This window comes from Pseudomonas sp. ChxA, assembly GCF_030263855.1.
GTDB lineage: Bacteria > Pseudomonadota > Gammaproteobacteria > Pseudomonadales > Pseudomonadaceae > Aquipseudomonas > Aquipseudomonas fluorescens_CB.
In genome coordinates this window covers 57,169-114,839 of sequence record NZ_JARPMK010000002.1, presented here as the reverse complement: position 1 = coordinate 114,839, position 57,671 = coordinate 57,169, and the positions used below count along the sequence as shown (strand labels likewise).

The 57,671-nt window shown below is 59.5% G+C and carries 49 protein-coding genes and 1 pseudogene (2 of these 50 only partly in view); 34 read left to right on the top strand and 16 right to left on the bottom strand.

All coding sequences use genetic code 11. The features are described from left to right. The 3 genes from dapC to map form a co-directional block, all read right to left on the bottom strand. Positions 1-407: the 5' end (the start) of a succinyldiaminopimelate transaminase gene (gene dapC, locus P5706_RS26185; RefSeq protein ID WP_285682974.1), read on the bottom strand. It extends 793 nt beyond the left edge of the window; 407 of the gene's 1,200 nt are visible here — the first part of the coding sequence; its start codon is at positions 405-407; its stop codon lies beyond the left edge, outside the window. Between the two features lie 140 nt (positions 408-547). Continuing rightward, on the bottom strand, positions 548-3,250 hold the full coding sequence (locus tag P5706_RS26180; RefSeq protein ID WP_285682971.1) for a [protein-PII] uridylyltransferase: 2,703 nt from the start codon (positions 3,248-3,250) through the stop codon (positions 548-550). Between the two features lie 66 nt (positions 3,251-3,316). Then, the gene (map, locus tag P5706_RS26175; protein ID WP_138816458.1) at positions 3,317-4,099 is read right to left on the bottom strand and encodes a type I methionyl aminopeptidase; all 783 of its coding nucleotides are present in this window, start codon (positions 4,097-4,099) and stop codon (positions 3,317-3,319) included. Between the two features lie 387 nt (positions 4,100-4,486). On the opposite strand from map, the gene rpsB reads away from it, so the two are divergent. The 23 genes from rpsB (at position 4,487) to ispD (ending at position 30,684) form a co-directional block, all read left to right on the top strand. After that, positions 4,487-5,224: a 30S ribosomal protein S2 gene (gene rpsB, locus P5706_RS26170; RefSeq protein ID WP_003219330.1), complete on the top strand. Its 738-nt coding sequence runs from the start codon at positions 4,487-4,489 to the stop codon at positions 5,222-5,224. Between the two features lie 191 nt (positions 5,225-5,415). Beyond that, entirely contained in the window at positions 5,416-6,279 is an 864-nt protein-coding gene (gene tsf / locus P5706_RS26165; protein ID WP_053254736.1) for a translation elongation factor Ts, read from the top strand. A 210-nt stretch (positions 6,280-6,489) separates the two neighbouring features. Beyond that, positions 6,490-7,233 carry a UMP kinase gene (gene pyrH / locus P5706_RS26160; RefSeq protein WP_003172271.1) on the top strand — a complete coding sequence of 248 codons (744 nt, stop codon included), beginning with the start codon at positions 6,490-6,492 and terminating at the stop codon, positions 7,231-7,233. Then, positions 7,230-7,787 carry a ribosome recycling factor gene (gene frr / locus P5706_RS26155; RefSeq protein WP_065886088.1) on the top strand — a complete coding sequence of 186 codons (558 nt, stop codon included), beginning with the start codon at positions 7,230-7,232 and terminating at the stop codon, positions 7,785-7,787. The genes pyrH and frr overlap by 4 nt, the downstream gene beginning before the upstream one ends. A 17-nt stretch (positions 7,788-7,804) precedes the next feature. Further along, entirely contained in the window at positions 7,805-8,560 is a 756-nt protein-coding gene (gene uppS / locus P5706_RS26150; protein ID WP_017137143.1) for a polyprenyl diphosphate synthase, read from the top strand. Further along, on the top strand, positions 8,561-9,370 hold the full coding sequence (locus P5706_RS26145) for a phosphatidate cytidylyltransferase (RefSeq protein WP_065928976.1): 810 nt from the start codon (positions 8,561-8,563) through the stop codon (positions 9,368-9,370). Beyond that, positions 9,367-10,557: a 1-deoxy-D-xylulose-5-phosphate reductoisomerase gene (gene ispC / locus P5706_RS26140; protein WP_285682963.1), complete on the top strand. Its 1,191-nt coding sequence runs from the start codon at positions 9,367-9,369 to the stop codon at positions 10,555-10,557. The genes P5706_RS26145 and ispC overlap by 4 nt, the downstream gene beginning before the upstream one ends. 53 nt (positions 10,558-10,610) lie before the next feature. Beyond that, positions 10,611-11,963 carry a sigma E protease regulator RseP gene (rseP, locus tag P5706_RS26135; RefSeq protein ID WP_017137146.1) on the top strand — a complete coding sequence of 451 codons (1,353 nt, stop codon included), beginning with the start codon at positions 10,611-10,613 and terminating at the stop codon, positions 11,961-11,963. A 74-nt stretch (positions 11,964-12,037) separates the two neighbouring features. After that, positions 12,038-14,425, top strand: coding sequence for an outer membrane protein assembly factor BamA (bamA, locus tag P5706_RS26130; RefSeq protein WP_200433315.1), 2,388 nt, complete (start codon positions 12,038-12,040; stop codon positions 14,423-14,425). 45 nt (positions 14,426-14,470) lie between these two features. Then, on the top strand, positions 14,471-14,974 hold the full coding sequence (locus tag P5706_RS26125) for an OmpH/Skp family outer membrane protein (RefSeq protein WP_003189173.1): 504 nt from the start codon (positions 14,471-14,473) through the stop codon (positions 14,972-14,974). Positions 14,975-14,977: 3 nt separating this feature from the next. After that, on the top strand, positions 14,978-16,033 hold the full coding sequence (gene lpxD / locus P5706_RS26120; protein WP_285682958.1) for a UDP-3-O-(3-hydroxymyristoyl)glucosamine N-acyltransferase: 1,056 nt from the start codon (positions 14,978-14,980) through the stop codon (positions 16,031-16,033). A 111-nt stretch (positions 16,034-16,144) separates the two neighbouring features. After that, positions 16,145-16,585, top strand: coding sequence for a 3-hydroxyacyl-ACP dehydratase FabZ (gene fabZ, locus P5706_RS26115; protein ID WP_003172281.1), 441 nt, complete (start codon positions 16,145-16,147; stop codon positions 16,583-16,585). Further along, entirely contained in the window at positions 16,582-17,358 is a 777-nt protein-coding gene (gene lpxA / locus P5706_RS26110) for an acyl-ACP--UDP-N-acetylglucosamine O-acyltransferase (protein WP_200433313.1), read from the top strand. Before fabZ ends, lpxA begins: the two co-directional genes overlap by 4 nt. Positions 17,359-17,360: 2 nt before the next feature. Beyond that, positions 17,361-18,500, top strand: coding sequence for a lipid-A-disaccharide synthase (lpxB, locus tag P5706_RS26105; RefSeq protein WP_200433312.1), 1,140 nt, complete (start codon positions 17,361-17,363; stop codon positions 18,498-18,500). Continuing rightward, positions 18,497-19,129, top strand: coding sequence for a ribonuclease HII (rnhB, locus tag P5706_RS26100; RefSeq protein ID WP_200433311.1), 633 nt, complete (start codon positions 18,497-18,499; stop codon positions 19,127-19,129). The genes lpxB and rnhB overlap by 4 nt, the downstream gene beginning before the upstream one ends. Positions 19,130-19,206: 77 nt before the next feature. After that, on the top strand, positions 19,207-22,728 hold the full coding sequence (dnaE, locus tag P5706_RS26095) for a DNA polymerase III subunit alpha (RefSeq protein ID WP_200433310.1): 3,522 nt from the start codon (positions 19,207-19,209) through the stop codon (positions 22,726-22,728). 129 nt (positions 22,729-22,857) lie between these two features. Beyond that, positions 22,858-23,805, top strand: coding sequence for an acetyl-CoA carboxylase carboxyltransferase subunit alpha (locus tag P5706_RS26090; RefSeq protein ID WP_285682954.1), 948 nt, complete (start codon positions 22,858-22,860; stop codon positions 23,803-23,805). 189 nt (positions 23,806-23,994) lie between these two features. Continuing rightward, positions 23,995-25,314, top strand: coding sequence for a tRNA lysidine(34) synthetase TilS (gene tilS / locus P5706_RS26085; RefSeq protein ID WP_285682952.1), 1,320 nt, complete (start codon positions 23,995-23,997; stop codon positions 25,312-25,314). Between the two features lie 273 nt (positions 25,315-25,587). Continuing rightward, a complete protein-coding gene (pyrG, locus tag P5706_RS26080; RefSeq protein WP_285682950.1) occupies positions 25,588-27,219 on the top strand; it encodes a CTP synthase in 1,632 nt (543 codons plus the stop codon). A gap of 5 nt (positions 27,220-27,224) precedes the next feature. Further along, positions 27,225-28,070, top strand: a complete 846-nt coding sequence (gene kdsA, locus P5706_RS26075) for a 3-deoxy-8-phosphooctulonate synthase (protein ID WP_010212442.1) — start codon at positions 27,225-27,227, stop codon at positions 28,068-28,070. A gap of 157 nt (positions 28,071-28,227) precedes the next feature. Then, entirely contained in the window at positions 28,228-29,517 is a 1,290-nt protein-coding gene (gene eno, locus P5706_RS26070) for a phosphopyruvate hydratase (RefSeq protein ID WP_017137156.1), read from the top strand. A gap of 184 nt (positions 29,518-29,701) precedes the next feature. Then, complete coding sequence (ftsB, locus tag P5706_RS26065; RefSeq protein WP_058412406.1) at positions 29,702-29,980, top strand: cell division protein FtsB; 279 nt, start codon at positions 29,702-29,704, stop codon at positions 29,978-29,980. After that, positions 29,977-30,684, top strand: coding sequence for a 2-C-methyl-D-erythritol 4-phosphate cytidylyltransferase (ispD, locus tag P5706_RS26060; protein ID WP_200433308.1), 708 nt, complete (start codon positions 29,977-29,979; stop codon positions 30,682-30,684). The genes ftsB and ispD overlap by 4 nt, the downstream gene beginning before the upstream one ends. Positions 30,685-30,796: 112 nt before the next feature. Here ispD and P5706_RS26055 read toward each other — a convergent pair whose 3' ends face one another. After that, complete coding sequence (locus P5706_RS26055) at positions 30,797-31,693, bottom strand: LysR substrate-binding domain-containing protein (RefSeq protein ID WP_058421678.1); 897 nt, start codon at positions 31,691-31,693, stop codon at positions 30,797-30,799. A gap of 109 nt (positions 31,694-31,802) precedes the next feature. Here P5706_RS26055 and P5706_RS26050 point away from each other — a divergent pair, with 109 nt between their 5' ends. The 8 genes from P5706_RS26050 (at position 31,803) to rpoS (ending at position 38,935) form a co-directional block, all read left to right on the top strand. Then, positions 31,803-32,915 (top strand): S-(hydroxymethyl)glutathione dehydrogenase/class III alcohol dehydrogenase, encoded by a 1,113-nt coding sequence (locus P5706_RS26050; RefSeq protein WP_025855143.1) that lies wholly within the window; start codon positions 31,803-31,805, stop codon positions 32,913-32,915. A gap of 8 nt (positions 32,916-32,923) precedes the next feature. Further along, positions 32,924-33,769, top strand: a complete 846-nt coding sequence (gene fghA, locus P5706_RS26045; protein ID WP_017137161.1) for an S-formylglutathione hydrolase — start codon at positions 32,924-32,926, stop codon at positions 33,767-33,769. 54 nt (positions 33,770-33,823) lie between these two features. Then, the gene (ispF, locus tag P5706_RS26040; protein WP_012722614.1) at positions 33,824-34,297 is read left to right on the top strand and encodes a 2-C-methyl-D-erythritol 2,4-cyclodiphosphate synthase; all 474 of its coding nucleotides are present in this window, start codon (positions 33,824-33,826) and stop codon (positions 34,295-34,297) included. Beyond that, positions 34,294-35,352, top strand: a complete 1,059-nt coding sequence (truD, locus tag P5706_RS26035; protein ID WP_285682945.1) for a tRNA pseudouridine(13) synthase TruD — start codon at positions 34,294-34,296, stop codon at positions 35,350-35,352. The genes ispF and truD overlap by 4 nt, the downstream gene beginning before the upstream one ends. Next, entirely contained in the window at positions 35,340-36,089 is a 750-nt protein-coding gene (gene surE, locus P5706_RS26030; RefSeq protein ID WP_017137163.1) for a 5'/3'-nucleotidase SurE, read from the top strand. Before truD ends, surE begins: the two co-directional genes overlap by 13 nt. A gap of 41 nt (positions 36,090-36,130) precedes the next feature. Beyond that, complete coding sequence (locus P5706_RS26025; RefSeq protein ID WP_169850588.1) at positions 36,131-36,766, top strand: protein-L-isoaspartate(D-aspartate) O-methyltransferase; 636 nt, start codon at positions 36,131-36,133, stop codon at positions 36,764-36,766. A gap of 209 nt (positions 36,767-36,975) precedes the next feature. After that, the gene (locus P5706_RS26020) at positions 36,976-37,818 is read left to right on the top strand and encodes a peptidoglycan DD-metalloendopeptidase family protein (protein ID WP_200433305.1); all 843 of its coding nucleotides are present in this window, start codon (positions 36,976-36,978) and stop codon (positions 37,816-37,818) included. Positions 37,819-37,924: 106 nt separating this feature from the next. Further along, on the top strand, positions 37,925-38,935 hold the full coding sequence (rpoS, locus tag P5706_RS26015; protein ID WP_056857520.1) for an RNA polymerase sigma factor RpoS: 1,011 nt from the start codon (positions 37,925-37,927) through the stop codon (positions 38,933-38,935). A gap of 271 nt (positions 38,936-39,206) precedes the next feature. Here rpoS and P5706_RS26010 read toward each other — a convergent pair whose 3' ends face one another. After that, positions 39,207-39,416 carry a cold-shock protein gene (locus P5706_RS26010; RefSeq protein ID WP_002554837.1) on the bottom strand — a complete coding sequence of 70 codons (210 nt, stop codon included), beginning with the start codon at positions 39,414-39,416 and terminating at the stop codon, positions 39,207-39,209. Between the two features lie 389 nt (positions 39,417-39,805). Here P5706_RS26010 and dcd point away from each other — a divergent pair, with 389 nt between their 5' ends. The 3 genes and pseudogenes from dcd (at position 39,806) to P5706_RS25995 (ending at position 43,024) form a co-directional block, all read left to right on the top strand. Then, the gene (dcd, locus tag P5706_RS26005; protein WP_017137166.1) at positions 39,806-40,372 is read left to right on the top strand and encodes a dCTP deaminase; all 567 of its coding nucleotides are present in this window, start codon (positions 39,806-39,808) and stop codon (positions 40,370-40,372) included. A gap of 107 nt (positions 40,373-40,479) precedes the next feature. Further along, positions 40,480-40,680: a hypothetical protein gene (locus P5706_RS26000; protein ID WP_017137167.1), complete on the top strand. Its 201-nt coding sequence runs from the start codon at positions 40,480-40,482 to the stop codon at positions 40,678-40,680. A gap of 1,037 nt (positions 40,681-41,717) precedes the next feature. Beyond that, positions 41,718-43,024 (top strand): annotated as a pseudogene (locus tag P5706_RS25995) (IS4 family transposase). Positions 43,025-43,238: 214 nt separating this feature from the next. On the opposite strand, the gene pdeM reads toward P5706_RS25995, so the two are convergent. From pdeM to P5706_RS25940, 11 genes are all read right to left on the bottom strand, one after another. Beyond that, complete coding sequence (gene pdeM, locus P5706_RS25990; protein ID WP_285682942.1) at positions 43,239-43,889, bottom strand: ligase-associated DNA damage response endonuclease PdeM; 651 nt, start codon at positions 43,887-43,889, stop codon at positions 43,239-43,241. Further along, positions 43,889-46,369, bottom strand: coding sequence for a ligase-associated DNA damage response DEXH box helicase (locus P5706_RS25985; protein WP_200434782.1), 2,481 nt, complete (start codon positions 46,367-46,369; stop codon positions 43,889-43,891). Before P5706_RS25985 ends, pdeM begins: the two co-directional genes overlap by 1 nt. Positions 46,370-46,426: 57 nt before the next feature. Beyond that, entirely contained in the window at positions 46,427-47,191 is a 765-nt protein-coding gene (locus P5706_RS25980) for an ABC transporter ATP-binding protein (RefSeq protein ID WP_056857517.1), read from the bottom strand. Between the two features lie 13 nt (positions 47,192-47,204). Then, on the bottom strand, positions 47,205-48,323 hold the full coding sequence (locus P5706_RS25975; protein WP_285682939.1) for a succinylglutamate desuccinylase/aspartoacylase family protein: 1,119 nt from the start codon (positions 48,321-48,323) through the stop codon (positions 47,205-47,207). 9 nt (positions 48,324-48,332) lie between these two features. Continuing rightward, entirely contained in the window at positions 48,333-49,043 is a 711-nt protein-coding gene (locus tag P5706_RS25970; protein ID WP_017137171.1) for an ABC transporter permease, read from the bottom strand. Next, the gene (locus P5706_RS25965; RefSeq protein WP_138816435.1) at positions 49,040-49,768 is read right to left on the bottom strand and encodes an ABC transporter permease; all 729 of its coding nucleotides are present in this window, start codon (positions 49,766-49,768) and stop codon (positions 49,040-49,042) included. The genes P5706_RS25970 and P5706_RS25965 overlap by 4 nt, the downstream gene beginning before the upstream one ends. A 60-nt stretch (positions 49,769-49,828) precedes the next feature. Then, positions 49,829-50,608, bottom strand: a complete 780-nt coding sequence (locus tag P5706_RS25960) for a transporter substrate-binding domain-containing protein (RefSeq protein WP_200434780.1) — start codon at positions 50,606-50,608, stop codon at positions 49,829-49,831. 297 nt (positions 50,609-50,905) lie between these two features. Next, the gene (locus tag P5706_RS25955) at positions 50,906-52,540 is read right to left on the bottom strand and encodes an ATP-dependent DNA ligase (RefSeq protein ID WP_200434779.1); all 1,635 of its coding nucleotides are present in this window, start codon (positions 52,538-52,540) and stop codon (positions 50,906-50,908) included. Further along, positions 52,537-53,541: a ligase-associated DNA damage response exonuclease gene (locus P5706_RS25950; RefSeq protein WP_285682934.1), complete on the bottom strand. Its 1,005-nt coding sequence runs from the start codon at positions 53,539-53,541 to the stop codon at positions 52,537-52,539. Before P5706_RS25950 ends, P5706_RS25955 begins: the two co-directional genes overlap by 4 nt. Positions 53,542-54,714: 1,173 nt before the next feature. Continuing rightward, positions 54,715-57,156 carry a penicillin acylase family protein gene (locus tag P5706_RS25945; RefSeq protein ID WP_285682932.1) on the bottom strand — a complete coding sequence of 814 codons (2,442 nt, stop codon included), beginning with the start codon at positions 57,154-57,156 and terminating at the stop codon, positions 54,715-54,717. Positions 57,157-57,381: 225 nt separating this feature from the next. After that, positions 57,382-57,671 carry the 3' end of a glutathione S-transferase N-terminal domain-containing protein gene (locus P5706_RS25940; RefSeq protein ID WP_285682930.1) on the bottom strand. The gene runs 355 nt beyond the window's last position, so only the last 290 of its 645 coding nucleotides appear in the window; its start codon lies beyond the right edge, outside the window — the gene reads right to left on this strand; it ends in the stop codon at positions 57,382-57,384.

Below are 57,671 nucleotides of genomic sequence, written 5' to 3'. Positions count from 1 at the left end.
AACGCAGCGCCTTCGTAGATCTGGTAGAACGGGTTCGGGCTGACCACCAGTGCATCGTCAGCGCGGTTGACCACGGTTTGGGTGAAGGCAAACAGTGCCTCGCGGGTGCCGTTGACCGGCAAAATGTTGCGCGCCGGGTCCAGCCAGCCTTTGGGTACGTTAAAGCGCCGCTCGCACCAGGCGCCGATGGCCTCACGCAGGGCCGGGATGCCCAGGGTGCTCGGGTACACCGCCATCTGGTCGAGGTTGTCCGCCAGGGCCTTGGCTACGAAGGCTGGGGATTTGTGTTTCGGCTCGCCGATGGACAGCGCGATCGGGCGTTTGTCCGGGTTCGGTGCGACGCTGCCGAGCAGGGCGCGCAGTTTCTCGAACGGGTAGGGCTGCAGCTGGTTCAGGGCGTTGTTCATGTAAGCCTCTTACGGTCAGCACGCACTCTGTGGGAGCTGGCTTGCCTGCGATGGCATCACTGTGGTCTGCCTGATAGACCAAGGTGTCTGCATCGCAGGCAAGCCAGCTCCCACATGAATCGTGTCCACAATGTTAAAAATCAAATGGTCAGTCTGGTCAGCTCGACGCCCGGTTCCTGGCTCACGCTCAATTGCTGCACGATTGCTTCCTGCAAACGCAGGCACAGCTGCGGGTCGGACAGCGGCTGGTTGTCGGCGTCGGTAATGAAAAACACGTCTTCCACGCGCTCCCCCAGGGTCGCAATCTTGGCGTTTTGCAACGACAGGTCGAACTCCAGGAAGATCCCGCCGATGCGCGCCAGCAAGCCTGGGCGGTCCGGTGCGCTGAGTTCCAGCACCGTCACCGGGCGCTGGGCGTCATTGGAAATGGTCACCTGAGGCGCAAAGGCAAAGTGTTTGAGCTGGCGCGGTACCCGACGCTGGATAATGGTCGGGTAGTCGTCCGGGTTGCGCAGAGCCTCGGTAAGGCCTTCGCGAATCTTTTTCACGCGTGCCGGGTTGTCGCCGATCGAGTCACCATCGGTGTCGAGCACAATATAGGTGTCGAGGGTGAACTGGCTGCTGGAGGTGATAACCCGCGCGTCATGGATGTTCAGGTTGAGCTGGTCCATGGCGGCCACGGTCACGGCGAAGAAGTCGTGCTGGTCGGGCGCGTAGATGAAGATCTGCGTGCCGCCCTCGAACTCGCGCTGGGTGGTTTCCTTGATCAGCACCAGTGGGCCGCCGTCGGCCGGCTGTTGCAGGATTGCGTCACTGTGCCAGGCCACGTCGCCGGCGGTGTGGCGCAGGAAGTAATCATCGCCCAGTTGCGACCACAGCTGCTCGACGTCATCCGGGTCGTTGCCACCGCGCACGAGGATATCCAGGGCCGCGCTTTGGGTGCGGCGGATCTGCTCCTCGCGGTCTACCGGGTTTTCCAGGCCACGGCGCAGCGCGCGCTTGGTCTCGGTGTAGAGCTGGCGCAACAGGCTGGCGCGCCAGGAATTCCACAGCGTCGGGTTGGTGGCGTTGATGTCGGAGACGGTCAGCACGTAGAGGTAATCGAGGCGAGTTTCATCGCCGACGATTCCGGCAAAGTCGTGAATCACCTGCGGGTCGGACAGGTCCTTGCGCTGGGCGGTGGTCGACATCACCAGGTGGTTCTGCACCAGCCATACGATCAGGCGGCTGTCCCACAGCGGCAGTTGGTGGCGCTGGCAGAAGGCTTCGGCATCAACCGCGCCGACTTCGGAGTGGTCGCCATGCCGGCCTTTGCCGATGTCATGGTACAGGCCGGCCAGGTAGATCAGCTCGGGCTTGGGTAGCTTGGCCATGAGCTTGCTGGCCAGCGGGAATTTCTCTGACACCTGGGTGTACTGCAACTTACGCAGGTGTTTGATCAAATTGAGTGTGTGGGCGTCGACGGTATAGATGTGGAACAGGTCGTGCTGCATCTGCCCGACAATAAAGCCGAACTCCGGCAGGTAGCGGCCGAGGATGCCGTAACGATTCATGCGCCGCAGGTTGCGGTGGATGCCGATCTTGCACTTGAACAATTCGATAAACAGGCTGGTATTGCGGATGTCGTTGCGAAAGTCATCGTCGATCAGGTGACGGTTTTCGCGCAGCAGACGGATAGTGTCGGCGCGTACGCCTTTGATTTCCGGCTGCTGGGCCATCAGCACGAAGATTTCCAGCATGGCGAACGGCGTGCGCCGGAACACATTGTCGTTGCGCGCCTCGATATAGCCGTCGTGCAGTTGGAAGCGCGAGTTGATCGGCTGCGGCGGGGCTTCGTCTTCCGGCGCCAGAATCACTTCTTCGAAGTGCTGGATGATCAGGTCGCTGAGTTGGGCAATGCTCATGACCACGCGGTAATACTGCTGCATGAAGCTTTCGATGCTGGTTTTTGCGTCTTCGCCTTCAAAGCCCAGCAGTGTGGCAATGGAACGCTGGTGGTCGAACAGCAGGCGGTCTTCGGAGCGCCCGGCGAGCATGTGCAGGGCGTAGCGCACTTTCCACAGAAACTCCTGGGACGAGGCCAACAGGGCATTTTCGCTTTCGACCAGAAAGCCCTCGCCTGCCAGGGCGCGCAGGTTGAGGGTGCCGTATTGGCGACGGGCAACCCACAGGATGGTCTGGATATCGCGCAGCCCGCCCGGTGAACCTTTGACGTTGGGCTCAAGGTTGTATTCGGTGTCGTTGTACTTGTGGTGGCGGGCTTTTTGCTCGGCACGCTTGGCCAGGAAGAACTCCTTGCTCGGCCACATATGCGCGGTGCTGGTGACCTCCAGCATGCGCTGGCGCAGGCGTTCGGGGCCGGCGATGGTGCGGCTTTCCATCAGGTTGGTGATCACGGTGAGGTCGGCACGTGCCTCCTCGGCGCACTCGTCCACAGAGCGCACGCTCTGACCGACTTCCAGGCCGATGTCCCACAACAGCGTCAGAAAACGCTCGATGGAATCGCGAAAGATCTCATGATCGGCGCTGTCCAGCAGGATCAGCAGGTCGATGTCGGAGTAGGGGTGCAACTCGCCGCGACCGTAGCCGCCGACCGCCACCAGGGCGATGTCGGCGTCTTCACTCCAGCTGAACTGCTCCCAGGCCTTTTGCAGGAGGTTGTCGACGAACCAGGCGCGATCTTCGATCAGCCGACGAATGTCGCGGCCGCTGCGAAAGCGCTCATCAAGCACCTCGCGGGCCTGGCGGATAGCCTTCTTGAAGGCGGCGATGGGGCTTGCCTTCAGCGCCAGTTCGGCCTGGAACTGGCCGCGGTCGAAGAGTTCGGGGTCCACCTGGGGCATCGATCGGCTTTCCTATCTGTCTATGGAGTCAGTCACAACGGTGTCGCTGGAAAACCGAGGCAACCCTCATGCCGAAACGCGAGGAATCGTGTCGTCTGCGCGCAGGGTGAAGATCTCGTAGCCGGTCTCGGTGACCAGCAGGGTGTGTTCCCACTGAGCCGAGAGCTTGCGGTCCTTGGTGATGGCGGTCCAGCCGTCGCCCAGCACCTTGGTGTCGGCCTTGCCCTGGTTGATCATCGGCTCGATGGTGAAGGTCATGCCCGCCTTGAGCTCCATGCCGGTGCCGGCGCGGCCGTAGTGCAGGATCTGCGGCTCTTCGTGGAACACCTTGCCGATGCCGTGGCCACAGAATTCACGGACTACCGAGAAGCCGTTCTTTTCTGCGTGCTTCTGGATCACTTCACCGATGTCGCCCAGGCGGCAGCCGGGCTTGACGATTTCGATAGCCTTATACATGCATTCCTGGGTGACCTGGGACAGGCGCTCAGCCCAGACCGGAACGGTGCCGACGTGGAACATGCGGCTGGTGTCGCCGTGGTAGCCATCCTTGATCACAGTGACGTCGATGTTCAGGGTGTCGCCGTCCTTCAACGGTTTGTCGCCCGGAATTCCGTGGCAGACCACGTGGTTGATCGAGGTGCAAATCGACTTGGGGAAGCCCTTGTAGTTGAGCGGGGCAGGGATGGCCTTCTGCACGTCGACTATATAGTCGTGGCAAATGCGGTCCAGGGCTTCGGTGGTGACGCCGGGTTTGACGTGTTCGGCAATCATTTCCAGCACGTCGGCAGCCAGTTTGCCGGCAACGCGCATGCCTGCGATGTCTTCGGCGGTTTTCAAGTTAACGGTCATACAGGCTCTCTCTAGCGCGACGCGCTGAAATCAATACGGTTTACGGGCGTGCGACAAAAGGTTGCAGAGTTCGCACAAGCCCCAAAAAACCTGATTCTAACAGACGTGGGCGGCAAATCATGAGCCTCTGATGATCGCTTCTGTCTATCAAGGTGGGGGCATATTGGCTCTATTCAAAGGGTTACGCAAAAGCGGAGCACGGCAAATGTGATTGCGGGTTTCGTTTTTGTCCTTCGTGTGGTATAAAATGCGCCGCTTTCCGGGGATGCCCCGCGAAGCTTAAATCCACACACGTGTCGACACGATGACCTGGGTGCCGGAGGCTTGAAGCCGCTGGTTGGTCATTGGGATACGTGGAGGCCAAACCCGACTTATTAAGGAACTATCATGTCCCAAGTCAACATGCGCGATATGCTGAAGGCCGGTGTGCACTTCGGTCACCAGACCCGTTACTGGAACCCGAAAATGGGTAAATACATTTTCGGCGCGCGTAACAAGATCCACATTATCAACCTTGAAAAAACCCTGCCAATGTTCAACGAAGCTCTGACTTTCGTAGAGCGTCTGGCCCAGGGCAAAAACAAGATCCTGTTCGTCGGCACCAAGCGCTCCGCTGGCAAGATCGTTGCTGAAGAAGCAGCACGTTGCGGTTCGCCGTACGTCGATCACCGCTGGTTGGGCGGCATGCTGACCAACTTCAAAACCATCCGTGCTTCCATCAAGCGTCTGCGTGACCTTGAAGTGCAAGCCGAAGACGGTACTTTCGCCAAGCTGACCAAGAAAGAGGCGCTGATGCGCACTCGCGACCTGGAAAAGCTCGATCGTTCCCTGGGTGGTATCAAGGACATGGGCGGTCTGCCTGACGCACTGTTCGTTATCGACGTTGATCACGAGCGCATCGCGATCACCGAAGCCAACAAGCTGGGCATCCCGGTTATCGGCGTAGTCGATACCAACAGCAGCCCGGAAGGCGTTGACTACATCATCCCAGGCAATGATGACGCAATCCGCGCTATCCAGCTGTACATGGGTTCGATGGCTGACGCTGTAATCCGTGGTCGCAACCACGTTGCTGGTGGTACCGAGCAGTTCGTTGAAGAAGCTCCGGTAGCTGCCGCTGAGTAATTAGCGCCCTGGCGTTGACTCAGTAAGCAAAAAGGGGGCTTGGCCCCCTTTTTGCCACCTCGAAAACCATTTGTCGGCAGCGCAGCTACAACTTCTGTAACGTGCAGCGGCCTACAAGGGTGATTCGGGAAGAATTGATCGCCCGTTTGATCGGGTGGAATGGTTGAAAACCTATCCAAGAGGATTTTGAAATGGCAGAGATTACTGCAGCGTTGGTTAAAGAACTGCGTGAGCGTACCGGCGAAGGCATGATGGATTGCAAAAAGGCCTTGACCAAGGCTGGCGGCGACATCGAAAAAGCCATCGACGACATGCGTGCTTCCGGCGCCATCAAGGCCGCCAAAAAAGCAGGCAACGTTGCTGCTGAAGGCGCTATCGCTCTGGTTGAAGACGGCAAGGCTGCCGTTCTGCTGGAAGTGAACTCCCAGACCGACTTCCTGGCTCTGCAAGACGACTTCAAAGCATTCGTTGCTGCCAGCGTCAAGAAAGCATTCGACGACAAGCTGACTACTGTTGAGCCGTTGATCGAAGCTCAAGAAGCTGATCGCCTGGTACTGGTCGGCAAGGTTGGCGAAAACGTCAACATCCGTCGCCTGGCTCGCATCGAAGGTGATGTGGTTGGCGGTTACCTGCACGGTAACAAAATCGGCGTTGTGGTTGCCCTGAAAGGCGGCGACGTTGAGCTGGCAAAAGACATCGCTATGCACGTAGCGGCCAGCAACCCTGAATTCCTGCTGCCATCGGAAGTCTCCGCTGACGCAATCGAACGCGAAAAAGCCGTGTTCCTGAGCCTCAACGCTGACAAGATCGCCGGCAAGCCGGAAAACATCGTTGAAAACATGATCAAAGGCCGTATCAGCAAGTTCCTGGCTGAAGCGAGCCTGGTTGAGCAGGCGTTCGTCAAGAACCCTGAAATCAAGGTTGGCGAACTGGCTAAGAAAGCCGGTGCTGAAATCGTTTCCTTCACCTACTACAAAGTAGGCGAGGGCATCGAGAAGCCGGTCGACAACTTCGCTGAAGAAGTTGCTGCCCAGCTGGCTGCCGCCAAGCAATAAGACAGTTTTCAACTGTCGCCGAAAGAGGCTGCCCGCTCACGCGCGCAGCCTCTTTTCAAATGGGAAGGCCAATTTTATTTGGCTTCCTGTCGGAACTGGCTTACAAAGCCGTGTTCCGATGGCGCTGTGATAGCGTCCAGCTAGAGTGAACGCAAGCCGTAAACGGCTCGCCAAGAATTTTTAAAAAATACGCCGCAGGAGAGATTCGCAATGGCTCAGCAGGGCAGTGGTTATCAGGCTCGCTATAAACGCATTCTACTCAAGCTCAGCGGCGAGGCCCTGATGGGCTCGGAAGAGTTCGGGATCGATCCCAAGGTACTCGACCGCATGGCGCTCGAAGTTGGCCAACTGGTCGGCATCGGCGTACAAGTCGGCCTGGTAATTGGCGGTGGTAACCTGTTCCGTGGCGCGGCACTGAGTGCTGCCGGTATGGATCGTGTCACTGGCGACCACATGGGCATGCTGGCCACTGTGATGAACGCCCTGGCTATGCGCGACGCCCTGGAGCGCGCCAATATCTCGGCCATCGTGATGTCGGCTATTTCCATGGTTGGCGTGACTGATCACTATGATCGCCGCAAAGCCATGCGCCACCTGAACGCCAAAGAAGTCGTGATCTTTGCTGCCGGTACCGGCAACCCGTTCTTCACCACGGACTCGGCTGCCTGCCTGCGTGCCATCGAAATCGATGCCGACGTGGTGCTCAAGGCCACCAAGGTGGATGGCGTCTACACTGCCGACCCATTCAAAGACCCGCATGCCGAGAAGTTCGATCATCTGACCTACGATGAAGTGCTGGATCGCAAGCTGGGTGTGATGGACCTGACGGCTATTTGCCTGTGCCGCGACCACAAGATGCCGCTGCGCGTATTTAACATGAACAAGCCCGGTGCCCTGCTGAATATCGTACACGGCGGCGCGGAAGGGACTCTGATCGAGGAAGGCCAACAATGATCAACGAAATCAAGAAAGACGCTCAAGAGCGTATGCACAAATCCCTGGAGTCTCTGAACCACGCGTTTGGTCAGATTCGTACCGGTAAGGCTCACCCAAGCATTCTGGGTAGCGTGATGGTGCCGTACTACGGCACAGATACCTCCATCACCCAGGTGGCCAACATCACCGTAAAAGACTCGCGCACCCTGCAGGTCGTGGCTTTTGAGCGCAACATGCTCGGCGCTGTCGACAAAGCCATCCAGAGCGCTGGCTTGAACCTCAACCCGACCAACCTGGGTGAGTTGCTGCTGATCTCCATGCCGGCCCTGACCGAAGAAACCCGCAAGGGCTTCACCAAGCAGGCGCGCAGCGCGGCTGAAGATGCGCGGGTTGCAGTGCGTAATATCCGCCGTGATGCGCTGGGCGACCTGAAGAAACTGGTCAAGGACAAAGAAATCAGCGAAGACGAAGAGCGTCGCGCCGTTGCCGATATCGACAAGCTGACCAAAGATGCCGAGGCCCAGATCACCAAGGCCACGGAAGAGAAAGAAAAGGACCTGATGGCCGTATAAGGGGTCAGGACGCCTTCATGGAAAAGACCAAGCAGACTGTGCCCTCTGTGGTGCCGCGCCATGTCGCGATCATCATGGATGGGAATAATCGCTGGGCGAAGAAACGCTTTATGCCGGGTGTTGCCGGGCATAAAGCGGGTGTCGATGCAGTGCGCGCCGTGATTGAGGTGTGTGCCGAGGCCAAGGTCGAAGTGTTGACCTTGTTTGCCTTCTCCAGTGAGAACTGGCAACGGCCGGCCGAAGAAGTCAGCGCCTTGATGGACCTGTTCTTCAAGGCTTTGCGTCGTGAGGCCAAGCGCCTTAACGACAACAACATCAGCCTGCGTATCATCGGTGACCGCTCGCGGTTTCACCCGGAATTGCAGGCGGCCATGCGCGAAGCTGAAGCCATCACCGCCGGCAGCAACCGTTTTGTACTGCAGATCGCGGCCAACTATGGCGGCCAGTGGGATATCGCCCAGGCCGCGCAGCGCCTTGCCCGCGAAGTACAGGCCGGGCACCTGCGGCCGGACGACATCACGCCCGAATTGTTGCAAACCTGCCTGGTGACCGGCGATCTGCCGTTGCCGGACCTGTGCATCCGCACCGGTGGCGAGCACCGCATCAGCAATTTCCTGTTGTGGCAGCTGGCCTACACCGAACTGTACTTCTCCGACCTGTTCTGGCCGGACTTCAAACACGATGCCATGCGTAATGCACTGGCCGATTTCGCTTCCCGTCAGCGCCGCTTCGGTAAAACGAGCGAGCAGATCGAAGCTGGAGCCCGGGTTTAAATGCTTAAACAACGAATCATCACCGCACTGATCCTGCTGCCGATAGCCTTGTGTGGGTTTTTCCTGCTCGACGGTTCCGGCTTTGCGCTGTTTATTGGCGTGGTCGTGACCCTGGGTGCCTGGGAGTGGGCGCGTCTGGCGGGCTTTAATGCGCAATTGCCACGTGTGGTCTACGCCGCCGTCGTGGCGCTGTTGCTGTTTCTGATGCATACCCTGTCGAGCATCGTGGTGCCTTGGGTGTTGGGCGCTGCGGTGCTGTGGTGGGCGCTCGCGACCTTCCTGGTGCTGACCTTTCCGCGTACCAGCGGCCATTGGTCCAGTGTTGCCAGCAAACTGGTGATTGGCTTGCTGATTTTGCTGCCGGCCTGGCAAGGCCTGGTGGAAATCAAGAATGCACCGATGGGCAACTGGCTGATCATGGCGGTGATGGTCTTGGTGTGGGGCGCCGACATTGGCGCCTACTTCTCTGGTCGTGCCTTCGGCAAGCGGAAGCTGGCGCCGGCTGTCAGCCCCGGCAAGAGCTGGGAAGGCGTCTACGGCGGTCTGGCGTTGACCTTGCTGATCACGCTGGTGGTGGGTGTTGTGCGCGACTGGTCGGTGAAGGAAATACTCCTGGCCCTGCTGGGCACGGCAGTCGTGGTGTTCATCTCGGTGGTGGGCGACCTGACTGAAAGCATGTTCAAGCGCCAGGCCGGGATCAAGGACAGCAGCAACCTGCTGCCGGGTCATGGCGGCGTGCTGGACCGTATCGACAGCCTTACCGCTGCCATCCCGATCTTTGCCGTGCTGCTGTGGATGACGGCTTCGTGAGCCGCTTGCAACAGGTGACCGTGCTGGGTGCAACCGGCTCGGTCGGGCTGAGCACCCTGGATGTGATCGCTCGCCATCCTGATCGTTACCAAGTGTTTGCCTTGACCGGCTTCACCCGCTTGAGCGAGTTGCTGGCCCTTTGCGTGCGCCACACGCCGCGCTTTGCCGTGGTGCCTGAAGTGGCGGCAGCACATGGCTTGCAGCAACAGTTGCAGGCTGCAGGGCTGGCTACGCAGGTGCTGGTGGGTGAGGAAGGGCTGTGCCAGGTGTCGGCCGATGCCGAGGTGGACACCGTGGTGGCGGCCATAGTCGGTGCAGCGGGTTTGCGCCCGACGCTGGCAGCAGTGGATGCAGGCAAGAAGATCCTGCTGGCCAATAAAGAGGCGCTGGTCATGTCCGGCACGCTCTTTATGCAGGCGGTACGCAAGAGCGGCGCAGTGTTGTTGCCACTCGACAGCGAGCACAACGCAATCTTCCAGTGCATGCCCGGTGATTTTGCCCGTGGCTTGAGCCAGGTGGGTGTACGGCGGATTCTTCTTACGGCATCTGGTGGCCCGTTCCGGCAAACTCCATTGGCCGATTTGGAGCATGTGTCGCCTGATCAGGCCTGTGCACATCCGAACTGGTCCATGGGGCGCAAGATTTCCGTGGACTCGGCGAGCATGATGAACAAAGGCCTGGAGTTGATCGAGGCGTGCTGGTTGTTCGACGCTCGGCCCGATCAGGTTGAAGTGGTGATCCACCCACAAAGTGTGATTCATTCCTTGGTCGACTACGTGGACGGTTCGGTGTTGGCGCAGCTGGGTAACCCGGACATGCGCACGCCGATCGCCAATGCCCTGGCCTGGCCGGAGCGAATTGACTCGGGTGTCGCGCCATTGGACCTGTTCGCCGTTGCGCGCCTGGACTTCGAGGCGCCGGACGAGCAACGCTTCCCGTGTCTGCGTTTGGCGCGGCAAGCGGCAGAGGCGGGCAATAGCGCACCGGCGATGCTCAATGCGGCTAACGAGGTGGCTGTGGCGGCGTTTCTGGACGGGCGTATTCGCTTCCCGCAGATCCCGAGTATCATCGAGGAAGTTTTGAGCCTTGAGCCCGTTGTGGCAGTGGATGATTTAGGTGCAGTGTTCGAGGCCGACGCAAAGGCCCGCACGCTGGCCGAGCAATGGTTGAACCGCAACGCGCGTTAGTCTTTGGGCAGGTTTGAGCCTTCAGGCACTGGATTGGAATGCGGAGAAATTAGATGAGTGCGCTCTACATGATTGTCGGCACCCTGGTTGCTCTGGGTGTGTTGGTTACCTTCCACGAATTCGGCCACTTTTGGGTGGCGCGTCGTTGCGGCGTCAAGGTACTGCGCTTTTCCGTCGGTTTCGGCATGCCATTGCTGCGTTGGCACGATCGGCGCGGCACTGAATTCGTGATTGCGGCCATTCCGTTGGGCGGCTACGTCAAGATGCTCGACGAGCGCGAAGGCGAAGTGCCGGCCGATCAGTTGGATCAGTCCTTCAATCGCAAGACCGTTCGTCAGCGCATCGCCATTGTGGCTGCCGGTCCGATCGCCAACTTCCTATTAGCGATGGTGTTCTTCTGGGTCTTGGCCATGATGGGCAGCCAGCAGGTGCGCCCCGTCATCGGCGCGGTCGAAGCCGACAGCATGGCGGCCAAGGCCGGCCTGGTCGCAGGGCAGGAAATTGTTTCCATTGATGGCGAGCCGACCACAGGGTGGGGCGCGGTCAATTTACAACTGGTACGCCGCATGGGTGAGAGCGGCACCATTAATGTCGTGGTGCGCGAACAGGATTCCACCGCCGAGACGCCTCGCGCCCTGGCCCTTGATCACTGGCTCAAGGGCGCGGATGAGCCTGACCCGATCAAGTCGCTGGGGATTCGACCGTGGCGCCCGGCCTTGCCGCCGGTGCTGGCCGAGCTGGACCCGAAAGGCCCGGCGCAAGCCGCAGGTCTGAAAACCGGCGACCGCTTGTTGGCCCTTGATGGCCAGGCGCTGGGCGACTGGCAGCAAGTGGTCGACCTGGTGCGTGTACGTCCTGATACCAAAATTGTGCTGAAAGTTGAGCGCGATGGTGCTCAAATCGACGTCCCTGTGACCCTGGCGGTACGCGGGGAAGCCAAGGCAGCCGGGGGTTACCTGGGTGCCGGGGTGAAAGGTGTCGACTGGCCGCCTTCGATGGTGCGGGAGGTCAGCTTCGGGCCGTTGGCGGCAATTGGCGAGGGTGCAAAACGCACTTGGACCATGAGTGTGCTGACCCTCGAATCGCTCAAGAAAATGTTGTTCGGCGAGCTCTCGGTAAAAAACTTGAGTGGACCGATAACCATTGCTAAAGTGGCGGGCGCTTCTGCCCAGTCGGGTGTCGCGGATTTCCTGAATTTCCTGGCTTATCTGAGTATTAGCCTTGGAGTTCTGAATTTGTTGCCCATTCCAGTATTGGATGGGGGGCATCTGTTGTTTTATCTGGTCGAGTGGGTGCGTGGTCGCCCCTTGTCGGATCGGGTGCAGGGTTGGGGGATACAGATCGGTATCAGTTTGGTGGTCGGAGTGATGTTGTTAGCTCTGGTCAACGATCTGGGACGACTGTAACGCTTCGCTGAATTGCGAATCTGCCGCATTTTGCGGCAGTTTGTTTATTGCCAGTTGGAATAAGAAAGGACTTCATGAAACGTCTGCTGCTAACTGCGGTTCTCACCGTATTGATGATCGCCGAAGTTCACGCCGAGTCCTTCACTATCTCCGATATTCGCGTCAACGGCCTCCAGCGGGTTTCCGCCGGTAGCGTCTTTGGTGCCTTGCCGTTGAACGTCGGGGAACAGGCGGATGATCGTCGCCTGGTGGAATCCACTCGTGCGCTGTTCAAAACCGGGTTCTTTCAAGATATCCAACTGGGTCGCGAAGGTAACGTCCTGGTCATCACTGTCGTTGAGCGACCTTCCGTCGCCAGTATCGAGATCGAGGGTAACAAGGCGATCTCCACTGAAGACTTGATGAAGGGTCTCAAGCAATCCGGCCTGGCCGAAGGCGAGATCTTCCAGCGCGCCACCCTCGAGGGTGTGCGTAACGAACTGCAACGTCAGTACGTTGCCCAGGGTCGCTATTCCGCGTCCGTGGAAACCGAAGTGATCCCGCAGCCTCGTAACCGTGTTGGCCTCAAGGTCAAGATCAACGAAGGCACCGTGGCGGCCATCCAGCACATCAACGTGGTGGGTAACACCAAGTTTGCTGATGATGACCTGATCGATCTGTTCGAACTCAAGACCACCAACTGGCTGTCGTTCTTCAAGAACGATGACAAGTACGCCCGTGAAAAACTCTCCGGTGACCTGGAACGTCTGCGTTCCTACTATCTGGACCGTGGCTATATCAACATGGATATCGCTTCGACCCAGGTGTCTATCACCCCGGACAAGAAACACGTCTACATCACCGTCAACGTCAACGAAGGTGAGAAATACACCGTGCGTGACGTCAAGCTCAGCGGTGACCTGAAAGTCCCTGAAGACCAGGTGAAGTCGCTGTTGCTGGTGCAGAAAGACCAGGTGTTCTCGCGCAAGCTGATGACTACCACGTCCGAACTGATCACCCGTCGCCTGGGTAACGAAGGCTATACCTTCGCCAACGTCAACGGCGTGCCGACCCCGCACGACGAAGACCACACCGTGGACATCACCTTCGTTGTCGACCCTGGCAAGCGTGCCTACGTGAACCGCATCAACTTCCGTGGCAACACCAAGTCTGCGGACGAAGTGCTGCGCCGTGAGATGCGCCAGATGGAAGGTGGCTGGGCGTCGACTTACCTGATCGACCAGTCCAAGACCCGTCTTGAGCGCCTGGGCTTCTTTAAAGAAGTCAACGTCGAAACCCCAGCCGTACCGGGTGTGGACGACCAGGTTGACGTGAACTACGCCGTTGAAGAACAAGCGTCGGGTTCGATCACTGCCAGCGTCGGTTTTGCACAGAGTGCCGGCCTGATCCTCGGTGGTTCGATCACCCAGAACAACTTCCTCGGTACCGGTAACAAGGTCTCCATCGGCCTGACCCGAAGCGAATACCAGAGCCGCTATAACTTCGGTTATGTCGACCCCTACTGGACAGCTGACGGTGTGAGCCTGGGCTACAACGCCTTCTACCGCACCACCGACTACAAAGACCTCGACGTTGACGTTGCAAGCTATGCGATCGACAGCCTGGGCGCCGGTGTCAACATCGGTTACCCGATCAGTGAGACCTCGCGTCTGACCTTCGGCTTCACCGCGCAACAGGACAAGATCAAGACCGGTGTGTACACCACCGACGAAATCTTCAACTTCGTGCGCAAAGAAGGCGACCAGTTCCTGAACTTCAAGGCTTCGGCCGGTTGGTCGGAATCGACCCTGAACAAAGGTGTGCTGGCGACCCGTGGCCACTCCCAGAGCCTGACTTTGGAAGCCACTACGCCAGGCAGCGACCTGTCGTTCTTCAAGCTCGACTACCGTGGCCAGTTGTTCCAGCCGCTGAGCGATAACTACACCATGCGCCTGCACACTGAGCTGGGTTATGGCGATGGTTATGGTTCGACCAACGGTCTGCCGTTCTATGAGAACTACTATGCAGGTGGTTTCAACTCGGTTCGTGGTTTCAAGGACAGCACCTTGGGTCCACGTGGTACCCCGAGCCGTGGTCAATTGGTAACCGGTAACCAGGGCACCAGCGTTGACTCGAACAATGACCCGCTGCCTTTCGGTGGTAACATTTTGATCCAGGGTGGTGCGGAGATTCTGTTCCCGCTGCCATTCGTCAAGGATCAGCGTTCGCTGCGTACTTCGGTCTTCTGGGACGTGGGTAACGTGTTCGACTCCAAGTGCGAACAGATCACCAACCCAAGTGGCGTGAAGTCCCAGACTGAGTGCAACGACGTCAGCCTGAGCAACCTCGCCAGCTCCGTAGGTGTTGGCGTGACGTGGGTGACTGCGCTTGGCCCATTGAGCTTTGCTCTGGCCATGCCGATCAAGAAACCGGATAACGCTGAAACCCAGATTTTCCAATTCTCCCTCGGCCAGACGTTCTAAGCGTCTGACCCAAGATAACGACAACGGATTCTGTAGGAGTACATCGTGCGTAAGTTGACTCAATTGGTTCTGCTGGCCACCGTGCTGGTAACCACCCCGGCCTTCGCCGAAATGAAAATCGCCGTCCTGAACTATCAGATGGCCCTGCTGGAATCCGACGCGGCCAAGCGTTACGCCGTGGATGCCGAGAAGAAGTTCGGTCCGCAACTGACCAAACTCAAGACCCTGGAAAGCAGTGCCAAGGGTATCCAGGATCGTCTGGTAGCCGGTGGCGACAAAATGCAGCAAGGCGAACGTGAGCGCCTGGAACTTGAATTCAAGCAAAAGGCCCGCGACTACCAGTTCCAGTCCAAGGAACTGAACGAAGCCAAAGCCGTTGCTGACCGTGAAATGCTCAAGCAGCTCAAGCCTAAGCTCGACAGCGCCGTGGAAGAAGTCATCAAGAAAGGTGCCTTTGACCTGGTGTTCGAACGTGGCGCCGTGATTGACGTCAAGCCTCAATACGACATCACCCGCCAGGTGATCGAGCGCATGAACCAGCTGAAGTAAGCCATGACCGCGACTATCAAGCTCGGCGAGTTGGCCGAGTTCCTGGGGGCCACCTTGCGTGGCTCCAAGGAGAAAGAAATTACTGGGCTAGCCACCTTGCAGGAGGCTGGCCCAGCTCAGTTGAGCTTCCTCGCAAATCCCCAATACCGTAAATACCTGGTCGACAGCCAAGCCGCAGCTGTATTGCTGAAGGCTGCTGACGCCGAAGGGTTTACCGGGGATGCGCTGGTGGTTGCCGACCCTTACCTGGCGTATGCCCGGGCGTCGCACCTGTTCGATCCCAAACCCAAGGCGGCGGCTGGTATTCACCCGTCCGCCGTGATTGCCGATGATGCCCAGGTTGACCCTGCGGCCAGCATTGGCGCGTTTGCGGTGATCGAGAGTGGTGCGCGCATTGCTGCCGGCGTCACGGTGGGGGCGCATTGCTTTATCGGTGCGCGCTGCGAAATCGGTGCCGGTGGTTGGCTGGCGCCTCGCGTTACCCTTTACCACGATGTGCGTATTGGTGAGCGGGTGGTCATTCAGTCGGGGGCCGTGATCGGTGGCGAAGGGTTTGGTTTTGCCAACGCCAAAGGTATCTGGCACAAAATTGCCCAGGTCGGCGGCGTATTGATCGGCGATGACGTGGAAATCGGTGTCAACACCGCTGTGGATCGCGGGGCCTTGGCCGATACCGTGCTCGGTAACGGCGTGAAACTCGACAACCAGATCCAGATCGCCCACAACGTGCAGATTGGCGATCACACCGCCATGGCGGCGTGCGTGGGCATCTCCGGCAGTACCAAGATCGGCAAGCATTGCATGCTGGCCGGTGGCGTTGGGCTGGTGGGGCATATCGAAGTTTGCGACAACGTCTTCATCACCGGCATGACCATGGTGACCCACTCGATTACCGAGCCGGGTGCCTACTCTTCCGGTACGGCCATGCAGCCGGCGGCTGAATGGCGCAAAAGTGCGGCACGTTTGCGCAAGATCGACGACATGGCCCGACGCCTCAAGCAGGTCGAAAAGCGTGTCGAGGACGTGACCCCTGGCGGTAATGCTTCATCAGAAGGCTGATACCATTTCCATATCAAGTGTGCACAGCCGCTAGACTGCCTCCTTGATTTGCTAGCGGGGCGTGCGTTTAGTTCGCCCGCCCCCAATCTTTATTACAGGCTTCCCCCCGAAATGATGGACATCAACGAGATTCGCGAATACCTGCCTCACCGTTACCCGTTCCTGCTGGTGGACCGTGTAGTGGACCTCAATGTCGAGGAAAAGCGCATTCGTGCCTACAAGAATGTCAGCATCAACGAACCGTTCTTTAATGGTCACTTCCCCGCGCATCCCATTATGCCGGGCGTGCTGATCATCGAGGCGATGGCCCAGGCTGCCGGTATCCTTGGTTTCAAAATGCTCGACCTCAAGCCTGCCGATGGCACGCTTTACTATTTCGTGGGCTCCGACAAACTGCGCTTTCGCAACCCGGTCACCCCGGGTGACCAGTTGATCCTGGAAGCCAAGTTCATCAGCTGCAAGCGCCAGATCTGGAAGTTCGAATGCCAGGCCTCGGTGGATGGCAAGCCGGTGTGCTCCGCTGAGATCATCTGTGCGGAACGCAAACTATGAGTTTGATTGACCCTCGCGCAATCATCGATCCGTCGGCCGTTCTGGCCGCCGACGTTGAGGTCGGCCCTTGGTCGATCGTCGGCGCAGGTGTTGAAATCGGCGAGGGGACTGTCATCGGGCCACACGTGATCCTCAAAGGTCCGACCCGCATTGGCAAACACAATCGCATCTACCAGTTTTCCTCGGTGGGCGAAGACACCCCGGACATGAAGTACAAGGGTGAAGAAACACGCCTGGTAATCGGTGATCACAACATTATCCGTGAAGGTGTGACCATTCACCGTGGCACTGTGCAGGATCGTGCCGAAACCACGCTGGGTGATCACAATCTGATCATGGCCTATGCGCATATCGGCCATGACAGTGTGATCGGCAACCATTGCATCCTGGTCAACAACACCGCGCTGGCCGGCCATGTGCACGTTGATGACTGGGCGATCCTGTCAGGCTTCACCCTGGTCCATCAGTATTGCCATATCGGCGCCCACAGCTTTTCCGGCATGGGCACTGCGATCGGCAAGGATGTCCCTGCATTTGTCACGGTGTTCGGCAACCCGGCCGAAGCCCGCAGCATGAATTTCGAAGGTATGCGCCGCCGCGGTTTCAGCGAAGACGCAATTCACGCCCTGCGCCGCGCCTACAAAACGGTTTACCGTCAGGGGCTGACGGTTGAGCAGGCCCTGACTGAACTGGCCGAACCGGCAGCGTTGTTCCCGGAAGTCGCGGTGTTCCGCGACTCTATCCAGGCATCGACGCGCGGCATCACCCGCTGATCATGGCTAATCTGCGTATTGCGCTGGTGGCCGGTGAGGCTTCCGGCGATATTCTCGGCGCAGGCCTGATGCGCGCGCTCAAGGCCCAGCATCCAGCGGTGGAGTTTATTGGCGTAGGTGGCCCGCTCATGCAGGCCGAAGGTCTGACCTCCTACTTTCCCATGGAGCGCCTGTCGGTCATGGGGCTGGTGGAAGTGCTGGGCCGACTGCGTGAGTTGTTGGCGCGTCGCAAGCTGCTGATTCAAACCCTGATCGACGAAAAGCCCGACGTCTTTATCGGCATCGATGCGCCGGACTTCACCCTCAATATCGAGCTCAAGTTGCGTCAGGCCGGAATCAAGACCGTGCATTACGTCAGCCCGTCCGTATGGGCGTGGCGGCAAAAGCGCGTGCTGAAGATCCGCGAAGGCTGCGACTTGATGCTGACCTTGCTGCCGTTCGAGGCCAGGTTCTACGAAGAGAAGGGCGTGCCGGTGCGGTTTGTCGGGCATACCTTGGCCGACACTATCCCACTGCAAGCTGATCGCGCCGCCGCGCGCGCCGAACTGGGCTTGCCCGACGGCCCGCTGGTGGCATTGATGCCGGGCAGTCGTGGCGGCGAAGTCGGGCGTCTGGCCAGTGTGTTTTTCGAGGCTGCCGAACGCCTTCAAGCCTTGAAGCCAGGCGTGCGTTTTGTATTGCCTTGCGCCAGCCCGCAACGGCGTGCGCAAATCGAGACGTTGCTCGAAGGCCGCACGCTGCCGTTGACCTTGCTCGACGGCCAGTCGCACCTGGCACTTGCCGCCTGTGATGCGGTACTGATTGCCTCGGGCACCGCGACCCTGGAGGCGCTGCTGTACAAACGCCCGATGGTGGTGGCTTATCGCCTGGCGCCGCTGACCTTCTGGATTCTCAAGCGTATGGTCAAGAGCCCTTACATCTCCTTGCCTAACCTGCTGGCCCAACGCCTGCTGGTGCCGGAGTTGTTGCAGGACGATGCAACGCCTGAAGCCCTGGCGCAAACCTTACTACCCTTGATCGACGGCGGTGAAGAGCAGACGCGTGGTTTTGACGACATCCACCGCACCCTGCGCCGTGATGCATCGAACCAGGCGGCCGATGCCGTATTGACCCTGATCGGGCAAAAACAGGACGCTTTATGACCACGCAAATGGGCCTGGATTTCAGTCTGGTCGCACACGCCGACGCACTGGTCGCCGGTGTTGACGAAGTAGGGCGCGGCCCGTTGTGCGGCGCGGTGGTAACGGCGGCGGTGATCCTCGACCCAAACCGCCCGATCCTCGGCCTCAATGACTCGAAAAAACTCACCGAAGCACGCCGTGAAAAGCTCTACGACGAAATCTGCGAGAAAGCCCTGAGCTGGCACATCGCCCGAGCTGAAGTCGAAGAAATCGATGAGTTGAACATTCTTCACGCCACCATGCTGGCCATGCAGCGCGCCGTCGAAGGGCTGCACATCACACCGAAAATGGCGATGATCGACGGCAACCGCTGCCCCAAACTGGCGATGCCTTCAGAAGCCGTGGTCAAGGGTGATAGCAAGGTTCCGGCGATTGCCGCCGCCTCGATCCTGGCCAAAGTCAGCCGTGACCGCGAAATGGCGGCGTTCGAATTGATCTATCCGGGCTATGGCATCGGTGGTCATAAAGGCTACCCGACGCCCGTTCATCTGGAAGCCCTGGCTCGCCTGGGTCCGACCCCGATCCACCGTCGCTCGTTTGCCCCGGTCCGCCAGGCTTACGAGGCGCGCGAGAGCGTCAGCGAGGTTTAGTCGCGAGGCTGATGTTTTGCTCAAGGCCCGGTACAATCCCGGGCCTTGTTGTTTCTAAGTTCTTAGACAGGATCACTATGCCGGCTTCATTCGTTCACCTGCGCCTGCACACTGAATACTCCCTGGTCGACGGTCTGGTACGGATCAAACCGCTGGTCAAAACCCTGGTGGGCATGAACATGCCTGCGGTGGCGGTTACCGACCAGAACAACATGTGTTCCCTGGTCAAGTTTTACAAGAACGCCATGGGTGCCGGCATCAAGCCGATTTGCGGCGCCGACCTGTGGCTGTCGAACAAAGACCCGGATAACCCCCTGAGCCGCATCAGCCTGCTGGCGATGAATGGCGTGGGTTATCGCAACCTCACCGAACTGATCTCGCGCGGCTTTATCGACGGCCAGCGCAACGGCTCGATCATCATTGAGCGTGAGTGGGTGGCTGAAGCGAGCGAGGGCGTGATTATGCTCTCGGCTGCCAAAGAAGGTGAGATTGGTATCGCACTGCTGGGCGGCAACCCCCAGGAAGCCGAAGTGTTGGCCCGCGAATGGATGGACGTGTTTCCTGACCGCTTCTACCTGGAAGTCCAGCGCACCAACCGCCCTAACGATGAAGAGCACCTGCATGCCGCCGTGGCCCTGGCCGACAAGCTGGGCGCGCCGCTGGTTGCGACCAACGATGTGCGCTTTATCAAGAAAGAAGATTTCGAAGCCCACGAAACCCGCGTGTGCATCGGCGAAGGCCGCGCACTGGATGACCCGCGCCGCTCCAAGAACTACAGCGAAGAGCAATACCTCAAAAGCGCCGATGAAATGGCCGAGCTGTTCAGCGACTTGCCTGAGGCGCTGGAAAACTCGGTCGAAATCGCCAAGCGCTGCAATATCGAAGTGAAGCTGGGCAAGCACTTTTTGCCCAACTTCCCGATTCCCGATGGCATGACCATCGATGAGTACTTTCGCAAGGTGTCGTTCGACGGCCTGGAAGAGCGTTTGAGTGTTCTGCTGCCCAAGGACACCACTGAAGACTACGACGCCAAGCGCCAGGTCTACGTCGACCGGCTGAATTTCGAGCTGGATATCATTATCCAGATGGGGTTCCCCGGTTACTTCCTGATCGTAATGGACTTTATCCAGTGGGCTAAGAGCAACGGCGTGCCGGTAGGCCCAGGCCGTGGTTCGGGTGCCGGTTCGCTGGTGGCTTATGTGCAGAAGATCACCGACCTTGACCCGCTGGAATACGACCTGCTGTTCGAACGGTTCCTGAACCCGGAACGGGTTTCCATGCCCGACTTCGACGTCGACTTCTGCATGGACGGTCGCGACCGCGTGATCGAATACGTGGCCGAAAAATACGGCCGCAACGCCGTGAGCCAGATCATCACCTTCGGTTCGATGGCGGCCAAGGCTGTAATCCGCGACGTGGCGCGGGTGCAAGGCAAGTCCTACGGCCTGGCGGATCGCTTGTCGAAGATGATCCCGTTTGAAGTCGGCATGACCCTTGAGAAAGCGTATGAGCAGGAAGAAATCCTGCGCGACTTCATCAAGGTCGATGAAGAAGCCGCCGAAATCTGGGACATGGCGCGCAAACTCGAAGGGGTGGTGCGTAACGTCGGTAAACACGCCGGTGGTGTGGTGATTGCGCCGACCAAACTCACCGACTTTTCGCCGATTTATTGCGACGAAGAAGGCGATGGCCTGGTCACCCAGTTCGACAAGGATGACGTGGAGGCAGCCGGCTTGGTGAAGTTCGACTTCCTGGGCCTGCGAACCCTGACGATCATCGACTGGGCGCTCAAGACCATCAACCGCGAGCGCGCCAAGGTCGACGAAGCACCGCTGGATATCGCGTTTATCCCGCTGGACGACAAACCTACCTACCAGCTGCTGCAAAAAGCCGAAACCACGGCGGTGTTCCAGCTTGAGTCGCGCGGCATGAAAGAGCTGATCAAAAAGCTCAAGCCCGACTGCCTGGAAGACTTGATCGCACTGGTGGCTCTGTTCCGTCCTGGCCCGCTGCAATCGGGCATGGTGGACGACTTTATCAACCGTAAGCACGGCCGCGCCGAACTGGCGTACCCGCACTCCGATTATCAGTATGAAGGCCTAAAACCGGTACTGGCGCCTACCTACGGCATCATCCTGTATCAAGAACAGGTGATGCAGATCGCCCAGGTAATGGCCGGTTACACCCTCGGTGGTGCGGACATGCTGCGTCGGGCCATGGGTAAGAAAAAGCCCGAAGAAATGGCCAAGCAGCGCGGCGGTTTCATTGAAGGTTGCGCCTCCAACAATATCGACGCGGACCTGGCCGGTAACATTTTCGACCTGGTAGAGAAGTTTGCCGGTTACGGCTTCAACAAATCCCACTCCGCCGCCTACGGCCTGGTGTCGTACCAGACCGCCTGGCTGAAAGCCCACTACCCGGCGCCGTTTATGGCGGCGGTACTCTCTGCGGATATGCACAACACCGACAAGGTCGTGACCTTGATCGAGGAAGTGCGCACCATGAAGCTGCGCCTCGACGCGCCGGACGTGAACGCCTCGGAGTTCAAGTTCACGGTGAACGACGAAGGCCGCATCATCTATGGCCTGGGCGCCATCAAGGGCGTGGGCGAGGGCCCGGTAGAGGCAATCACCGAAGCGCGTCAGCATGGGCCGTTCGAGGATCTGTTCGACTTCTGCGCACGGGTTGACCTCAAACGCATCAACAAGCGCACCCTCGATGGTTTGATCCGCAGTGGCGCGCTTGATCGTCTCGGCCCGTATTTCCATGATGAGCCGAAGGCTTACCAGGCGAATATCGACCGCAACCGTGCGGTACTGCTCACCGCCATGGAAGAAGCGATCAAGGCCGCCGAGCAGACCGCCCGCACCCACGACAGTGGCCACGCCGACCTGTTTGGCGGGTTGTTTGTCGAGGAAGATGCCGACGTTTATGCCAACCATCGCAAGGCCAAGGAGCTGACCCTCAAGGAGCGTCTCAAAGGTGAAAAAGACACCCTGGGCCTTTACCTGACCGGTCACCCGATTGACGAGTACGAAGGTGAAATACGCCGTTTCGCCCGTCAGCGCATCATCGACCTGAAACCGGCGCGTGACACCCAGACCGTCGCCGGCATGATCATCGCCCTGCGCGTGATGAAAAATAAGAAGGGCGACAAGATGGGCTTTATCACCCTCGATGACCGCTCGGGCCGTATCGAGGCGTCGCTGTTTGCCGATGCGTTCCACTCCGCGCAGTCGCTGCTGCAGACCGATGCGATGGTGGTGGTGGAAGGCGAGGTCAGCAACGATGACTTCTCCGGCGGCCTGCGCCTGCGGATCAAGCGGGTGATGAGCATGGAAGATGCGCGAACCAACCTGGCCGAAAGCCTGCGCTTGAAGGTCAAGACCGAAGCCCTTAAAGGCGATCAGCTACGCTGGTTGGGTGACTTGCTCAAACGTCACCGCGGCGCGTGCCCGGTGACCATGGAGTACACCGGCAATGACGCCAAGGCGATGTTGCAGTTTGGTGAGACGTGGCGAATTGATCCCGCTGATGGCTTGATTCAAGCTTTGCGTGACCAGTTCGGGCGAGACAACGTCTTCCTCCAATACCGCTGACGGTCAGATAAGTCTGATCTCGGCTGAACATTTAATCTCGACCTAAACGCGCCTCTCCCTTAAGGTAGGGCGCGAATAGACAACCGGCTGGCCAGGCACTCCCTGGCCGTCGACCCAAGACGGACGCTTATGAACCCGAATTTTCTTGATTTCGAACAGCCGATCGCTGACCTGCAAGCCAAGATTGAAGAACTGCGCCTGGTCGGCAATGACAATTCGCTGAATATCGGCGATGAGATCGCTCGCCTGCAAGACAAGAGCAGCACGCTCACCGAAGACATTTTCGGCAAGCTGACCAGCTGGCAGATCGCGCGCCTGGCTCGCCACCCGCGCCGTCCGTATACCCTGGACTACATTCAGCACATCTTCACCGAGTTCGATGAGTTGCATGGCGATCGCCACTTCTCTGACGACGCGGCCATCGTGGGCGGCATCGCTCGCCTGGACGACCAGCCAGTGATGGTGATCGGTCACCAGAAAGGCCGTGAAGTGCGTGAAAAGGTGCGCCGTAACTTCGGTATGCCGCGCCCGGAAGGCTACCGTAAGGCGTGCCGCCTGATGGAAATGGCCGAGCGCTTCAAAATGCCGATCCTGACCTTCATCGACACTCCGGGTGCCTACCCGGGTATCGACGCTGAAGAGCGCAACCAGAGCGAAGCGATCGCCTGGAACCTGCGCGTCATGTCCCGCCTGAAAACCCCGATCATCGCCACCGTGATTGGTGAAGGTGGCTCCGGCGGTGCGCTTGCCATTGGCGTCTGCGACCAACTGAACATGCTGCAATATTCGACCTACGCGGTGATTTCGCCGGAAGGTTGCGCCTCGATCCTGTGGAAAACCGCCGAAAAAGCGCCGGACGCTGCCGAAGCCATGGGCATCACCGCCGATCGCCTCAAAGGCCTGGGCATTGTTGATAAGGTTATCGCCGAGCCATTGGGCGGCGCCCACCGCGACCCTGCTGCCGCTGCTGCGACTATCCGCACAGAGCTGGGTTCGCAACTGGCGATGCTCAAGAAGCTGGACAACGAAGCGCTGCTCAAGCGCCGTTATGAGCGCCTGATGAGCTACGGCCTCTAAGTCAACGCAGTACCCTATGTGGGAGCTGGCTTGTGTGGGAGCTGGCTTGCCTGCGATAGCATCAACTCGGTGTAACAGATAAACCGAGTTGTCTGCATCGCGGGCAAGCCCGGCGCCCACACAAGGCAGCTCCCACATTTGCTTTGTGTATGCTGGGTTATCGCATCCAAATTGATGGCGTACTTTGCTATGAAGCCCACCCTGACCGCCAAACTCCTGCAAACCCTGGCCCCTTGGCGCAACGCCTCGGCCTGGCATATCGCCTTCTCTGGCGGGCTTGATTCCACCGTCCTGCTGCACCTGCTGGCCACTCTGGCTAAAACTGACGAACTCCCACCCCTGCACGCAATCCATGTCCACCATGGCCTGCAAGCTGCCGCCGATGCCTGGCCAAGTCATTGCCAAGCCGTATGTGACGAACTGAACGTGCCCTTGCGGGTGGTGCATGTGCAAGTCCAGTCGGGTGCCAGCCTTGAGCGTGCTGCGCGTGAGGCGCGCTATCGGGCGTTTACCGAGGTGGCCGGGGCAGGGCAGGTGATGCTCACCGGTCAGCATCGTGACGACCAAGCCGAAACCCTGCTGTTTCGCCTGTTGCGCGGCGCAGGGGTGCGAGGCTTGGCGGCCATGCCGGTGCATCGCCCATTGGCAGAGGGACACTTGGTGCGGCCGTTGCTGGATGTCGCACGTGCCGAGCTGCAAGCCTACGCGCAGCAGCATCAGTTGCAGTGGATCGAAGACCCTTCCAACGCTGATTCCCGGTTTGCACGCAATTACCTGCGCAATCGTGTCTTTCCGCTGCTGACCGAGCGCTGGCCCCAAGCCGTCGCCAGCCTGGCCCGCACTGCCGAGCACTTGAGCGAAGCCCAGGGCCTGCTCGACGAATTGGCCGGCATTGACCTGCGAGCTGCCGACCAGCCTTCGCCGTTTCCCTGGTTGGCCTTGCCGTCACTGGCCCTGGCTCCCTTGCGCGAACTTTCAGACGCCCGCCAACGCAACGCACTGCGCCACTGGCTGACGCCGCTGACGCGTTTGCCCGACAGCGACCACTGGGCCGGTTGGTATTCCTTGCGGGATGCCAAGGGCGATGCGCAACCGCTGTGGCGCCTGGCCGATGGTCAGCTGCACCGCAGCGGCGAGCGCGTGTGGTGGCTGCCTTCCACCTATTCAGAGTTTTCCGACACGCCGGTGAGCTGGTCCCATCCGCAAAACCCACTAGAGTTACCCGGTAATGGTCAGCTGAGATTGAGTGGTGAGGCGCCCGCAGGCCCGTTGGTGATTCGTTACCGTCAGGGCGGCGAAATCATTGATGTGCCAGGTCGAGGCCGGCGTGACCTGAAGCGCCTGCTGAATGAAAGTGGCCTGCCAGGCTTCATGCGTGGCAGATTGCCGCTGCTGTATCAGGGCGAGCAATTGCTGGCTGTCCCAACCCTTGCGGGGCTGTGGACCTGTTCGACTGGCAAGTCGCAATTACATTGGATGCCACAGACGTGCGATCAAGGTTTGAGCTGATAGAGGCTTTCCGGTAGACTACGCTCCCTTCTTGATACAACTTCTGTGGATTCAGCTGAATCGCAGCAGTTGCCGATTACCAAGCAGTCTTTGCTGGGCGATTCCAAAAAATGTGTAGCGATCAACGTACCGGTGTTTCATTGCTGGTCTGTCACCACGCGGCGGTTTTTTTGAAAGGTGCACTGTGATTAATGCAGGTGATCGGGGGCTTCGGCCTTCCTTCGCTTTCCCCGGCGGCTCGGACCGCTTTAACGCAGACTTCTAGGGTTTTTCATGACGCGCTACATATTCGTCACGGGCGGTGTTGTTTCTTCATTGGGGAAAGGCATTGCCTCCGCTTCATTGGCGGCCATCCTGGAGGCGCGGGGACTTAAGGTCACCATGCTCAAGCTGGACCCGTACATCAACGTTGACCCGGGCACCATGAGCCCGTTCCAGCACGGTGAAGTGTTCGTCACCCACGACGGCGCCGAAACCGACCTGGACCTGGGCCACTACGAGCGGTTCATCCGCACGACCATGACCCAGAACAACAACTTCACCACCGGCCGTGTCTACGAGCACGTGCTGCGCAAAGAGCGCCGTGGTGACTACCTGGGTGCAACCATCCAGGTGATCCCGCACATTACCGACGAAATCAAGCGCCGCATCATCAAGGGTGCAGGCGATGCCGACGTGGCAATGGTCGAGATTGGTGGCACCGTGGGTGACATCGAATCCCAACCGTTCCTCGAAGCCATCCGTCAGCTGCGTTTCGAAATCGGCGCCAAGCGCGCGATGCTGATGCACCTTACCCTGGTGCCGTACATCGCCACCGCCGGCGAGACCAAAACCAAGCCGACCCAGCATTCCGTCAAGGAACTGCGTTCCATCGGCCTGCAGCCGGACGTACTGATCTGCCGCTCCGATCACCCGATCGACATCTCCTCGCGCCGCAAGATCGCGCAATTCACCAACGTTGAAGAACGTGCGGTGATTGGCCTGGAAGACGCCGACACCATCTACAAGATCCCGGGCATCCTGCATGCGCAAGGCCTGGATGATTTTGTGGTCGAGCGCTTCGGCCTGCAGTGCGGCAGCGCCGACCTCTCCGAGTGGGAAGCGGTAGTCGACGCCAAGCTCAACCCTGAGCACGAAGTCACCATCGCCATGGTCGGCAAGTACATGGAACTGCTGGATGCGTACAAGTCGCTGATCGAAGCGATGAGCCACGCCGGTATCAGCAACCGTACCAAGGTCAACCTGCGCTACATCGATTCCGAAGACATCGAGAACCAGGGCACTGCGCTGCTTGAAGGTGTTGACGCGATCCTCGTACCTGGCGGTTTCGGCCTGCGTGGCGTGGAAGGCAAGATCACTGCCGTTCAATACGCCCGTGAAAACAAAGTGCCGTACCTGGGTATCTGCCTGGGCATGCAAGTGGCCGTTATCGAGTTCGCTCGTAACGTGCTGGGCTGGAAAGACGCCAACTCCACCGAGTTCGATCACACCAGCGGCCACCCGGTCGTAGGCCTGATCACCGAGTGGGAAGACGCCACCGGCGCCGTTGAAACCCGTACCGAAACCTCCGACCTGGGCGGCACCATGCGCCTTGGCGCACAGGACTGCCTGCTGGAGCCGGGTTCGCTGGTTCACGACTGCTACGGCAAGGAAGTGATCGTTGAGCGTCACCGTCACCGCTACGAAGTGAACAACAACCTGCTGCCGCAGATCAAAGAGGCCGGCCTGAAAATCTCCGGTCGCTCCGGTGATGGCAAGCTGGTTGAAGTGGTCGAGGCGCCGGATCATCCGTGGTTCGTGGCCTGCCAGTTCCACCCTGAGTTCACCTCGACGCCGCGCGACGGTCACCCGTTGTTCAGCGGTTTCGTTAAAGCAGCACTGACGCAACATCAGAAGAAGGCGTGAACCTGATGGCCCAGAAGATCATTCGCGTAGGCGACATCGAGATTGCCAACGACAAGCCCATGGTGCTGTTCGGCGGCATGAACGTGCTGGAAAGCCGCGACATGGCGATGCAGGTCTGTGAAGAGTACGTAAAAGTGACCGAGAAACTCGGTATCCCTTACGTGTTCAAGGCCAGTTTCGACAAGGCCAACCGCTCGTCCGTGACCTCCTATCGTGGCCCGGGTCTTGAAGAAGGCATGCGGATCTTCCAGGACATCAAGCAAGCCTTCGGCGTGCCGATCATCACCGACGTCCACGAGCCTGAACAGGCTGCCGTGGTCGCCGAGGTGTGCGACATCATCCAGTTGCCGGCCTTCCTGTCGCGCCAGACCGATCTGGTCGTGGCGATGGCCAAGACCGGCGCTGTGATCAATATCAAGAAAGCCCAGTTCCTCGCGCCCCAGGAAATGAAACACATCCTGAACAAGTGCGTGGAAGCGGGTAACGACCAGTTGATCCTCTGCGAGCGCGGTTCGAGCTTCGGCTACAACAACCTCGTGGTGGACATGCTCGGTTTCGGCATCATGAAACAGTTCGAATACCCGGTGTTCTTCGACGTGACCCACGCGCTGCAAATGCCCGGTGGTCGCGCCGATTCCGCAGGTGGGCGACGTGCCCAGGTGCTCGACCTGGCCAAGGCGGGCATCAGCCAGTCGCTGGCGGGGCTGTTCCTGGAAGCCCACCCGGACCCGGACAACGCCAAGTGCGACGGCCCTTGCGCCCTGCGCCTGGACAAGCTGGAGCCGTTTTTGGCCCAGTTGAAGCAGTTGGACGAACTGGTCAAGAGTTTTCCGACGGTAGAAACCGCGTAAGCCGCGTTTCTCCGGTAAAGTATCCCACGCTAAACGCTCAGGCCTGCGGGCCTGAGCCTTGTCGCCTGCAAGCCTGCCCTGTTGTTCCACCCTTGCGGTCGGTCAAAAGATTTCCTACAGCTGCGTCGTTTTCGTCAACTTTGGAGTGTTTACAACAATGGCAAAAATCGTCGACATCAAAGGTCGTGAAGTTCTCGACTCCCGTGGCAACCCCACCGTCGAAGCCGACGTGCTTCTCGATAACGGCATCATCGGCAGCGCTTGCGCGCCGTCCGGTGCATCTACCGGTTCGCGCGAAGCGCTGGAACTGCGTGATGGCGACAAAAGCCGTTATTTGGGCAAAGGTGTACTCAAAGCTGTAGCCAACATCAACGGCCCGATCCGTGACCTGTTGCTGGGCAAAGACCCGCTGGACCAGAAAGCCCTGGACCACGCGATGATCAAGCTCGACGGCACCGACAACAAAGGCAGCCTGGGCGCCAACGCCATCCTCGCCGTGTCCCTGGCCGCTGCCAAGGCTGCTGCACAGGACCAGGATCTGCCGTTGTACGCGCACATCGCCAATCTGAACGGCACCCCGGGTGTTTACTCGATGCCGGTCCCGATGATGAACATCATCAACGGTGGCGAGCACGCCGATAACAACGTCGACATCCAGGAATTCATGGTGCAGCCGGTTGGCGCCAAGACCTTCTCTGAAGGCCTGCGCATGGGCACCGAGATTTTCCATCACCTCAAGGCTGTGCTGAAGGCCCGTGGCCTGAGCACTGCGGTCGGTGACGAAGGTGGTTTTGCACCGAACCTGGCGTCCAACGAAGATGCACTCAAAGTCATCTCCGAAGCGGTGGCCAACGCTGGCTACAAGCTGGGCACCGACGTGACCCTGGCCCTGGACTGCGCTGCCAGCGAATTCTACGAAGACGGCAAGTACAACCTGTCCGGCGAAGGCCACGTGTTCACGTCGGAAGGTTTTGCTGACTACCTCAAAGGCTTGACCGAGCGCTACCCGATCATCTCGATCGAAGACGGCCTGGACGAGTCCGACTGGGACGGCTGGAAAGTCCTCACCGACAAGATCGGCGAGAAAATCCAGCTGGTGGGCGACGACTTGTTCGTCACCAACACCAAGATCCTCAAAGAAGGCATCGACAAAAAGATCGCCAACTCGATCCTGATCAAGTTCAACCAGATCGGCACCCTGACCGAAACCCTGGAAGCCATCCAGATGGCCAAGGCTGCGGGCTACACTGCGGTGATCTCGCACCGCTCCGGCGAAACCGAAGATTCGACCATTGCCGACCTGGCTGTGGGCACCTCGGCGGGCCAGATCAAGACCGGTTCGCTGTGCCGTTCCGACCGCGTTTCCAAGTACAACCAATTGCTGCGTATCGAAGAGCAACTGGCGGGTAAAGCCAAGTACAACGGTCGCAGCGAGTTTCGCGGTTGATCGCTACTTGATGTAAGGCATGGTAAAAAGTCGACAGGTAGCGTCGGAAAAATCACGACAGTGTGTATTTCGGCGCTAATCTGATGGCTATCAAGCACAAGCCTGGTTATTCCAGGCTTCGTGCTATCAGTTGCTGTAAAAAGTTTTGCATGGCTGTCTTTTTTTACTGGATACCCGGATTTCGATGCGCAGTCCCAATTGGTTGTTCCTCGTCTTGCTTTTATTGCTGGCTGGCCTGCAATACCGTCTATGGGTCGGTAATGGCAGCTTTGCGCAGGTGAAAGAGCTGACCCAGCAAATTGCCGACCAGCACGCCGAAAACGAAATCCTGCTGGAGCGCAACCGCGTCCTCGATGCTGAAGTGCTCGAGCTGAAAAAAGGCACCGAGACCGTTGAAGAACGGGCTCGCCATGAGTTGGGCATGGTCAAGGAGGGCGAAACCCTCTACCAGTTGGCCCAATGAGTCAGTCTGTACCGGCCTTCTGGGCCGTGATTCCTGCCGCGGGCGTGGGTGCCCGTATGGCCGCGGACCGTCCCAAGCAGTACTTGCAACTGGGCGGGCGCACTATTCTGGAACACAGCCTTGGCTGTTTTCTTGACCATCCAGGCCTCAAGGGGCTGGTGGTCAGTCTTGCTGTCGATGATCCCTATTGGCCAAACCTGCCGTGTGCCAACGACCCGCGCATCGTGCGTGCGGACGGCGGCGACGAGCGCTCGGGTTCGGTGCTCAATGCGCTGCTGCAACTCAATGCCCTGGGCGCCAGTGATGATGACTGGGTGCTGGTGCATGATGCGGCGCGGCCGAACCTGAGCCGGGATGACCTCGATAAACTCTTGGCGGAACTGGCGGATGATCCCGTTGGCGGCCTACTGGCCGTGCCGGCGCGCGACACCCTCAAGCGCGTCGACAAACATGGCCGTGTGGTTGAAACCGTCGACCGCAGCCTGATCTGGCAGGCGTATACGCCGCAGATGTTTCGCCTAGGCGCCTTGCACCGCGCCTTGGCCGATAGCCTGGTGGCCGATGCGGTGATCACTGATGAAGCCTCGGCCATGGAATGGTCCGGTCAAGCGCCGCGCTTGATCGAGGGGCGTGCCGACAACATCAAGGTGACCCGGCCAGAGGATCTTGAATGGCTCAGGTTACGGTGGGCTAACCGCAGGTAGTCAGTTAAACCGTGTCGACTTCATCGCAGGCAAGCCAGCTCCCACCTTTGAAATGCATTCCCCTGTGGGAGCCGGGCTTGCCCGCGATGAGGCCGGTACAGGCGCCGAATAATCAGCCACAGTACTCCGGCCTTTCAGCCAACCCAGCCTTCAAAAAGTCCACCAGCTTCCTGACCTTCGGCGATAAATGCCGCTGCTGCGGATACAGCGCCCACACCGCCGTATTCGGCGGCTGATGCGCCTCCAGCAACGACACCAGCGCGCCACTGTGCAGATGCTCCAGCACGTAATAATCCGGCAACTGACACAACCCAACCCCTTGCAGCGCCGCATCCAATACCGCCTGCCCACTGTTGCAGCGCCAGTTTCCCTGCACCCGCTGGGAAAATTCCCGCCCATCCTGAGCCAGTTGCCAGATATCCGAGCTGCCGATCAGGCAGTTATGCCGACTCAACTCCGACAAACTATGTGGCCGACCATACCGCGCCAAGTAGGACGGCGACGCGCACAGGTACATGCGCCGAGGTGCCAGGCGGCTGGCAACCATGCGTGAGTCTTGCAAGCGCCCCAGGCGAATCGCCAGGTCCAGCCCCTCGTGCACCAGGTCCAACTGGCGATTACTCAATTCGATATCCACACGCAATTGCGGATACAGCCCCATGAACCGCGTGACCAACGGCACGATAAATCGCTCGCCATAGGCCACCGCGCAGGTCATGCGCAACATACCCTTAGGCTCGCTGGTGAGGTCGCCCACCGCGCGCAACGCTTCTTCACGACCATCTTGTAAACGCTGGCAATGTTGCAGGAAGGTCTGACCGGCTTCGGTGAGCGTCACCTTGCGCGTGCTGCGATACAGCAAGCGCGTTTGCAGCCGTTCTTCCAGGCGCGCCACCTGCCGGCTGATATGCGATGAAGATACGCCCAGCCGCTCGGCCGCTGCGGTGAACTGGCTGCATTCGGCCACCGCGACGAACTCATCAATGCCTTCCCAGCGGTTTTCCAGCATGTTGATTATCCCCATACAGCAATAATGTTTTGCTTTCGCCTGGATTATTCATCAATAAGCCATGTATTACACTCACCGCCTCAGTTTTTAACTCCCTGGAGAAACCCGGATGATCAAGTCCCGCGCCGCCGTAGCCTTTGAAGCTAAAAAGCCCCTTGAGATCGTTGAAGTGGATGTCGCCATGCCCAAGGCCGGCGAGGTGCTGTTGCGTGTGGTTGCGTCCGGCGTGTGCCATACCGACGCCTACACCTTGTCGGGCGCCGACCCGGAGGGCATCTTCCCGTCGATCCTGGGCCACGAGGGCGGTGCGGTGGTTGAGGCGATCGGTGAGGGCGTGACCTCGGTGGCCGTCGGCGACCATGTGATCCCGCTGTACACCCCGGAATGCGGCAAGTGCAAATTCTGCCTGTCGGGCAAGACCAACCTGTGCCAGGCCATCCGCTCCACTCAGGGCAAAGGCCTGATGCCCGATGGCACCACGCGTTTCTCCTACAAGGGTCAGCCGATTTTCCACTACATGGGCACCTCGACCTTCTCCGAGTACACCGTGTTGCCGGAAATCTCCGTGGCCAAGATTCCTAAAGAAGCGCCCCTGGAGAAAGTCTGCCTGTTGGGTTGCGGCGTCACCACCGGCATCGGTGCGGTGATTAACACCGCCAAGGTCAAGCCGGGCGACACCGTGGCCATCTTCGGCCTCGGCGGTATCGGCCTGTCGGCCGTCATTGGCGCGGTCAAGGCCAAGGCTGGTCGTATCATTGCCATCGACATCAACCCGGCCAAGTTTGAAATCGCCAAGCAACTGGGCGCCACCGACTGCATCAATCCGAAAGACTACGATCGCCCAATCCAGGACGTGATCGTCGACCTCACCGACGGCGGCGTGGACTTCTCCTTCGAGTGCATCGGCAACGTACAGCTGATGCGCGCCGCGCTTGAGTGCTGCCACAAAGGCTGGGGCGAGTCGGTGATCATCGGTGTGGCCGGTGCGGGCCAGGAAATCGCTACGCGTCCATTCCAGCTGGTCACCGGTCGCGTCTGGCGCGGGTCGGCGTTCGGCGGCGTGCGCGGCCGCACCGAATTGCCAAGCTATGTGGAAATGGCCCAGACCGGCGAGATCCCGCTGGACACCTTCATCACCCATACCATGGGCCTGGAAGACATCAACAAAGCGTTTGACTTGATGCATGAAGGCAAGAGCATTCGTACTGTCATCCACTTTTGAGGTCGGCCATGAACCTGGAAAACCTGTCGTGCCAGAAGAGCTTTGGCGGCTGGCATAAACGCTACAAGCACCATTCCGATGTGCTCGGTTGCGACATGACTTTCGCCGTCTACCTACCGCCGCAAGCGGAGCAGGGCGGCAAGTTGCCAGTGCTGTACTGGTTGTCGGGGCTTACCTGCACGGATGAGAACTTCATGCAAAAAGCCGGCGCCCAGCGCATGGCCGCCGAGCTTGGGTTGATCATCGTCGCGCCAGACACCAGCCCGCGTGGGCCGGGTGTGCCGGGCGACCCGGACAACGCCTGGGATTTTGGCCTGGGCGCCGGCTTCTACCTGAATGCCACGCAGGAACCCTGGGCCAAGCACTATCGGATGCATGACTATGTCGTGCAGGAATTGCCTGCGTTGGTTGAAGCGCATTTCCCGGCTTCGGACAAGCGCGGCATCAGTGGCCACTCCATGGGCGGTCACGGTGCGCTGGTGTGTGCCTTGCGCAACCCGGGGCGTTACCAATCGGTGTCGGCGTTTTCGCCGATCAACAACCCGATGGATTGCCCGTGGGGCCAGAAAGCCTTCTCCCGTTACCTGGGCGAAGAACGCTCCAAATGGCGCGAGTGGGATGCTTGCGTGCTGATCAGTGAAGCCTCGGAAAAACTGCCGTTGCTGGTGGACCAGGGCGATCGCGACGATTTCCTTGCCGTGCAGCTTAAGCCTGAGGCGTTGCAGCAAGCGGCCAAGGCCGCCAACCATCCGCTGGAACTGCGCCTGCAGCCGGGTTATGACCACAGCTACTTCTTTATCGCCAGCTTCATCGAAGACCATTTGCGACATCATGGTCGTGCTTTGCTCGGTTAATGTTAGGCAAAAGTAGGTAGAATCACGCCCTGAATTAAATCGGGGCGTTTTTTTATGCGTATTGGCCACGGCTATGATGTGCACCGTTTCGCTGAAGGCGATTTCATCACTCTGGGCGGCGTGCGCATCGCACACCACCATGGGTTGCTGGCTCATTCCGACGGCGACGTAGTGCTGCATGCCTTGAGCGATGCCTTGCTCGGCGCGGCCGCGTTGGGCGATATCGGCAAGCACTTTCCAGACACCGACCCGACCTTCAAGGGCGCGGACAGCCGTGTCTTGCTGCGCCATGTGGTCGGCCTGATCCACGCCAAGGGCTGGAAGGTCGGCAACGTCGACAACACCATCGTGGCCCAGGCGCCGAAAATGGCGCCCCACATCGAGTCGATGCGCGCGTTGATTGCCGCCGACCTGCAAATTGAATTGGATCAAGTCAACGTGAAAGCCACCACCACCGAAAAGCTTGGGTTTACTGGCCGGGAAGAGGGCATCGCGGTGCACTCCGTCGCCTTGTTGCTGCGCGCATGAATGATCTGCAATTGCTAGGCCCGCGTGCCTATGGCGAGGCCTTGGGCAGCGCGGTGTTGAAAGCGACGGCTGAAGATTTCCAGGTCGACGAAGTGCTGGATATCCCGCTCAGCGGCGACGGTGAGCACCTGTGGCTGTGGGTCGAAAAGCGCGGCCTCAATACCGAAGAGGCCGCACGCCGTATCGCCAAGGCTGCCGGCGTGCCGTTGCGCACCGTCAGCTACGCCGGGCTCAAGGACCGTCAGGCGTTGACGCGTCAGTGGTTCAGCGTGCAACTGCCAGGCAAGGCCGACCCGGACATGAGCGGTGCCGAAAACGACACCCTCAAGATCCTCAAAATGGGCCGCCACAAGCGCAAGCTGCAACGCGGCGCGCATTCGGCCAACGGCTTTACCCTGCGCCTGACGCAGTTGGCGGCAGACACCGCCGCCATCAACGCGCGCTTGCAATTGATCGCCCAGCACGGCATCCCGAACTACTTCGGTGCCCAGCGTTTCGGGCATAACGGAGGCAACGTCGTGGATGCCCGCGATTGGGCGGCGCGCAAGGCGTTGCCGGAGCAGCGCAATGTGCGTTCGCGGCTGCTGTCGACCGCGCGCAGCTTTCTGTTTAACAAGGTTTTGGCGGCGCGGGTCGCGGACGGTTCCTGGCAGCGTGCCCAGGTCGGTGACCTGCTGGCGTTTACCGACAGTCGCAGTTTTTTTCCCGCGGGTGAGGCTGAATGCAGCGACCCGCGCCTGGCGATTCTGGACCTGCACCCCACCGGCCCACAGTGGGGCGAGGGCGATTCACCGGCCAGCGGCGCGACCCACACGCTTGAGCAAAGCATTGCCGCCAGCGAGCCAGAGCTGCGCGATTGGCTGGTGAAAGCCGGCATGAGCCAGGAACGTCGCATTCTGCGACTGCCCATTGGCGGGTTGACGTGGCATTATCCCGGTCCTGACATTCTGCAATTGGAATTCGTCCTGCCGGCCGGATGCTTCGCCACTGTGTTGGTGCGCGAGCTTGTTGATCTGGTGCCGGTGGGGCCGACGGACAACCCATGCGTATTCTGATATCAAACGATGACGGTGCCACCGCACCCGGCCTTGCCGCGCTTTATGCTGCGCTGCAGGATTACGCCGAGTGCGTGGTGGTTGCCCCGGACCAGGACAAGAGCGGCGCCAGCAGTTCGCTGACGCTCGACCGTCCGCTGCACCCGCAGGTTCTGGCCAATGGCTTTATCAGTGTGAACGGCACCCCCACCGACTGCGTGCACCTGGCAATCAACAGCTTGTTGGACCAGGAGCCGGATCTGGTGGTGTCGGGCATCAACCTCGGCGCCAACCTGGGCGATGATGTGCTGTATTCCGGTACGGTGGCAGCGGCCCTTGAAGGGCGTTTCCTGGGGCGCACCTCGTTCGCTTTTTCGTTTGCCTCACGGCAACTGGATAACCTGGCGACGGCGGCGTATTTCGCCCGCAAGCTGGTGGAAGCCCACGGCTCACTGGACTTGCCTCCGCGCACGGTGCTCAACGTCAATATTCCCAATTTGCCCCTCGACCATATCCGCGGCATTCAGCTGACCCGCCTGGGCCATCGCGCCCGTGCGGCAGCGCCGTTGAAGGTGGTCGACCCGCGTGGCAAGGAAGGTTACTGGATTGCTGCCGCCGGCGATGCCGAAGACGGCGGCCCCGGCACCGACTTTCATGCGGTGATGCAAGGCTATGTTTCGATTACCCCGTTGCAGCTCGATCGCACCTTCAGTGATGCCTTCAGTAGTCTGGATGGCTGGCTTGAGGGGCTGCGTTAATGGCGCGTGAACAAGACGACCTGTTGCGTCGTGGTATCGGGATGACCTCCCAGCGTACCCGCGAGCGTTTGATCCAGCGTCTGTATGAAGAAGGCCTGTCCAACGCCCAAGTGCTGGAAGTCATCCGGCGCACGCCTCGGCACCTGTTCGTGGATGAGGCGCTGGCGCATCGTGCCTACGAAGACACGGCGTTGCCAATCGGCCATAACCAGACCATCTCGCAGCCTTATATGGTTGCGCGCATGAGCGAGCTGCTGCTGGCGGCGGGGCCGTTGGATAAGGTGCTGGAGATCGGCACCGGTTCGGGTTACCAGACCGCCGTACTCTCGCAGCTGGTGGAGCGGGTGTTCTCGGTGGAGCGCATCAAGGTCCTGCAGGACCGCGCCAAGGAACGCCTGGTAGAGCTCAACCTGCGCAACGTGGTGTTCCGTTGGGGCGACGGTTGGGAAGGCTGGCCGGCGCTGGCGCCGTATAACGGCATCATCGTCACGGCCGTCGCCACCGATGTGCCCCAGGCGTTACTCGATCAGCTCGCCCCTGGCGGGCGCCTGGTCATCCCGGTGGGCTCTGGCGAAGTGCAACAATTGATGCTCATTATCCGTGAGGACGAAGGTTTTTCCCGGCATGTACTGGGTGCCGTGCGCTTCGTTCCGCTGCTCAATGGCCCGCTGGCCTGATCATTTCTTCGCAAACAGTGAATTCTGTTGAGGGGGATGTGTCTTACGGCGGGGCTAGTTGAGTCAACATGATTGGAAGCCGGGTTTAAACATGATGAATTTTTCGTTTCAGTCGTGTGCCGGTAAAAAGCCAATGCCCAGTTATACTTGCGACATATTTCAAGCCTGATACAGGCATTCATGTTCGGCCAGCACAAAGGGAGCGGCGGGTGAGTCTCACAGGTCTTGCGCAGCGTATGAGTAAAACAAGTTTTCAGCGACTGGTGCTTGGCCTTGTCTTGAGTTCCTTATTGGTGGGTTGCTCAAGCTCTCCGTCCAGTGGCGCTCGGGTTGTCGACCGAAACGGTGCCAGCACCGTGCCGCAAAAACCGACGGTCACCACCGGGCAATATGTCGTGCGAAAGGGGGACACGATGTTCTCGATCGCCTTCCGTTACGGCTGGGATTACAAGGCGCTCGCAGCTCGTAACAATATTCCTGTGCCATATACGATACATCCGGGGCAAACCATCCGTTTCGATGGGCGAACCGGTTCGGCGCCTACGGCAGTTGTGACAAAATCCGGTTCTTCGGCCTCGTCTTCAAGCAAAACCACGATCATCACCCGGCCTGCAGGCACCGCCGCGCCTACGGTTGCGAGCAAACCGGCAGCCACGCCGTTGCCACCTGCCGGGCCGGCTCCGACCGGTTGGGGATGGCCTTCAAACGGGGTGTTGATTGGAAAATTCTCTTCAAACGGTAGTTTGAATAAAGGCATTGATATCGCCGGGGATTTGGGACAGCCTGTTTTAGCTGCGTCTGATGGGACAGTGGTTTACGCCGGGAGTGGTTTACGGGGCTACGGCGAGCTGGTCATCATCAAACACAGCGATACCTACGTCAGTGCCTACGGTCATAACCGCAGGCTGTTGGTTCGGGAGGGGCAGCAGGTCAAAGTCGGACAGACAATTGCCGAAATGGGGTCAACTGGTACAGACCGGGTGAAACTGCACTTTGAGATTCGCCGCCAAGGGAAACCTGTAGATCCGCTGCAATTCCTACCCCGTCGTTGATGTGTTGCACAGCCTGTTCCCTCACGTAGAAGGAACAGGCTCCAGCGTTGCCAAGGATAGAGGCGTCGCTTGAGCTTGAGGTCGAACTCACCAAAGGACTATAACAATGGCTCTCAGTAAAGAAGCGCCGGAGTTTGACATCGACGATGAGGTTCTCCTTGAAATGGAGATACTCACCGAAAAGGAATCGATGTCGAATGATGAAGGGTCTCCAACTCCTTCAGTTCGCACCAAATCCAAGAACTCCACCGCGTTGAAGCAACACAAGTACATTGACTACACGCGGGCGCTCGACGCCACGCAGCTGTATCTCAATGAAATCGGCTTTTCCCCTTTGCTGACTCCCGAAGAGGAAGTCCATTTTGCGCGTTTGTCGCAAAAGGGCGATCCGGCTGGGCGCAAGCGCATGATTGAAAGCAACCTGCGACTGGTGGTGAAAATCGCCCGCCGCTACGTCAATCGTGGTCTGTCGCTGTTGGACTTGATTGAGGAGGGCAACCTGGGCTTGATCCGGGCAGTGGAGAAGTTCGACCCTGAGCGGGGCTTCCGCTTCTCTACCTATGCTACCTGGTGGATTCGTCAGACCATCGAACGGGCGATCATGAATCAGACCCGCACGATCCGGTTGCCGATCCATGTGGTCAAGGAGCTCAACGTCTACCTGCGGGCAGCGCGTGAGCTGACACAAAAACTCGATCATGAACCCTCGCCTGAAGAAATCGCCAACCTGCTGGAAAAGCCAGTGGGAGAGGTTAAGCGCATGCTCGGCTTGAATGAGCGAGTATCTTCGGTCGATGTCTCGCTGGGTCCGGATTCGGATAAAACCCTGCTGGACACCCTGACGGATGATCGCCCGACAGATCCTTGTGAGCTGTTGCAGGACGATGATCTTTCCCAAAGCATTGACCAGTGGTTGTCGGAGCTCACGGACAAGCAGCGTGAGGTGGTGATTCGCCGCTTCGGCCTGCGCGGCCATGAGAGCAGCACCCTGGAGGATGTAGGCCTGGAGATCGGCCTGACCCGTGAGCGGGTGCGGCAAATCCAGGTAGAGGGCCTCAAGCGCTTGCGTGAGATCCTCGAGAAGAACGGCTTGTCGAGTGAGTCGTTGTTCCAATAAGCGACGCTGAACAAAATGTGGGAGCAGACTTTATGTGGATGCTGGCAAGCCAGTTCCTACATAAAGCCTGCTCCCACATTTTTTTGCCCGACCTGATCGTTCCCACGCTCTGCGTGGGAATGCCTCTTGTGACGCTCCGCGTCACGCTGGGGGGCGCGGAGCGTCCCGGGCTGCATTCCCACGCAGAGCGTGGGAACGATCAGACGATCAGATCAGGCATAAAAAAACCCCGCTTTTAAGGGCGGGGTTTTTTCGACTAAGTCAGTACAAGTTAGATAACTTGAACTTCTTCAGCTTGCATGCCTTTCTGACCGCGGGTAGCGATGAAAGAAACCTGTTGGCCTTCTTTCAGGCTTTTGAAGCCGTCGGATTGGATAGCTTTGAAGTGAACGAACAGGTCGTCACCGGATTGTGGAGTGATGAAGCCGAAGCCTTTTTCATCGTTGAACCACTTAACGGTACCAGTTTGGCGATTAGACATGGTGTATCTCCTTGGACAAAGTTAACTGCGACTCAGGAAAAGCCCTGGCCGAGACTGAGTGCAAAGAGCAGGAAAAATTCTTGGAGATGGTTGGATCGAAATTCAACATATCGTGTAGAGATTCTCAGTGACACAAGCAGCACAGTGGCGCCACCTTAACCCTTTTTCCGGGACGTGCCAATGGTATTTCCGAAGGTTTCTCTATTTTCGTGACTGGCGGTGGTATTTACAGTCACCGGGCACAGCAACGTCGGTCCCGGCCCCGCTGGCTGCCGCTTATGGACGGCGGCACATTCATCAACAAATCCCCCGCGCCCTTTGAACCCCAGAGCCGGCCCCGGTAAGATGCCCAACAGAATTTTTCCACCTCGCTATTCAGGACACCCGCCATGAGCATCAAATCGGACAAGTGGATTCGCCGCATGGCGCAAGAACACGGCATGATCGAACCCTTCGTTGAGCGCCAGATCCGTGGCGAAGGCGCGGCCCCCGTGATTTCCTACGGTGTTTCCAGCTACGGCTACGACGTGCGCTGCGCCGATGAATTCAAGGTGTTCACCAACATCAACTCGGCGATCGTCGACCCGAAAAACTTCGACGAAAAGAGCTTCGTCGACGTCAAGAGCGACGTGTGCATCATTCCGCCAAACTCCTTTGCCCTGGCGCGCACCGTGGAATTCTTCCGGATTCCCCGTGACGTGCTGACCATCTGCCTGGGTAAAAGCACCTACGCGCGCTGCGGCATCATCGTTAACGTGACGCCACTTGAGCCTGAGTGGGAAGGCCACGTGACCCTGGAGTTCTCCAACACCACCACTTTGCCGGCCAAGATCTACGCCAACGAAGGCGTGGCGCAGATGCTGTTCCTGCAGTCCGACGAAGCCTGTGAAGTGTCCTATAAAGACCGCGCCGGCAAGTATCAGGGCCAGCGCGGCGTCACTCTCCCACGCGCTTGATCGAAAGGTCTTACACGCAAAGGGAATTAGTCTGCGTGAAGTGACTCTATTGGGTGTACTGCCTCGGCGCGTGCAAAACGCGCCGAGCCACGCTTGAGGAGTACTTTATGAAGATCGACCCGCGAATCAGCGCCGAACTCGCCCGGCTTGAACCCAACCAGATTGGTGTTCTGGCCTGGTCCCTGATGGCCGACCCAGCGTATGCGGGCGGCATCCCTGGTCAACCTGACGAAGATTGGCCGCAGCAGCCCACCGAGCCCGGTGAGCCAGTCCTTCCCGATGAGCCGCCTCCCGCGCCTGTCGCCTGATTTAAAGTGCTCAGAAGACCAGCGGAGCGGCGTGGCAGTCGACGCCTAGGCGTGAGTTCCTGTGGGTGCTGGCTTGTTGAGTCGTCGCACCGCTGCGATGGCATCACCTCACTACCATTGATGCACCGAGATGGCCGCATTGCAGCATGGGTATCTATACAAGGTTAACGTTGAGGTGGCCTTGAGGCTGATTGGTCGGGGTACATATCCGTTGCTGCGGTCACGGCTGAGCAGGGTTCCGCTTTTACAGCGGGTCACTTTTGTAAAGACACAAAAGTAACCAAAAAGTCTTCGCCCCAACACTCGGTGCCTCGCTTAGGCTCGGCATGCCCGCAATCCGCCAGTGATTTGGGGGGCCGCCGCGATGGGCCATCCTTGGCCCAGCGCGGCTAAACCGGCATCCCTGCCGGTTTACCCCCCAAATCACTGTCGAATTGCGGCCATCGTGTTTAACGGGGCGATTTCAGATCAAGATCAAAAGCGCAGATCAAAAGACCGCTGACTTCGCCAGCGAAAAGGATGTAAGGGCCAGAGCAATAGCAACAGCAACAGCAACAGCAACAGCAGAGCCATACTCGGTCAAAGGTGGGAGCTGGCTTGCCTGCGATGGCATCAACTCGGTGTGCCTGATACACCGAGGTGCCTGCATCGCAGGCAAGCCAGCTCCCACAGAAAAGCAGCTCTTCGGCGTATGCAAATCCGCTTTAGCTTTTGATCTAACCACTCAGGTCGGCTTTCAGGCCGCCGTGCTGTAGATTTTGATCTTGATCTGCTTTTGATCTGAGGCGCCCCGTTAACCACGATGGCCGGAGTGAGGGCACACCGAGCCTTAGCGAGGTGCCGAGTGGTGGGGCACAGACCTTTTGGTTACTTTTGGCTGGGCCGGCATTCCGGGCGTTTGCCAAAAGTGACCCGCTGTAAGAGCCATGCCTTTCAAGGTCTTGGTTTAAAATATCCTCAAATACTTTAGTCAGGATGACGAAACGATGTGGGAAAAGGTTCTAGAGCGGTTTGAAAAACAAGCGCCGGCCAGTGTCATGACGAAGCTGGTACTGGAGCAGGCGGTAGCTGCTGAGTGGGTCGACAAGGTGTTCGATGAATACCGCCAACGTCAGTATTCACGTGAGCTTTTGTTTTCAACCGTTGTTGAGCTGATGTCCCTGGTTTCATTGGGCTTGCGGCCATCCTTACATGCAGCAGCTCGCAAAATGGAGGGGCTTTCAGTCAGCCTCGCCGCAGTCTATGACAAGATCAAACGAACCGAACCCGAGTTGCTTCGAGCCCTGATTTCAGGCAGCGCAGAGCGTTTAGAGCCCACAATAAAACGCTCGGCCACTCATCGACTCTGCCCGGTTGGCAATTGCGCATTGTCGATGGCAATCACCTGCCAGCCACGCAAAAGCGTCTTGGCCCTTTGCGCACTGAGCGAGGTGCGGCTCGTCCGGGGTTTTCTGTGGTGGTCTACGACCCTGATTTGGACTTGGTCGTTGATCTTCAACCGTGGGAAGACGCCTACGCCAGCGAGCGAGTCAGTGTTCTGCCGCTGCTGACCCGTGCAAGCAAGGGCCAGCTGTGGATGGCTGATCGCCTCTATTGCACCTTGCCCGTCCTGCAAGCCTGCGAAGACACCGGGGCTTCGTTCATCGTTCGTCAACACAGCAAGCATCCACGCCTTATGCAAGAAGGTGATTGGCAGGAGTCAGGAACCGTCGACAGCGGAGCCGTTCGCGAACAAATCATCGAGGTAAAAGGTGGTCGCCGCTGGCGGCGTGTTGAGTTGAGCCTGCAAACGGCGAATGACTCAGGTGATTTGGTAATGTGGTTTTGGAGCAACCTGCCAGACACTGTCAGTGCTTGCCAAATAGCTGATTTATATCGTCGTCGCTGGAATATTGAAGGGATGTTCCAACGCCTTGAGTCGGCGCTGGAAAGTGAAATTAAAAGCCTTGGCAGTCCCAAAGCAGCTCTACTGGGCTTTGCCTCGGCGGTGCTGGCTTACAACGTTTTGTCGGTTCTCAAGCGTAGCGTTGAGCAGGCGCACCGAGAAACGCAGCCAGAGGGTTGGGAAGTTTCGATTTTCCATTTGGCGGTGCATGTTCGCAGTGATTATCAGGGAATGCAGATCGCATTGCCTGCGGAAAATTTCCCTCTTGAAAAAACCTCGCAGGGGCTGGCAGAACGGCTGTTGGCCCTGGCGAGGTTGATCAACCCCAAGGCCGTCGCGAAAAGCCCTCGCGGTCCCAAAGTCGCCAAACCCAAGGAGTGGCTGGAAGGTAAGGCCGCGCAGAAACATTTCTCAACAGCTCGGGTACTTAAGGCTGCCAAGTCGAATAAACAAACTTGAACATGGTTTTAAACGGATTTTAAACACGGACCTTGAAAGGGATGGCTGTAAGAGCGGAACCCTACTCAGCCGTGACCGCAGCAACGGACATGTACTCCCCCACCCCAGACGCCAATATTTGTGTAGATGCCTATAACCATCGCAGGCAAGCCAGCTCCCACAGTTCGACCGGGTACATCTACACACTGGCGACTCGTTATCAGGCCGTGTACGTTCAGCACACCGGCCATACGTCCTGATCGCCGATCACAAATACTCGCCGATCGTCGCTTTTCTCTACGGAGTAACCGCCGGTAAAAGCCCCGAACGCCGGCAGCAAGCTGATCCTCGTGCCGATCTGAAAGCACGGCAGCCGCAAACTCTGCCGACCTTTGCCGCGTAACCGGTACACCGGGTGCACATGCCCGGCCAGTACATGATGGCTGGGGTGGGCATCCGGCTCATGCTGCAACGCGAACGGCCCCATCAATAGCGGCTCGGCCACCACTTCAATCCTCAAGTCGGCAGGCGGGTCGCCAGCGCGTTTATCGTGATTGCCGCGAATCAAGGTCAGTTTCAGTGCGTGATTGCGCTCGCGCCAGGCTCTCAAGGCGCTGAGGGTGCCGCTGGCGTGTGAGCCCGGGCCGTGCAGGAAGTCGCCGAGAAAGATCACCTGCGCGCACGGCTGGGCCGACAACAGGCGGTCCAGGCGCTGCAGGTTTTCGCTAGTGGTGCCCTGCGGCACCGGCTGCCCGAGGCTGCGATACGCCGAGGCCTTGCCGAAATGTGCATCGGCGATCAACAGGCACTGACGGGCGGGCCAGTAAATCGCCTTTTCCGCCAGCAGCCACAACGCCTCACCCTCGAGCGTCAGCAAATGATGCATCAGCGTTTCCCGTTATCCGCGACTTTTTCCAGGTCCTTGACCATGCGTGCGATACGCTCGGACAGCTTCTCCGAACTCATGCTCTCGCGCATTCGCTCAACCAGCAGTGGAAACGCCAGCGGCGTCGGCCGTTCGATCACATGCAGGTCCAGTTTCAGCGCCGTCAGATGACGCAAAGTCTCTTCCAACCGACGAATATCCAACTCATCACGCAGGACTTCTTCCCCGGCCTGGGTCAGCAAAAGGTTCTGCGGATCGTATTGCTTGAACACCTCGAAGAATAAACCACTGGAAGCTTGCACTTGCCGCGTGCTTTTCGGCGCGCCGGGGTAACCGGCAAACACCAGCCCGGCGATGCGTGCGATTTCGCGAAAGCGCCGCAGCGCCAGCTCACCGGCATTCAAGCTGGCCGCCACGTCCAGCAGTAAGTTCGTCGGGCTCAGCAGCGCTTGATTCAACACAACCGGCCAGTCCACCGGCGTAGCGCTCAGCAGTTCCAGCCCGTAATCATTCACCGCAATCGAAAAGGTCACCGGCTGGCCTTGGCTGACCCGCCACGCCAGCAAGCTCGCCAGCCCCAGATGCACCTGGCGCCCGGCGAACGGGTAGAGAAACAGGTGCCAGCCTTCGCGCGATTTCAGGGTTTCAGCCAGCAAATGCGCACGTGTCGGCAGGCCAGACCAACGCAACTGAGTCTGCAGCAGCGGTTGCACCGCACGCATTTCGGGGCCATCGAAGTGCCCGTGCGCCGCGGCGTCGAAACGCTCGACCACCGCCTGGGCCAACTCATTGGAAAGCGGCATGCGCCCACCATTCCAACGCGGCACGGCGGCCTTTTTAGCGGTGCTGCGGCGTACATACGCCGTCATGTTCTCCACTCGCACCAACTCCAATAGCCGCCCGGCGAACAGAAAGCCGTCACCGGGTTTGAGCCGGGCGATAAAGCCTTCCTCGACGCTGCCCAGCGTCTTGCCGCCGCCGCCCTTGCTCCAGAATTTCAACTGGATACTCGCGTCGCTGACAATAGTGCCCACGCTCATGCGATGGCGTCGCGCCAGGCGTGCATCCGGCACGCGCCACACGCCATGCTCATCGGGCTCCACTCGGCGGTAATCCGGATAGGCCGTCAACGACAGGCCGCCATGGCGCACAAACCCCAGCGCCCAGGCCCAGTCGGCGTCAGTAAGGTCACGATAAGCCCAGGCATCACGCACCTCCGTCAACAGTGCATCCGGGGTAAAACCACCGCCCAGGGCCATGCTCACCAGGTGTTGTACGAGCACATCCAAAGGCTTGTAGGGCGATTCGCGAGCCTCGATGCGCCGCTGCGTTATCGCGTCCTGGGCAGCGGCGGCTTCCACCAATTCCAGGCTATGGGTCGGCACCAACGTCACCCGTGATGGCCTGCCTGGCGCGTGACCAGAGCGCCCGGCGCGTTGCATCAGGCGCGCCACGCCTTTGGCCGAGCCGATTTGCAGCACCCGCTCCACCGGCAGGAAATCCACACCCAGGTCCAGGCTCGAGGTACACACGACGGCCTTGAGCTGGCCGTCTTTCAAGGCCCGCTCCACCCAGTCGCGGGTTTCACGCGACAGCGAGCCATGGTGCAGGGCAATCACGCCGGCCCAGTCCGGGCGCGCCTCCAGCAACGCCTGGTACCAAATCTCCGACTGTGCGCGCGTATTGGTAAACACCAGGCAACTGCTGCTGGCGTCCACCTCGGCCACCACCTGCGGCAACATTTTCAAACCGATATGCCCGGCCCAGGGAAATCGCTCGGTGGTCGGCGGCAATAAGGTGTCGACCTTCAGCTCTTTTGCCGTTTGCCCCTGCACATTGATCCCACCGCCTTGTGGGACCAGAACCTCAAGGGCATGGGACTGATTGCCCAAGGTCGCGGAAATCCCCCACACCATCAGGTCCGGATGCCAACGCCGCAAGCGCGCCAACGCCAGTTGCAGTTGGACGCCACGCTTGTTGCCGATCAGTTCATGCCACTCATCCACGATCACCATGCGCAGGTGCGCCAGGCTGGTCTCGCTGTCGGCGCGCGCGAGCATCAGCGTCAGGCTTTCCGGGGTGGTCACCAGCGCGGTAGGCTGACGTCGGGTCTGGCGCGCGCGTTCGCTGCTGCTGGTGTCGCCGGTACGCAGGCCGACGCTCCAGGGAATCTGCAGCGTCTCAAGCGGTGCTTGCAGGGCGCGCGCAGTGTCGGCGGCCAAGGCGCGCATCGGTGTGATCCACAGCACCGTCAATGGCTCAGCGGGCGCTTTGCGTTTACCGGTGACAGGCGGGCGAGTGACGGCGAAGCGGTTGAGGGCGGCAAACCACAGCGCATAGGTTTTACCCGCGCCGGTGCTGGCGTGCAGCAGGCCTGACTGGCCGTCTTTAACCGCGGTCCACACGGCTTTTTGAAAGGCGAACGGTTTCCAGCCTTTGGCGGCAAACCATTTTTTGGCGAAGTCGAGGGGTTTTGCCATTCGGCGGCTGACGCTCTGGAGGCTCTATGTCAGAGACCCTCCAGGCGTCGCAAAGGTTTACTTCAAGTTACCGCTCAGAAATTGCTGCAGGCGCTCGCTCTTCGGGTTGCCCAACACATCCTCGGGGGTGCCTTGCTCTTCCACCAGGCCCTTGTGCAGGAACAGCACCTGGTTCGACACCTTGCGCGCAAAGCTCATCTCGTGGGTGACCATGATCATGGTGCGGCCTTCCTCAGCCAGGCCCTGGATCACTTTCAACACTTCACCGACCAGTTCCGGGTCGAGGGCCGAGGTGGGTTCGTCAAACAGCATCACCTCCGGCTCCATGGCCAGGGCGCGGGCGATGGCCACCCGTTGCTGTTGGCCACCGGAAAGGAACGCCGGGTATTGATCGGCCACACGCGCCGGCAACCCGACCTTATCCAGGTAGCGACGGGCACGGTCTTCGGCGTCCTTCTTGCTGCAACCCAGCACCCGGCGCGGCGCCATGGTGATGTTTTCCAGCACGCTCATATGGCTCCACAGGTTGAAGTGCTGGAACACCATCGCCAGCCGCGTGCGCAGGCGTTGCAGTTCGGCATCGTCGGCCACGCGCATGCCGTGGCGGTCGCTGACCATGCGGATCTGCTGACCATCGAGGGTCATGGCGCCGTCGTTAGGGGTTTCCAGAAAGTTGATGCAGCGCAAAAAGGTACTTTTGCCCGAGCCACTGGCGCCGATCAGGCTGATCACATCACCGGTCTTGGCCTTGAGCGAAACACCTTTGAGCACTTCATTGTCGCCATAGCTTTTATGCAGGCCTTCAACGGTCAATTTGTACATGGGGCGTGCATCCTCAAGGCGAAAGTAGGTAGCCGCTGCGGTAGGCTTGCGTGCCTGCAACATGGCTGATCACCATGCCGGCAGTGGCCATGCGCCGCAGCGAACGGGCGTAAAGCAGGCCGGCATGTTTGCAGTACACAGGCGTTACGCGGTCAGTAATGGGGTCGATGATGTCGGCGATCAGTTGCCCGGCTTCCAGGTATTCACCGGGCAGGGCGCTGAATACCAGCAAGCCGCCGACGGGCGTGGCCACCGGTTCCACGCCCGCCAGCGGCGTGGCCGGGTAAGGCAGCTCGGGCAGGGGCGGCGCGTCACCGGTAATGGCACCGAAGTGAGTCAGGTAATCGATGATCGCCTGGCAATCCAGCGCCGCGAGGCCGTGGTTGACGTCGCCCTGGCCGCGCAGTTCGACGGTCACCGAAAAACTGCCCATCGGGATCGGGAAGCGCTCACCGAAACGCTGTTGCAACTGCCACCACACCAGGGTGAAACATTCGTCGAACGACTGCCCGCCGGAGTCGGTCGCCAACAAGTTGGCCTCCGAGCCGATATAGCGCGCCAGCGGTTCCACCTGCGGCCAGGCCTCGGGCGTGGTGTACAGGTGCGCCACGGCTTCGAAGTCGCAATGCAGGTCCAGCACCAGGTCGGCATCGCAGGCCAGACTTTGCAGCACCAGGCGCTGGGATTGCAGCTGGGTAGCAGGCGTTTGCGCCGCGAGGGCCAGGCTCAGGGCGTCGCGAATCAATTCGACGTTATGGGTGGGATCATCCCCCAGCAACTCCTCGACCTGATTGCCGACTTCCTCACTGAGATCGACAAACAGGCGATTGAAGTTCTGCCCGCTTTCCAGCTCGTAGCGGCCCAATGGAATGTCCATCAACACCTGCTCAAGCCCCACCGGATTGGCGATGGGTACCAGCACGATCTCACTGCGCAGGCGCCCGGCCGCCGCCAGCTCCGCCAGGCGCAGCTTCAAGTGCCAGGCCACCAGCATGCCCGGTAGCTCATCAGCATGCAGTGATGACTGGATATAGATCTTGCCCTCAGCCTGTTCCGGGCCGAAGTGGAAACTGTGAACCTGCCGCGCCGTGCCGGGCACCGGCGCGATCAGATCATGTACCTGATGACGCATGATGACTCCTTAGTGGCTCGGCCCGAGAAAGGCCAGCCAGCGACGTTCCGCCAGACGAAACAGCCCGACCAGCGCGAAGGTCACGGTCAGGTAGATCAGCGCGGCGATGCCGAATGATTGAAAGGTCATGTAGGTGGCCGAGTTGGCGTCCCGCGCTACCTTGAGAATGTCCGGCACCGTCGCGGTAAACGCCACGGTGGTCGAGTGCAGCATCAGGATCACTTCGTTGCTGTAGTAGGGCAGCGAGCGGCGTAGGGCCGAGGGCATGATCACGTAGGCATACAGCTTCCAACCGCTCAGGCCGTAAGCCTTGGCCGCTTCGACTTCGCCGTGGGCCATGCTGCGAATCGCACCGGCGAAAATCTCCGTGGTGTACGCGCAGGTGTTAAGGGCGAAGGCCAGAATGGTGCAGTTCATCGCATCGCGAAAGAACGCATCCAGCACCGGCTGCGCGCGCACGGCGGCGATGCTGTAGATGCCGGTGTAGCAAATCAGCAGTTGGATATACAGCGGCGTGCCACGAAACAGGTAGGTGTAGAACTGCACCGGCCAGCGTATGGAGCGTTTGCGCGAGACGCGGGCGATGGACAACGGGATCGAGACCAGAAAGCCGATCACCAGCGCGGCGCTGAGCAGCCACATGGTCATCGCCAGCCCGGTGATGTGCTGGCCGTCGCTATAAAGGAAAGGCCGCCAGTATTGCTGGATAAGTTCGATCATCGCACGGCCTCCCGGGACCCAGCGGAGTAGCGGCGCTCAAGCCAGCGCAGGACGACGTTGGACGCGCTGGTGATCAGCAGGTAGATCAACGCGGCGAGTACCAGGAAGTAAAACAGTTGATAGGTGCTCTTGCCCGCATCCTGGGCGGCCTTCACCAGGTCTGCCAGGCCGATGATCGACACCAGCGCCGTGGCTTTGAGCATCACGCACCAGTTGTTGTTAATGCCCGGCAAGGCAAAGCGCATCATCTGCGGGAAGGTCACGAAGCGAAACCGCTGCCCGCGCGTGAGCCCGTAGGCGGTCGCCGCTTCCAACTGCCCACGCGGGACGGCGAGGATCGCGCCGCGAAACGTCTCGGTGAAGTAGGCACCATAGATGAAGCCCAGGGTGATGACCCCGGCGCTGAATGGGTCGATCTCGATGTAGTCCCATTCCATAAAGTCGGTAAAGCCGGTCAGCCAGATTTGCAGGCTGTAGAAAATCAGCAGCATCAGCACCAGGTCGGGCACGCCGCGAATCAAGGTGGTGTAGAGCTGGGCGGGGATGCGGATCAGGCTGACGCTGGACAGTTTGGCGCTGGCGCCGAGCAGGCCCAGCAGGACGCTGACGGCCAGGGAGGCGACCGACAGTTTCACGGTCATCCACGTACCTTGCAGCAACAGCGGGCCGAACCCCTTCAGACTGAAGGCACCCAGCCCCAGGGTTTGCAAAAGATCTTCAAACATGAATTCAGGACCTAATGGCGATAAAAAAGCGCCCACCGCAAACCGGTGGGCGCCGGGGTGTTATTTACCGCTGTAGAGGTTCAGGTCGCCGAAGTGTTTCTTCTGGATGGTGGCGTAGGTGCCATCATCGTGTAACGCTTTGATACCTTTATCGAGCAAGGCCTTGAGGTCTTTGTTACCTTTTTTGATACCGACCGCAGTTTTGGATGGCAGCAGTGGGTCGTCGATGGCCTTGCTGACTTCGTAGTCAGCGCCGGCCGGCGACTTCAAAAAGCCCAGTTCGGCTTGCAGCATGTCCTGCACGGAAGCGTCCAGGCGGCCCGAGGTCAGGTCGGCATACACCTGGTCCTGGTTGGCGTAGGCCTTGGTGGTCACACCGGCTTTGTCCAGCACAGCCTTGGCGTAGGCTTCCTGAATGGTGCCTTGCTCGTAACCCACGGTTTTGCCCTTGAGGGACTCAGGCGTGGAGAAGTTCGCGCCCTTTTTGAACACCAGGGACGTCGGGCCGGAGAACAGCTCGCTGGAGAAATCGATCGCCTTTTCACGGGCTTCGGTCACGGTCATCGAGGAAATCACGCCGTCGAACTTGTTGGCGTTCAGGCCTGGAATCATGCCGTCGAAGTCGCTTTCAACCCACTTGCACTTCACTTTCAGCTCGGCACAGATCGCATTGCCCAGGTCGATATCGAAGCCTACCAGGCTGCCGTCGGCCGCCTTGGACTCGAATGGCGCGTAGGAAGGATCGACACCAAAACGCAATTCCTTGTATTCCTTGGCCAGCGCGGTACCAGCAGCCATGCACAGAGCCAGTGCAGAAAGGGTCAGCAATGCTTTTTTCATTATGTAATCCCTAAAAACCAAGATAAGCGCTTGTGGCGCGATTAGGACTGTTACTGAGCGGTGTCAGACGGATCACAAGTAGCAATTTCTGCACCATAGTTCCGAATGAGTGTTTTAAAAGGTGGGATAAGGGAGTTCTCAGCGTAGGAGATGCCCGAAAATGGGCATGGAAAATTCAATGCACCATTTTGGATCTTGCCCGGATTCAAAAATGTGGGAGCTGGCTTGTCGGGTCCCACAGGGTTCTGCAGTCTTTGGCAGTAAGGGGTCATGGCAGTAAGGCATGGCAGTAAGGGGTCAGGTCAACAAGTCCTGCAAGGTCCCGAGGTTGTCGGCTTCTTCCACTGTCTTATCCTGCCGCCACCGCAACATCCTGGGAAACCGCACCGCAATCCCGCTTTTATGGCGCTTGGACAGCGCAATCCCCTCAAACCCCAGTTCAAACACCATGCTCGGCGTCACGCTACTGACCGGGCCGAACTTCTCCACCGTGGTCTTGCGCACAATGGCGTCGACCTTGCGCATTTCTTCGTCGGTCAGCCCTGAATACGCCTTGGCGAATGGCACCAGTGTGCGCTCAGTGCCGGGCGGGCCGTCCCACACCGCGAAGGTATAGTCGCTGTACAGGCTGGCGCGCCGGCCATGGCCACGCTGGGCGTAGATCAATACGGCATCAACGCTGAACGGGTCGACCTTCCATTTCCACCAGATGCCCATGTCCTTGGTGCGGCCCACGCCGTACAGGCCATCGCGGGCTTTTAGCATCATGCCTTCCACGCCCAGGCGGCGCGAGTCTTCGCGTTGCTCAGCCAGATCATTCCAACTCGCCCCCGTCAGCAACGGTGACGGCAACAGTACGGGCTGGTTGCACTGCGCAATCACCTGCTCAAGCTGGGCGCGGCGCTCGGCCTGGGTGTGGTTGCGCCAGTCGTCGCCCTGGTGCTCCAGCAGGTCATAGGCCAGCACCGCGACCGGTGCATCCTCAAGGACTTTTTTGCTCAAGGTTTTACGGCCAATGCGTTGTTGCAGCAGGGCGAAGGGTTGCACTGCGTCTTTCCACACGACAATTTCGCCATCGATCACCGTGCCATCCGGCAGGCCGCTGACCAAGCTGTGCAGTTCGGGGAAGCGCTCGGTGACCAACTCTTCACCGCGCGACCAGACCCACAGGCGGCCTTCGCGCTTGACCAGTTGCGCGCGAATGCCATCCCACTTCCATTCCACCTGCCAGTCGGCGGGCGCGCCGAGCAAAGTGTCGAACTGCTCCACCGGTTGCGCCAGCCCATGGGCCAGAAAAAACGGATATGGCTGCCCGCCACGTTGCGCATGCTCGTCAGACGATTCGGCGGCGATCAGCTTGAGGTAGCCTTCGGCCGTAGGCCGGTTGGACAGGTCGGTGTAGCCCACCAACCGTTGTGCCACACGTTTGCTGTCCAGCTCGGCCATGGCGGCGAGGGCGCGGGTCACCAGCAGTTTGGACACGCCGACACGAAAACTGCCGGTGATCAATTTGATGCACACCATCAGGCTCGGCTGATCGAGCTGCGCCCATAACGCGGGCAGGCGCTCGGCCAATTCCAGCGGCGGCAGACCCCGCAGCGGCAGCAACTTTTCTTCCAGCCACACCGCCAGCCCGTCCTCCGAGGTGTAGGAGGATTCGGGCAACAACAGGGAAATGGTCTCGGCCAGGTCGCCTACCGACTGGTAACTTTCTTCGAATAACCAAGGTTCTATGCCCGACGCTGCGGTGGCCATATCGCGCAGTAAACGGGTCGGCACCAATTGCCGAGGCCGGCCGCCGGAGAGGAAATACACCGCCCAGGCTGCATCCTCGGGTGGTGCCTGGCAAAAGTAGGCTTGCAGCGCCGCCAGCTTGGCGTTGCTGGAGGTGGTGGCGTCGAGGTTGGCGTATAGCTCGGCGAAGGCTTTCATGCCGTGGCCTCTTCTTCGTCATCGCCGTATTCGGTGGTGAACCCTTGGGCATCCAGGCCCTTTTCGCGCAGATGACGTACCAAAACGCCGACAGAGCCATGGGTGACCATCACCCGTTCGGCGCCGGTCTGTTCGATGGCCCACAGCAATCCGGGCCAATCGGCGTGGTCCGAGAGCACAAAGCCCCGGTCCACACCGCGCCGCCGTCGCGTGCCACGCAGGCGCATCCAGCCGCTGGCGAAAGCGTCGCTGTAGTCGTCGAAGCGCTTGATCCAACTGCTGCCACCGGCAGACGGCGGCGCAATGATCAGTGCCTGACGCAGCAATGGGTCAGTCTTTTTGAAGTCACCGGCATACAGGGTTTCGGGGATATAGATGCCGGCCTCGCGGTATACGCGGTTCAGCGGTTCCACCGCGCCATGGCTGAGGATCGGGCCGATGCTGGCGTCGATGCCATGCAGGATGCGCTGGGCTTTGCCAAAGGAGTAACAGAACAACACGCTGGCCTTGCCGTCCGCGATATTGGCCTGCCACCAGTCATTGATGCCGGCAAAAATCTGCGCCTGGGGCTGCCAGCGGTAAATCGGCAGGCCGAAGGTGGATTCAGTAATAAAGGTGTGGCAACGCACCGGCTCAAAGGGCGCACAGGTGCCGTCGGGTTCGACTTTGTAGTCGCCGGAGGCTACCCAGACTTCGCCTTGGTATTCCAGGCGCACCTGGGCGGAACCGAGTACATGCCCGGCGGGGTGGAAACTCAGGGTGACGCCGTGATGGACGAGTTTTTCGCCGTAGGCCAGGGTTTGCAGGTTGATGTCCTGGCCCAGTCGCGAACGCAGGATGCCTTCGCCGGGAGCGGCGGCCAAGTAATGCTGGTTGCCGGTGCGGGCATGGTCGCCGTGAGCGTGGGTGATGACGGCGCGGTCCACCGGGCGCCAAGGGTCGATGTAGAAATCTCCCGCAGTACAATAGAGGCCTTCGGGGCGGGCGATGACAAGGTCCATGGGCGTGCCGGGTGCGATGGGCTTATCAGGTATGAGGGGAGTGGGACTTGAGAAGTTCTATCTAAATGCAGGCGATCAAATGTGGGTGCCGGTGTGTCTGCGATGGCGGTGCATCGGCCACTTGATCAGTGACTGACACGGCTTCATCGCAGCATGGGTATCTACACAATTTTAACGGGCTGACCAGGAGGATGGGCGAGCGTGCGGGCGGGGGCATATCCGTTGCTGCGGTAACGGCTTCTATTGGTTCCGCTCTTACAGCGGGTCACTTTTGTAAAGACACAAAAGTAACCAAAAAGTCTTCGCCCCAACACTCGGTGCCTCGCTATGGCTCGGCATGCCCGCAATCCGCCAGTGATTTGGGGGGCCGCCGCGATGGGCCATCCTTGGCCCAGCGCGGCTAAACCGGCATCCCTGCCGGTTTACCCCCCAAATCCCTGTCAGATTCCGGCCATCGTGTTTGACGGGGCGATTTCAGATCAAGATCAAAAGCGCAGATCAAAAGACCGCTGACTTCGTCATCGAAAAGGATGTAAGGGCCAGAGCAACAGCAACAGCAACAGCAGAGCCATACTCGGTCAAAGGTGGGAGCTGGCTTGTCGAGTCGTCGCACCGCTGCGATGGCATCAACTCGGTGTGCCTGATACACCGAGGTGCCTGCATCGCAGGCAAGCCAGCTCCCACAGAAAAGCAGCTCTTCAGTGTATGTAAATCCGCTTTAGCTTTTGATCTAACCACTCAGGTCGGCTTTCAGGCCGCCGTGCTGTAGATCTTGATCTTGATCTGCTTTTGATCTGAGACGCCCCGTTAACCACGATGGCCGAACGCAGGCTTGAATCCGTGGGTAACCCGGCAGGACGCCGGGTTAGCCGCGCTGGGCCAAGGATGGCCCATCGCGGCGGCCCACGGATTCAAGCCGGAGTGAGGGCACACCGAGCCTAAGCGAGGTGCCGAGTGGTGGGGCGAGGACCTTTTGGTTACTTTTGACTGGGCCGGCATTCCGGTCCTTGCAAAAGTGACCCGCTGTAAGAGCGGAACCAATAGAGGCCGTTACCGCTGCAACGGATATGTACACCGACAAACCGCTATCACAGGCAAGCCAGCTCCCACAGTTTGATGGCGTGACGCGGAGCGTCACAGGATGCATTCCCACGCAGAGCGTGGGAACGATCATCACTTGCCGGGTGTGAGGGTCAAGCGGGTTTTCCCATACACCTTGTCAAAGTTCTGCGGCTGCATCGGGAAGCTCAGGTATTGCGCCTTGAGCGACGCATCGATGCCGTTCGCATAATTGGGGCTCGCCGGGTTGCCGGATTGGCCGATGCCACCTTGACCCATCATCGGTTCGATTTGGCCGAAGTCGACGATCATGCGCAGCGCCGGCACTTGGGTGGTGACAAAATCCTGCCCCCAGCTGTAGGGCGCCGGGTTCAGGGTATTGTGGTCGCCGCCACTGGCAAACGGGCCGCGTATCACCTGGCCATTGGTGTTTTTCCAGGTGGTGGTGTGCAGTTTGCCCCACTGCCAGGCCTTGTGATCGCCACCCAATTGGCTGTCGCCAGCGGTGATGGCGGCGGCAAGGCTGCGGGCGAGGATCGCCGGTTTGTCTTCTTTTTGCGCGGTGCGCACGTCGTCCCAGAACGGGCTGTCTTCGCGGCCCAGTAAGTGGTCGGCGTTGGCGGAATAGGACAGGTTGGCGTTGCTGACAAAGGCTTTCCAGCTGGCGCTGTTTTCCGGACCGAGTTCGTCGAGGAAGATCTGTTTGGTGCTTTCCTGCAGGAACAGCTCATAGATCGCCGCGTCGGCGGAGGTCGGTGCCAGGCGACCGTCAAAGGCCATCAAGCGACTGAGCGCTTCGCGGGCCTTCACGGCTTCGGCTGCCGGCAGCGCATCGATTGCCTGTTTCAGTGGCTGGGCCATGCCCGGCGCCTGGAACATGGTCTTGAGCTTGGCGGCGAACGTGGTGGTCTGGTCGTACTGCATGGCGATCATGCTGCGGCTGTCATGCTTGCCGGCGTTGGCCAGTTGCGCCAGGCGCTCGCTGCGCTCCGGGGCGTCCCAGGAGTTGGACAACTGCATGCCATAACCGCGTGGCGCGGTGCGCTGGTTGGCCGTGCCGATCCAGCCTTGGGTCGGGTCTTGATCGTAAGGGTGCAGCATCGCGTCGGCGTAGCCGTCCCAGTCAAAGCGCGCGTCCCAGCCCGGCGAGGGCAGCAGACCTTCGCCTTCGCGGCGGTTGGGGAAGCGGCCGGTGACTTGCCAGCCAATGCTGCTCGCGTCGGCAAAGATCATGTTGAGGGCGATGGCGCGGATCTCCCGGGTCGCGTCCGAGGCCTTGCCGGCGCTTTGGGCGCGGGACAAGTCGAAGAACGCGTCCAGGCTCTTGTCGTCCTTGAGGTCGGCGGTTTGCAGGGCCAGGCCGAACCCGGTGGTGAGTGCCTGGCTGCTGTTGAGCAGGGCGCCGTGGCGGGTTTCGTACACCACTTCGCGAATTGGCCTCTGGCCCTTGGCGAAGTAGGTTTCGTTACGCACGCCGGCCGGTAGCCATTTACCGTTGTTCTCGTAGTACAACGCGCTGCCTTGGCGTTTGACCTTCTCCAGGAACAGGTCCTGGGTGTCGCCTTTGACCGCGCTCATGCTCCACGCCACTTTGCCGTTGAAGCCGGACAGCAGGGTCGGCAAACCGGCAATCGAGACGCCGACCGCCTGGTATTTCGGCGCACGGATCTGCACGTAGTTCCACGGCGACGGCGCTTGTGGCTGGGCTGCCAGGTCGCTGGCCAGCAGGCTTTTGCCACTGCGGCTGCGTTGCGGGCCGATGGCCCAGTTGTTGGAGGTGGTGACGGCCAGTGCGTTGAGGCTGTTCAACTGCTGGCCGATGCTTTCAAGCCCGGCAAGGCCGGTGATCTGGCCAAGGTTCACGCCCTTGAGCTTGTCGGCTTCGTCCATCGGAATCGGCTCATCCGGCGCACTCGGCGTCAGCCAGGCGAGCTTGTCGGCGCCGACTTTCTGCGCCAGCACCAGTGACGAGAGTTCTTCCTGCAGGTTGCTCGACTCGCTGAAATTCAGCAGGCAGAACAGCAGCGCCGAATCTTCCGGCTTCCAGTACTCGGGCTTGTAGCCGGTCTGGGCCAGGTCCGGCGGCAGCTTGTCGCGGTAGCGGAACAGGTAGGCGTTGACGCCACGGGCATACACCTCAAAGAAGCGCTTGAGGCGCGGCGACGAAGCGTTATACAGCTCACCGGCGCTTTTTTTCAGGTTGACCGCACGCATGAAACGGTCGACATCCAGCACTTGCGGACCGGACATTTCCGCCAGGCGGCCCTGGGCCAACAGGCGCAAAGTGACCATCTGCGTGATGCGGTCGCTGGCGTGTACATAACCGAGGCTGAACAGCGCGTCATGGAAGGTGTTGCTTTCGATCAGCGGCATGCCTTGGGCATTGCGGCGCACCGACACATTCTGTGCCAGGCCTTTGATCGGTTGCACACCGGCCACCGGCGGCAGGGTGTCCTGGGTGCTCTGGAGCTGGCAACCGGCCAGGCTTAAAGCACTGGCCACTGCCGCGGCAACGCCGAACCGGGGGATAAAGTGTGAGAGGGCTGGCGAGGCCATGGCAAAGCTCCTGCGGGGGGTAGCGTCATTAAAGGCGCTACGTTAGTGAGCGCGGCGAAACGACGCAAGCAGGAGTTTGGGTTAAGCGTGAGATCTTGAGACCGGTAGAGATCAATGTGGGAGCTGGCTTGCCTGCGATGCTGACGCCTCGGTGTCTCAGTTACACCGAGGTGATGCTATCGCAGGCAAGCCAGCTCCCACATTTTGACCGAGCAGGACTTTGAATCAGGATTTTGGCGGATTCACTTTCTGCACCAGTTCATACGCCCGCACCGTCGCCGGCCGTTCCTTGATGCTGTTGAACCAGCGCTGCACGTGCGGGAAGTCTTCCAGACGCTGGCTCTGCCACTTGTGGGAAACAATCCATGGGTAGATCGCCATGTCGGCGATGCTGTAGTCCTCGCCCGCCACGAACGCGCGATCTGCCAGGCGTCGGTCCAACACGCCGTACAAGCGCGCGGTTTCGTCCACGTAACGCTTGATCGCGTAAGGAATCTTTTCCGGTGCGAACTGGC

Coding starts and splice junctions, on each gene's coding strand:
- eno (WP_017137156.1), top strand. CDS start 28,228: ATGGCAAAAATCGTCGACATCAAAGGTCGTGAAGTTCTCGACTCCCGT.
- P5706_RS25955 (WP_200434779.1), bottom strand. CDS start 52,540: ATGAAAGCCTTCGCCGAGCTATACGCCAACCTCGACGCCACCACCTCC.
- fabZ (WP_003172281.1), top strand. CDS start 16,145: ATGATGGACATCAACGAGATTCGCGAATACCTGCCTCACCGTTACCCG.
- pyrG (WP_285682950.1), top strand. CDS start 25,588: ATGACGCGCTACATATTCGTCACGGGCGGTGTTGTTTCTTCATTGGGG.
- surE (WP_017137163.1), top strand. CDS start 35,340: ATGCGTATTCTGATATCAAACGATGACGGTGCCACCGCACCCGGCCTT.
- P5706_RS26010 (WP_002554837.1), bottom strand. CDS start 39,416: ATGTCTAATCGCCAAACTGGTACCGTTAAGTGGTTCAACGATGAAAAA.
- P5706_RS25985 (WP_200434782.1), bottom strand. CDS start 46,369: ATGGCAAAACCCCTCGACTTCGCCAAAAAATGGTTTGCCGCCAAAGGC.
- map (WP_138816458.1), bottom strand. CDS start 4,099: ATGACCGTTAACTTGAAAACCGCCGAAGACATCGCAGGCATGCGCGTT.
- fghA (WP_017137161.1), top strand. CDS start 32,924: ATGAACCTGGAAAACCTGTCGTGCCAGAAGAGCTTTGGCGGCTGGCAT.
- uppS (WP_017137143.1), top strand. CDS start 7,805: ATGGAAAAGACCAAGCAGACTGTGCCCTCTGTGGTGCCGCGCCATGTC.
- P5706_RS26055 (WP_058421678.1), bottom strand. CDS start 31,693: ATGCTGGAAAACCGCTGGGAAGGCATTGATGAGTTCGTCGCGGTGGCC.
- pyrH (WP_003172271.1), top strand. CDS start 6,490: ATGGCTCAGCAGGGCAGTGGTTATCAGGCTCGCTATAAACGCATTCTA.
- P5706_RS25970 (WP_017137171.1), bottom strand. CDS start 49,043: ATGATCGAACTTATCCAGCAATACTGGCGGCCTTTCCTTTATAGCGAC.
- P5706_RS25980 (WP_056857517.1), bottom strand. CDS start 47,191: ATGTACAAATTGACCGTTGAAGGCCTGCATAAAAGCTATGGCGACAAT.
- P5706_RS26090 (WP_285682954.1), top strand. CDS start 22,858: ATGAACCCGAATTTTCTTGATTTCGAACAGCCGATCGCTGACCTGCAA.
- bamA (WP_200433315.1), top strand. CDS start 12,038: ATGAAACGTCTGCTGCTAACTGCGGTTCTCACCGTATTGATGATCGCC.
- tilS (WP_285682952.1), top strand. CDS start 23,995: ATGAAGCCCACCCTGACCGCCAAACTCCTGCAAACCCTGGCCCCTTGG.
- P5706_RS25945 (WP_285682932.1), bottom strand. CDS start 57,156: ATGGCCTCGCCAGCCCTCTCACACTTTATCCCCCGGTTCGGCGTTGCC.
- rnhB (WP_200433311.1), top strand. CDS start 18,497: ATGACCACGCAAATGGGCCTGGATTTCAGTCTGGTCGCACACGCCGAC.
- P5706_RS25965 (WP_138816435.1), bottom strand. CDS start 49,768: ATGTTTGAAGATCTTTTGCAAACCCTGGGGCTGGGTGCCTTCAGTCTG.
- truD (WP_285682945.1), top strand. CDS start 34,294: ATGAATGATCTGCAATTGCTAGGCCCGCGTGCCTATGGCGAGGCCTTG.
- dcd (WP_017137166.1), top strand. CDS start 39,806: ATGAGCATCAAATCGGACAAGTGGATTCGCCGCATGGCGCAAGAACAC.
- P5706_RS26145 (WP_065928976.1), top strand. CDS start 8,561: ATGCTTAAACAACGAATCATCACCGCACTGATCCTGCTGCCGATAGCC.
- rseP (WP_017137146.1), top strand. CDS start 10,611: ATGAGTGCGCTCTACATGATTGTCGGCACCCTGGTTGCTCTGGGTGTG.
- P5706_RS25975 (WP_285682939.1), bottom strand. CDS start 48,323: ATGCGTCATCAGGTACATGATCTGATCGCGCCGGTGCCCGGCACGGCG.
- tsf (WP_053254736.1), top strand. CDS start 5,416: ATGGCAGAGATTACTGCAGCGTTGGTTAAAGAACTGCGTGAGCGTACC.
- ftsB (WP_058412406.1), top strand. CDS start 29,702: ATGCGCAGTCCCAATTGGTTGTTCCTCGTCTTGCTTTTATTGCTGGCT.
- rpoS (WP_056857520.1), top strand. CDS start 37,925: ATGGCTCTCAGTAAAGAAGCGCCGGAGTTTGACATCGACGATGAGGTT.
- frr (WP_065886088.1), top strand. CDS start 7,230: ATGATCAACGAAATCAAGAAAGACGCTCAAGAGCGTATGCACAAATCC.
- P5706_RS25950 (WP_285682934.1), bottom strand. CDS start 53,541: ATGGACCTTGTCATCGCCCGCCCCGAAGGCCTCTATTGTACTGCGGGA.
- pdeM (WP_285682942.1), bottom strand. CDS start 43,889: ATGCATCATTTGCTGACGCTCGAGGGTGAGGCGTTGTGGCTGCTGGCG.
- ispF (WP_012722614.1), top strand. CDS start 33,824: ATGCGTATTGGCCACGGCTATGATGTGCACCGTTTCGCTGAAGGCGAT.
- P5706_RS26025 (WP_169850588.1), top strand. CDS start 36,131: ATGACCTCCCAGCGTACCCGCGAGCGTTTGATCCAGCGTCTGTATGAA.
- lpxA (WP_200433313.1), top strand. CDS start 16,582: ATGAGTTTGATTGACCCTCGCGCAATCATCGATCCGTCGGCCGTTCTG.
- lpxB (WP_200433312.1), top strand. CDS start 17,361: ATGGCTAATCTGCGTATTGCGCTGGTGGCCGGTGAGGCTTCCGGCGAT.
- rpsB (WP_003219330.1), top strand. CDS start 4,487: ATGTCCCAAGTCAACATGCGCGATATGCTGAAGGCCGGTGTGCACTTC.
- dnaE (WP_200433310.1), top strand. CDS start 19,207: ATGCCGGCTTCATTCGTTCACCTGCGCCTGCACACTGAATACTCCCTG.
- P5706_RS26180 (WP_285682971.1), bottom strand. CDS start 3,250: ATGCCCCAGGTGGACCCCGAACTCTTCGACCGCGGCCAGTTCCAGGCC.
- P5706_RS26000 (WP_017137167.1), top strand. CDS start 40,480: ATGAAGATCGACCCGCGAATCAGCGCCGAACTCGCCCGGCTTGAACCC.
- P5706_RS25960 (WP_200434780.1), bottom strand. CDS start 50,608: ATGAAAAAAGCATTGCTGACCCTTTCTGCACTGGCTCTGTGCATGGCT.
- lpxD (WP_285682958.1), top strand. CDS start 14,978: ATGACCGCGACTATCAAGCTCGGCGAGTTGGCCGAGTTCCTGGGGGCC.
- P5706_RS26050 (WP_025855143.1), top strand. CDS start 31,803: ATGATCAAGTCCCGCGCCGCCGTAGCCTTTGAAGCTAAAAAGCCCCTT.
- kdsA (WP_010212442.1), top strand. CDS start 27,225: ATGGCCCAGAAGATCATTCGCGTAGGCGACATCGAGATTGCCAACGAC.
- ispD (WP_200433308.1), top strand. CDS start 29,977: ATGAGTCAGTCTGTACCGGCCTTCTGGGCCGTGATTCCTGCCGCGGGC.